This is a genomic window from Micrococcus sp. TCR-5 (genome assembly GCF_052220525.1).
GTDB classification, from domain to species: domain Bacteria; phylum Actinomycetota; class Actinomycetes; order Actinomycetales; family Micrococcaceae; genus Micrococcus; species Micrococcus luteus.
Genome location: NZ_JBQPDO010000004.1, coordinates 114,500 through 157,783 on the forward strand (window position 1 = coordinate 114,500; position 43,284 = coordinate 157,783).

A 43,284-nucleotide genomic window follows, 5' to 3' on the forward strand; every position below is an offset into this window, starting at 1 on the left:
GCCCAGCGGAAGTCGAAGCGCAGGTAGCCCTCCTTGTTGAAGGAGCCGGACTGGGTGGCCTCGGGGCCGAGGATCTGGTGCAGTGCGGCGTGCACCAGGTGGGTGCCGGAGTGGGCCTTCTCGCCGTCGAGGCGGCGCTGCAGGTCGATCGCGCCGAGGGCCTGCGCGCCGGCGGCGACCTCGCCGTCGAGGACCTTGACCCTGTGCACGGACAGCCCCTTCACGGGGGCCTGCACGTCGAGCACCTCGAGGCGGAAGCCGTCGCCGGTGATCAGGCCGGTGTCCGCGGCCTGGCCGCCGGACTCCGCGTAGAACGGCGTGGCGTCCAGGACGAGCTCGAGCTCCGTGCCGGCGCCGGCGGACGCGACCTCCTCGCCGTTCTGCAGCAGGCCGCGCACCACGGACTCGGTGGTGTGCTCGGTGTAGCCGGTGAAGTGGGTCTGGCCCTCGGCGCGCAGGCGCTGGTACACGGCGGTGTCCGTGTGGCCGGCCTTCTTGGCCTTGGCGTCCGCGCGGGCGCGGTCGCGCTGCTCGGCCATGAGGGCGCGGAACCCGGCCTCGTCCACGGCGACGCCGGCCTCCTCCGCGATCTCCAGCGTCAGCTCGATCGGGAAGCCGTAGGTGTCGTGCAGCTCGAACGCGTCCGGGCCCGCGATGCCGCCGCCCGCCGAGCGGGCCTGGCCCACCGCGGCGTCGAGGCGGGCCGTGCCCGCGGCGATGGTCCGCAGGAACGCCTTCTCCTCGGCGTAGGCGATCCGGGAGATGCGCTCGAACTCGTCCGCGACCACCGGGTAGGTGCCCTTCATCGCGTCCCGGGAGACCGGCAGCAGCTCAGGGAAAACGGGCTCGGTGACGCCCATCAGGCGCAGGGCGCGGACGACGCGGCGGATGAGGCGGCGCAGCACGTAGCCGCGGCCCTCGTTGCCGGGGCGCACGCCGTCGCTGATCAGCATCAGGGCCGAGCGCACGTGGTCGGCCACCATGCGCAGGCGGACGTCGTCGTCGTAGTGCGGGTCGGCCGGGTCCTCGGTGGAGGTGTAGGAGCGGCCGGCCAGCTGCGCGGCGCGGTCGAGCACGGGGCGGACCTGGTCCGTCTCGTACATGTTCTCCACACCCTGGAGGATCATGGCGAGCCGCTCGAGGCCGAGACCGGTGTCGATGTTCTTGTGCTCGAGCTCGCCGGCGATGTCGAAGTCGTCCTTCGAGCGCACCGCGGAGAGGCGGTACTGCATGAACACGAGGTTCCAGATCTCGATGTAGCGGGTGTCGTCCGCGGCCGGGCCGCCGTCGACGCCGTACGCGGGGCCGCGGTCGTAGAAGATCTCCGAGCAGGGGCCGCCCGGGCCGGGCTGGCCGGTGTTCCAGTAGTTGTCGTCCTTGCCCATGCGCTGGATGCGCTCGGGACGGACGCCCACGTCCTCGCGCCAGATGCGCTCGGCCTCGTCGTCCTCGCGGTACACGGTGACCCAGAGGCGCTCGGGGTCCAGGCCGAAGCCGCCGTCCTCGACCGAGGACGTCAGCAGCTCCCAGGCCATCGGGATGGCCGTCTCCTTGAAGTAGTCGCCGAAGGAGAAGTTGCCGCACATCTGGAAGAAGGTGCCGTGGCGGACGGTCTTGCCGACCTCCTCGATGTCCGCGGTGCGGATGCACTTCTGCACCGAGACGACGCGCGGGCTCGGCGGGGTCTGCTCCCCCAGGAAGTACGGGATGAACGGGACCATGCCGGCCACCGTGAACAGCAGCGACGGATCCGGCGAGACGAGCGACGCCGACGGCACCACGCGGTGCCCCCTGGACTCAAAGAAGGCGGTCCAGCGGCGGGCGATCTCCTGGGACTTCATGCGGGGGTGTCCTTCTGCGTGGTGGTGGTCTGGGGGCGGGCGGCGCCGTGCGACGGCGGCTCCACGGTCTCCCCGGAGATGATCGGCCCCGTGTGGGGCAGGTAGGGCGCGGCCCAGGGGGCCTCGGCGCGGACGCGCTCGGCCAGGCGCCGGGCACCGTCCTGCAGGGCGGCCGCCGCGGCGTCGGCGGCGGCCTCACCGGCCTGGCGGGCCAGACGCTCCGGGTCCAGGCGGGCGGAGAACCCCGCGCGCCCCCCCGCGGAGCCAGGGTCAGACGTCGGCGCGTCGGTCGCGTCGGTGGCCGGGTGGGCACGGTCGCCGAGGGCGCGGTGTGCGAACCAGCCGGATGCGGCGCCGGCGCCGACGAGCAGCAGCGAGCGGAGCATGGCGGGGGCCTCCTTCGGACGGCAGGGATTCCGGCCCCACCTTACCGGGCGCGGCGCCGATCCCCGGCGGCGGGCCCGGGGGACGCCGCAGGCCCGGTCACCTCCGAGAGGTGACCGGGCCTGCGGGACGCGCGGGGCGCCGTCGTCCGGGACGGACCCGGCCGCGGCGGATCAGCGCGCGTAGTACTCGACCACGAGCTGCTCCTCGCAGGTCACGGGGACCTCGGAGCGCTTCGGGCGACGGGTGAGGGTGGCGCGCAGCTTGTCGATCTCCACGGTCAGGTAGCCCGGGGTGGCGGGCAGGACCTGCTGGTGGGCGCCGGCGGCGGCCAGCTGGAAGGGGACCATCTTCTCCGAGCGCTCGTGCACGTGGATCATCTGGCCCTCCTTCACGCGGAACGAGGGGACGTCCACGCGCTTGCCGTCCACCAGGATGTGGCGGTGCACGACGAGCTGACGGGCCTGCTGGATGGTGCGGGCGAAGCCGGCACGCAGCACGAGGGCGTCGAGGCGCTGCTCGAGGAGCTCGACCAGGTTCTCACCGGTCAGGCCGGCGGTGCGCTTGGCCTCCTCGAAGTAGCGGCGCATCTGGGCCTCGCGGATGTTGTACTGGGCGCGCAGACGCTGCTTCTCCTTGAGGCGCACCGCGTAGTCCGAGTCCTGCTTGCGGCGGGCACGGCCGTGCTGGCCGGGGCCGTACGGACGACGCTCCATGTACTTCTCGGCCTTGGGGGTCAGCGCGATGCCCAGGGCGCGGGAGTGCCGCACGGTGCGGCGGGTGCGAAGGTTGCCACTCATGGTGGACCTGCCTTTCCTTGACGTGCGGCACGGTTCGGGTTTGTCTCGAGGTCTCGTCCGCGCGCCGGGGCACACGGGTCAAGGGGACTCGAACCTGGCCTCCCCGCGATCCTGAGGAGAGCTGAGGGGCGTGCCGCCGCCCGTCATCCACTGATGCGCTGCGCGTCCCTCGACCGGGCACGCGGGTGTCCCGTGGACCGTTCGAGGGGGATGCGTCCGGGGCGCAGCGCCTGCCAGACCGGTCCACCTTACCAGAGCGACGACGACGGGGCGGGCCGGGGCTCAGGCGCGCGGCGTGGCCGCGGTGCCGGGGTCCGCGCCGAGGAGCTGACCGGCCTGGTCCAGGTGGGAGGCCTCGACCAGCACGTCGTACGACTCGGCCTCCATGGTCTGCAGGGACGTGAAGTCGCGCCTGCCGCCGGTGGCCGCGTGGCCGATCGCCCCGAAGACGGCCCCCCACAGGGCGCCCAGGCCCAGGGAGATCAGCAGGATCCAGAGGAACCCGAAGCCGGGGGCGAAGATCGAGAAGAGCAGGCCGAGCAGGAGGCCGAACCACAGGCCCTGCAGCCCGCCGCGGACGGCGGCCTTGCCGGTGGTCATCCGGCCCAGGACCTGCTCCACGGAGCGCAGCCCGGTGCCCACGATGCGCACGCGCTCCACGGGGAACCCGGCGTCGGAGAGCTGGTCCACGAGGGCCTGGGCCTCGGCGTAGGCCGGGACGGAGCGCAGGATGCGGTAGTCGGCCTGCGGGAGGGCGGGGCCGCCGGCGCCGGGGCGGCCGTACGGGGCCGGCTGCTGCGCGGCGGTGTGCTGGGGGGTGGACTGCTGCGGAGTGGACTGGGTCATGGGGGCGGCTCCTTCTGTTCCTTCTGTGCGTCGGTGGTGCATGGGGGCGCGAGCGGGCGAGGAGTCGGCGGGCCGACGTCGACCGCCCCGCTCATCCCTGGACAACCGGTGATCCGGGGTCTTTATTCCGCGCGGCCGCCCGAGGCGTCCGCCCTCGGGCCCGGCGCGCGCTCAGTCGCCGCGGATGATCCGGCGCAGCGCGGCCACCTGCTCGGTGAGCCGCTTCTCGTGTCCGATGGGCTTGGGCCGGTAATAGTCCCTCCCGACCAGGGGGTCCGGCGCGTACTGCTGACGGGCGACGGCGTGCGGCTCGTCGTGGCTGTAGACGTAGCCCTGGCCGTGGCCGAGGGCCGCCGCGCCGGGGTAGTGCGCGTCCCGCAGGTGCGCCGGCACCGCGCCCGTGTGGCCGGCCCGCACGTCCGCGATCGCCTCGTTCACGGCGGTGTAGCTCGCGTTGGACTTCGGCGCGGTGGCCAGATGCGTCACGGCCTGCGCCAGGATGATGCGTCCCTCCGGCATGCCGATCAGCTGCACGGCCTGGGCGGCGGCCACGGCGGTCTGCAGCGCGGTCGGGTCGGCCATGCCCACGTCCTCGGACGCGGAGATGATCAGCCGCCGGGCGATGAACCGGGGGTCCTCCCCCGCCTCCAGCATCCGGGCGAGGTAGTGCATCGACGCGTCCACGTCCGAGCCGCGGATGGACTTGATGAAGGCACTGATCACGTCGTAGTGCTGGTCGCCGTCCTTGTCGTAGCGCTGGACGTGGTGGTCCATCGCCTGCGCGGCGTCCTCGTCCGTGACCGCGACGGCGCCCTCCCCCGCCCGGCCGGCCTCGCGCGCCTTGTCCAGGGCGACGCCGGCCGCGGCCTCCAGCACCGTGAGCGCCCGCCTCGCGTCGCCGCCGGCCATCCGCACCAGGTAGTCCCGCGCGTCGTCCTGGAGCACCACGGCGCCGTTGAGCCCGCGCTCCTGGGTCACGGCACGGTCCAGCAGCCCGACGATGTCGTCGTCCGTGAGGGGACGCAGCGTGAGCAGCAGCGACCGGGAGAGCAGGGGTGCGATCACGGAGAAGGACGGGTTCTCCGTGGTCGCGGCCACCAGCACGACCCAGCGGTTCTCGACGCCCGGCAGCAGCGCGTCCTGCTGCGCCTTGGAGAAGCGGTGGATCTCATCGAGGAACAGGACGGTGGTGCGCCCGTAGAGGTCCCGTTCGCGCTGGGCCTGCTCCATCACCTGCCGCACGTCCTTCACACCGGCCGTGATCGCGGACAGCTCCGTGAACGTGCGCCCGGGGGCGCGGGCGATCACGTGGGCCAGCGTCGTCTTGCCGATGCCCGGAGGCCCGTAGAGGATGACCGAGCTCGGTCCCGCGGCGGAGTCCGGATCGGGCTCGGCGAGCTTGCGCAGCGGGGAGCCCGGCCGCATGAGGTGCCGCTGGCCCAGCACGTCATCCAGCGTGCGCGGGCGCATGCGCACGGCCAGCGGTGCGCCGGGGTGCGGGGCGGCCACGGTGCCGGCCGGGCCGTCGTCGTCGGCCCCGTTGTGGGCGGCGCTGAAGAGGTCGTCCATCGGGTCCAGGGTAGTCCTCGGCCCGCGGGGGCGTGGGTGGCATCATGGCCGCATGAGCCCCGCCGCCCCGCGCACCGACCACACCCACGTCCTGCTGCTGCGCGGGATCAACGTGGGGCGGAGCAACCGTGTCGGCAAGGACACGCTGATCCGCTGGGCCCAGGCCGCCGGCGGGGAGGCGGTCACCACCCACCTGGCCAGCGGCAACGTCCTGTTCCGGGCGTCCTCCGACGCAGCCGCGGAGGGCGTGCGGCAGGGGTTCGCGCGACGGGCGCGTGAGGAGGGCGGCCTCGACGTCCCCGTGGTCCTCGTGGACGTGGGCACGCTCCGGCGCGCCCTGGAGCTGCACGACGCGCTCCCCTGGGCCGGCGGCGAGCCGAAACGCACGCAGCTCACCGTGCTCGAGGACGACCCCGCACCCGAGGCGGCCGCCGCCCTGGCCGCGCTCGACCACGGGGACGACCGACCCGCGGGGCCGGATCGCACGGCCCTGGAGGGACGGCTGCTGTGGATGCGCTGCGCCGCGGGGGTCGCCGACTCCCCGCTCACTCCGGCCCGCCTCGACCGGGCGCTCGGGGTGCGCGGCACGGCCCGGAACCTCACGACGGTGCGGGTGCTCGCGGGGCTGCCGAGCGAGGACTGACCTCGGCGGACGGCACGCGGGGCGTCCGGGGCGTCGACACCCGCGGGACACCGCGCGCTGGCCGGGACGTCACGGACCGTTCACATCCGTGCGATGGGGTGACCCCGTCCTCCGCCTCCCTGCCCTGACTGGAGCATCCATGCCTCGCCTCGCACGCCTCGCCACGGCCGTCACCGCCGCGACCCTGTCCACGGCCTTCCTCGCCCCGGCCTCCCTCAGCGCGCCCGCCCCGCACTCGGCCACGGCCCAGCGCGCCGCCATCGCCGCCAACCCGTCCGGCAAGAGCATCGAGCTCACCCGCGCCGGCACCCACGAGACCGGCGTGTTCGGCGAGTCCGCCGCCGAGATCCCGGCCTTCGACGCGGTCTCCGGCCGCCTGTTCGTGGTGAATGCGCAGCGCGGCGCCGTCGACGTCATGCGCCTGGGCGCCGACGCCGCCCCCGTGGCCGAGCGGACCCTCTCCGCCGAGGGCCTGCGCACCGCGGACGGCTCCGTCACGGACAAGGGCGCCACGGTGAACTCCGTCGCTGTCTCCGGCGGTGTGATGGCCGTCGCCGTCGAGGCCGCCGAGAAGACCGACCACGGCTGGGTCGTGTTCTTCGACACCACCACCCTGCGCTACCTCGGCGGCGTGCGGGTGGGTGCCCTGCCGGACTCGCTGGCCTTCTCCCCGAACGGGGCGTACGTGGTGGTCGCCAACGAGGGCGAACCGGCCGACGACTTCTCCGTCGACCCGGAGGGCACGATCTCCGTGGTCTCCGTACCGAAGAACGCCCGGCAGTTCTCCCGCCTGACCCAGGACGCGGTGCGCACCGTGGACTTCCGTGCCTACGACGCCGGCACCGCCCTGCCCGCCGGCGTGCGCGTCTCCGGCCCCGATATGGCGGTGCCCGCCGGTCACGAGCCCGCCGGTCGGGTGGCTCGCAACCTCGAGCCGGAGTACGTCACCGTCGACCCGACCGGACGCACCGCCTACGTGTCCGTGCAGGAGGCCAACGCCGTCGCCGTCGTGGACCTGAAGTCCGCCACGCTGGAGGACCTCTGGGCGCTGACGCCCACCGATTGGTCCACCGAGGGCGTGCTGGACGCCTCGGACAAGGACGGCGGCATCGAGCTGGGCCACTGGCCGGTCGACGGCCTGCCCATGCCCGACGGCATCGACACGTACCGCTGGCGCGGTCAGAACCTGGTCGTCACCGCCAACGAGGGTGACGGGCGGGAGTGGGGCGACTTCAACGACTCCGAGCGCGTCAGCGACCTGGACCTGTGCGCCGCCGAGTTCCCGGGGGCCAAGGCCCTGCAGAAGAAGGATGCCCTGGGCCGCCTGAAGGTGCTCACCGACCTCGGCTACGACTCTGAGCGCGAGTGCCACTCCTCCCTGACCACACTGGGCGGCCGGTCCTTCTCCATCTACACCGCGGACGGCACCCGCCTGTTCGACTCCGCCGGCATGATCGAGGAGCAGATCGCCCGGCTCGTGGCCGCCGGCGAGCTGCCGGAGCACGCGTTCAACGCGAACAACGACGAGACCCCGTCCGGGGACTCCCGTTCGGATGACAAGGGCCCCGAGCCCGAGTCCGTAGTGGTGGGCACGATCCAGGGCCGCACCTACGCGTTCGTGGGCCTCGAGCGCATCGGCGGCGTGGTGGTCTTCGACATCACCGACCCGCGGAACGCCACCTACGTGGACTACGTCAACGACCGTGACTGGGATGCCGCGGGCGACGACGCCACGGCCGGCCTGGGTGACATGGGCGCCGAGGGCCTGACCTTCGTGCCGGCCGACGAGTCCCCCTCCGGCACCGCCCTGCTGATCGTCGCCAACGAGGTCTCCGGCTCGACCACCGTGTACGAGGTGAATCCGACCCGTCGTCAGTGATCCGCTGACGCGGACCGGTTCCGGGCGCGTTGCAGAATGGCTGCATGAGAGCCGTTCTGCAACGCGCCCGTTCCGCGTCCGTGACCGTCGACGGCAAAGTCGTCGGCTCCTTCGAGGGCGAGGGGCTGGTGATCCTGCTCGGCGTGACCGTCGACGACACCGAGGCCGAGGCCGTCCAGGTGGCCCGCAAGGTGGCCGGGCTCCGCATGCTCGACGGCGAGCGGTCCCTCACCGACGCCGGTGCCCCGGCGCTCGTCGTCAGCCAGTTCACGCTGTACGGCGACGTGCGGAAGGGCCGGCGGCCGTCCTGGACGCGCGCGGCGAAGGGCAACCAGGCCGAGCCGCTCTACGAGCGGTTCACGGCCGAGCTCGAGGCCGCCGGCGTGCGCGTGGAGCGCGGGGTGTTCGGCGCGAAGATGGACGTCTCCCTCACCAACTCCGGGCCGTTCACGCTGATCGTGGACTCGGACGAGCTGGCCGGTCCGCGGCGCGGCTGAGGCGGGCCCGCCGCGGGCCCGGATCAGGCTCCCGGCTCGGCCTCGGCCTGCTTCGGCTCCGGCTGCGCGTCGACGCCGGCCTCCTTGCGCTGCTGGGCGGTGATGGGCGCCGGTGCGGCCGTCAGCGGGTCGAAGCCGCCGCCGGTCTTCGGGAACGCGATGACCTCGCGGATCGAGTCGGTGCCGGCCAGCAGGGCGACCACGCGGTCCCAGCCGAACGCGATGCCGCCGTGCGGCGGGGCGCCGTACTTGAAGCCCTCGAGCAGGAAGCCGAACTTCTCGTTCGCCTCCTCCGGGGACAGGCCCATGACCTCGAACACGCGCTCCTGCACGTCCTGACGGTGGATGCGGATGGAACCGCCGCCGATCTCGTTGCCGTTGCACACGATGTCGTAGGCGTAGGCCAGGGCCGAGCCCGGGTCGGTGTCGAAGGTGTCCGCGAACTCCGGCTTGGGCGAGGTGAACGCGTGGTGCACGGCGGTCCAGGCGCCCGCGCCCACGGCGACGTCGCCCGAGGCCACGGCGTCGGCCGCCGGCTCGAACATCGGCGCGTCCACGACCCACACGAACGCCCAGTCGGCGTCCTTCGCGGCCACGCCGTCACCGGCGTCGGTGAACAGCCCGCAGCGACGGCCGATCTCCACGCGGGCCGCACCCAGCAGCGCGCGGGACTCCTTCGGCTTGCCGGCGGCGAAGAACACGCAGTCGCCCGGGTTCGCGCCCACGGCGGCGGCCAGCCCGGCCTTCTCCTCCTCGGAGATGTTCTTGGACACCGGACCGGTCAGCTCGCCGTCCTCCTGTATGAGCACGTAGGCCAGGCCCTTGGCGCCGCGCTGCTTGGCCCACTCCTGCCACGCGTCGAGGGTGCGGCGGGCCTGGGAGGCGCCGCCCGGCATCACGACGGCGCCCACGTACTCGTTCTGGAACACGCGGAACGGGGTGTCCTTGAAGTACTCGGTCAGGTCCGTCAGCTCGAGGCCGAAGCGCAGGTCCGGCTTGTCCGAGCCGTACTTCTCCATGGCCTCGGCGTAGGTCATGCGGCGGATCGGCGTCGGCACGTCCACGCCCACGAGGGCCCACAGGGCCTTGACGATCTTCTCGCCGAGGGCGATCACGTCATCCTGCTCCACGAAGGAGGCCTCGATGTCCAGCTGGGTGAACTCGGGCTGACGGTCCGCGCGGAAGTCCTCGTCCCGGTAGCAGCGGGCGATCTGGTAGTACTTCTCGATCCCGCCCACCTGCAGCAGCTGCTTGAACAGCTGCGGCGACTGCGGCAGGGCGTACCAGGAGCCGGGAGCCAGGCGGGCCGGGACGAGGAAGTCGCGGGCGCCCTCCGGCGTCGAGCGCGTGAGGGTCGGGGTCTCGACCTCCACGAAGCCCTCGCCGTGCAGCAGCTCGCGCGCCGTCCGGTTGACCTCGGAGCGCAGGCGCATGATGCGCGAGGGCTGCGGGCGGCGCAGGTCGAGGTAGCGGTGGCGCAGCCGGGCCTCCTCGCCGACCTCCACGTGCTCGTCCACCTGGAACGGCAGCGCGGCGGCGGTGTTGAGCACCGTCACGGTCTCCGCGATCAGCTCGATCTCACCGGAGGGAAGGTTCGGGTTCTCGTTGCCCTCGGGGCGGCGCTCGACCGTGCCGGTGACCTGCAGAACCCACTCGTTGCGCAGCGGGTCGAAGTCCGCCTCGTCCCGCACCACAACCTGGGCGAAGCCCGAGGCGTCGCGCAGGTCCACGAAGGCCACGCCGCCGTGGTCTCGCCGCCGCGCCACCCAGCCGGTGACGGTGACGGTCTGGCCGATGAGCGAGGCGTTGAGCTCGCCGAGGGAGTGGGTGCGCAGCACGAGGATCCTCTCCGTCCGGTCGCCGGACGATGTGCGGGGTTCATGTGATGGTCGACGCCGTGTGATACGCCTGCGGGGCGGGCGCGCGCCGTTCCCGTCAGTCTAGTGCCCCGTCCACACTGCCCCAGCCCAGGAGGACCCCGTCATGACCGCCGCCCTGCAGCGCCGCCTGACCCTGCTCCACGCCGTCGCGATCGGCCTCGGCTCGATGATCGGCGCGGGCGTGTTCACCGCGATCGGCCTGGCGGCCGCGCTCACCGGCGGCCACCCCGGCCTGCTGTACGGGGCCCTGGCGGTCGCGGCCGTCGCGGCCCTGTGCAACGCCCTGTCCACGGCGCAGCTGGCCACCGTCCACCCCGAGTCCGGCGGCGCCTACGTCTACGGCCGGCGGCAGCTGCACCCGTGGGCCGGCTTCGTCGCCGGCTGGGGCTTCGTCACGGGCAAGACCGCGTCGGTGGCCGCGATGGCGGCCACCCTCGGCCTGTACCTCTTCCCCGACGACGCCGCCGCGGCCCGGTGGACGGGCGTGGCCGCCGTCGTCGTGCTCACCGGGGTGGCGATGGCGGGCGTGACGCGGACCGCGCAGGCGACGTTGGCGATCCTCGTGCCCGTGCTCGCCGTGCTCGTGTTGGCCATCGGCGCAGGCCTGGCGCGCGAGGCCCCCGGGGGCTCGGCCGCGGCGCTCGGCGTCGACTCCCCCGTGCAGGGCGTGCTCATGGGCGCGGGCGTCCTGTTCTTCGCGTTCGCCGGCTACGCGCGCGTGGCCACCATGGGTGAGGAGGTCATCGACCCCGCACGCACGATCCCGCGCGCCATCCTGATCGCCCTCGCCGTGACCGTGGCGTTGTACCTGCTGCTCGCCACGGCGCTGATCTCGGGCCTCGGGACCTCCGGGCTGGCCCGGTCCCCGGCGCCCGTGCGCGACCTGCTCGAGACCGCCCTGGGCTCCGGCTGGGGCTGGGTGGCGGTGGCCGGCGCCGCCCTCGCCGCGGCCGGGGCCATGCTCAACCTGCTGACGGGCATCTCCCGCACCGCCCTGGCCATGGCCCGCGAGTCCGACCTGCCCCGCCCCCTGGCACGGGTCCATGCGGGGACCGGCACGCCGTGGACGGCTCAGCTGACGGTGGCCGCGGCCGTGATCCTGCTCCTGCTCACCACGGACATCCTCACCGTGGTGGGCTTCAGCTCGTTCGGCGTGCTCGTCTACTACGCGGTGGCGAACCTGTCCGCCCTGACCCTGCGCGGGGACGACGACGGCCGCCGCCCGGCCCGGCCGCGCCCGCTGCGCGTGCCCCGCGCCGTCAACGTCCTCGGCCTGGCCCTGTGCCTGCTGCTCGCCCTCAGCCTGCCGCCGATGTCCGTGGCCGCGATGGCGGGCGTGTTCCTGATCGGGGTGGGCGGGCGCGCGTTCGTGCGGGCCGGGCGCCGGGGCCGGTGACCCGACGCGCAGACACCCACCGCCGCCGCACACCGGGGCCGGCATAGCGGCCGCGTCCGCTCAGTCCTGCGCGCGGGCGACCTGCGGCAGCAGGTCCTCGGCCGGCGGGGTCCAGTCGGCCGGGTCCGCGGCGTGCTGCTCGCCGGAGCGGATGTCCTTCACCTCGTGGACCCGCGCGCCGGCGTCGTCCCGACCCATGAACCAGACGAACGGGATGCCGCGGCGGTCCGCATACTTGATCTGCTTGCCGAACTTCTCCGCGGACACCGCGACCTCCGCGGGGATGCCGCGCTCCCGCAGCAGGGCCGCGACGTCCTGGGCCTCGGACCAGTCCTCGTCCGCCGTCAGCGCCACGTACACCGCGGTCGGCACGGAGCGGGAGGCCACGGCCATCTGCTGGGACAGCATGCGCATCACCAGCCGCGTCACGCCGATGGACAGTCCGACACCGGGGAACACGCGGTTCCCCTTGGACGCGAGCGCGTCGTAGCGGCCGCCCGAGCAGATCGAGCCGAGCTGCTCGTGGCCCACCAGGACGGTCTCGTAGACGGTGCCCGTGTAGTAGTCCAGGCCGCGCGCGATGGACAGGTCCGCCACGGCGCGCCCGGGGGCGCGGCGGTGCAGGGTGGCGACGACGTCGGCCAGCTCGGTCAGCCCCTCCTCGAGCAGCTCGTGGGTCACCCCCAGGGCGCGGACCCGCTCGACGAACGAGGTGTCCGACGTGCGGATGTCCGCCAGGGCCAGCGCCTGCGCAGCCTGCTCGGGGCTCGCGCCGACCTCCTCCTGGAGCAGCCGCGCGACCTCCTCCGGGCCGACCTTCTCCAGCTTGTCGATGCTGCGCAGCACGCCGGCGGTGTCCTCCAGGCCGATGCCCCGGTAGAAGCCCTCGGCGAGCTTGCGGTTGTTCACGCGGATGAGGAAGTCGCCGATCGGCAGGGCGCCGAGCGCCTCGGCCATCACCAGTGCGACGTCGGCGTCGTACCGGGGCGAGAGGGCGCCGTCGCCGACGACGTCGATGTCCGCCTGGGTGAACTCGCGGGCGCGGCCCTCCTGAGGGCGCTCCCCGCGCCAGACCTTCTGCATCTGGTAGCGACGGAAGGGGAAGGCGAGGTGGCCGGCGTTCTCCACGACGTAGCGGGCGAACGGCACGGTGAGGTCGAAGTGCAGGGCCAGGCGCTTGGGGTCGGCCGGGTCCTTGGGATCGCGCAGGCCCGCGGCGACCTCCTCGTCCTCGGCCAGGCGCGAGACCGCGTAGACCTCCTTGTCCACCTCGCCCTTGCGCAGCAGCTGGCCCAGGGTCTCCACGGCACGGGTCTCGATGCCGGCGAACCCGTGCAGCTCGAAGGTCCGCCGCAGCGTGTCGAGCACGTGCTGCTCCACGAGCCGCTCGGCGGGCAGCCACTCGTGGAAACCGGACAGGGAGGCCTTGCGGGACATGGCGATCCTTCGAGACGACGACGGCGGGGACGCGCGACGGTCCCCCGCCGGCGCACCGGCCCATTCTAGGCGCGGGCGCTGTCCGGCCCGGTACGCTGGCCCTGTTCGTGTCCATCCCGACCGGCCGCATCCCTCGACGACTGCGTGCCGGCGCAGTCAGGGAGAGTTCCAGCGGTGACCAATCACATGCAGCCCGACGACCAGCAGTCCCCCGCCACCGAGTCCACCCCCGCGTCGGCCGAGGCCGCCGATACGACCGTGCCCGCCGAGGCCCGGCCCGTCCCCGAGATCGTCCCCGACGCCCCGGCGCACGGTGATTCCTCCCAGCCCGCCGAGACGCCCGCCGTGCCCTCCCCGGCCGCGATGAAGAAGGCCAGCCCGGCCGCCGTGCGCCCCGCGACGCCCGCCGCCGCGTCCGTCGCCCCGGCCCCCGTCGTGGCCCCGACCGTGCCGCCCACCCCGGTGGAGGAGGCCGCCAGGTTCGCCCGGGTGAGCGAGGACGGCCACGTCACGCTGCTGGACGGGCAGGAGGAGCACGCGGTCGGCCAGGTGCCGGACGCGAGCACCGAGGACGCGCTGGCGTACTTCGTGCGCAAGTACGACGACGTGCGCGCCCAGATGGCCCTGTTCGAGCAGCGCATCGCCGCCGGCGCCCCCTCGGGTGAGCTGGGCCGGGCGCTGGGTCAGATGACGACCGCGGTGAACGAGCGCCACATGGTCGGCGACATGGACGCCCTCCGCACCCGCCTGGCGGCCCTGGAGACCCTCCTGGGCGACTACCGCGCCGCGGAACAGGAGGCCCGGCAGGCCGCCCAGGCCGAGCAGCTGGCCACCCGCGAGGCCATCGTCGCCGAGGCCGAGACCTTCGCCCAGACCCCGGCCGAGCGGATGCCCTGGAAGACCGCGTCCAAGCGCATGACGGAGCTGTTCGAGGAGTGGAAGGCCGCCCAGAAGGCCGGTCCGCGTCTGGCCAAGTCGGTCGAGGACGACCTGTGGAAGCGCTTCCGCGGCGCCCGCACCGCGTTCGACAAGACCCGCCGCGCCCACTTCTCCCGGCTGGACGCCGCCTCGGCCGAGGCCAAGCAGGTCAAGGAGCGTCTCATCGCCCGTGCCGAGGAGCTGTCCACCTCCACCGACTGGGGCGTGACCGCCGGCAAGTACCGCGACCTGATGGACGAGTGGAAGCGCGCCCCCCGGGCCTCCCGCAAGGAGGACGACGCCCTCTGGGCCCGCTTCCGCGCCGCCCAGGACGTCTTCTTCGCCGCCCGCAAGGCCGCGAACCAGGAGATCGACCGCGAGTACGGGGCCAACCTGAAGGTGAAGGAGCAGATCCTCGCCGACGGCCAGAAGCTGCTCCCGTTCACGGACGTCAAGGCCGGACGGCGCGCGCTCAACGAGCTGCGCGGGCGGTGGGAGGATGCCGGCCGCGTGCCCCGCGGGGACGTCCGCCGGATGGAGGAGGGCTTCCGCAAGCTCGAGGACGCCCTCAAGCAGGCGGAGAACGAGCACTGGCGCCGCACCGACCCGGAGACCAAGGCCCGCACGAACTCCGCCCTCACGCAGCTCGAGGAGACCATCGCGGGGCTCGAGGCGGATCTCGCCCGGGCCCAGGCCCGGGGCGACCAGCGCGCCGTCAAGAAGGCCCAGGAGGCGCTCGACGCGCGCCTGCAGTGGAAGCAGGCCCTCGAGGCCTCGGCCTCCGAGCTCCGCTGAGCCCCACCCGTCTCGAGCACGCCCCCGCGGCCCGCCTGTCCACAGGCGGCCGCGGGGGCGTCCCCGTCTCTGGCAGGATCCGGGCATGACGACCGTGACGATCGAGGAGACCGCCCCGACCGGGGCACTCGTGCTGGCGGGCGACCCCTTCACGGAGCCGGAGCTGCAGGCGCTCGGCGCGCGGGGCGCCGTGCGGCCGCTGCTGCCCGGGGTGTGGGCGCGGCCGGACGCCGCGGACGATCCCGCGGTCCGGGCCGCTGCCCTGTGGACCCTCGGCGGCCCGCTCCTGGCCGCCGGCTGGACCGCGATCGGCCCGTCGGCGGCCTGGATCCTGGCCGGCGGCGCGGCGCCCGGGCGGCTGCACGCGGCCGTGCCGCACTTCCACCGGCGCCCCGCCGGCGGGGGCCTGCTGCCCTGGACGCTCACGCAGTCGGACGTCGCGGCCGATGCCACGGGCGTCGCCCCCGCCGAGCACGACGTGCTCCGCTTCGGCCCCGTGCGGGTCACGACGCCCGCCCGGACAGTCGAAGACCTGCTGCTCAGCGCCGACCCGGATGCGGCGCGGCGCGCGGCCGCCGTGATCGGCGCCCACGGCGCCGCCGGGCTGCGGGAGCGGCTGGCCCGCCGGACCCGCCGTGCCGGCGTCGTGGCGGCCCGGCGCCGGCTGGGCGCGCTGCTGGCGGCGCTGGACGTCCCCGACTGAGGCCGGGAGGCTCAGGTGCGGTGCACGTCGAAGACGCCGTCGATGCGGCGCACCGCGTCGATCACGTGGCCGAGGAACCGGGGGTCGCCCATCTCGAAGACGAACCGGCTCATCGCCACGCGGTCGCGGGTGGTGTTCACGGAGGCCGAGAGGATGTTCACGTGGTTCTCGGAGAGGACCCGGGTGACGTCGGAGAGCAGCGACTTGCGGTCCAGCGCCTCGATCTGGATCTCCACCAGGTAGACGGTGTCCCGCGACGGCGCCCAGCTGACCGGGGTGCGGCGCTCCGGCTCCTGCGCGAGCAGGGTCGCCAGGTTGGGACAGTCGACCCGGTGCACGGAGACCCCGGAGCCGCGGGTGACGAACCCGTCGATGGCGTCCGGCGGCACCGGGTTGCAGCACCGTGCCAGCTTGGCCATGACGCCGCCGTCGCCGTCCACGAGCACGCCGGCGTCGTTGGTGGCCCGCGCGGGGGCGCGCCGCGACTGGGCCGGGACCAGCTCCTGCAGGTCCACCTCGCCGACGGTCAGCTCGCCCTCCGGCTCGGCCTGCGTCGACGTCGGCGGAGCGAGGCGCTCCGCGACGCGTTCCTGCACGGACTGGGCGGACACGTGGCCGTCGCCGAGGGCCACGAACAGCCCGTCGAGGTCCGCGTAGCCGAGATCCGTGGCCACCTGCACCAGCTCCTCGCCGCCGAGCACCTGCTGCACGGCCATGCCGGCCTTGCGCAGCTGACGGGTCAGCGACTCGCGTCCCCGGTCGGCCTGCTCGTCGCGGCGCTGCGTGGCGAAGTGGTGACGGATCTTGGACCGGGCCCGCGGCGAGACCACGAAGCCCAGCCAATCCCGGCTCGGCCCCGCGTCCTCGGCGCGCGAGGTGAAGACCTCCACGGTGTCGCCGTGGCTGAGCGGCGTGGACAGCGGGACGAGCTTGTCGTTGACCCGGGCGCCGATGGTGCGGTGGCCGACGTCGGTGTGGATGGCGTAGGCGAAGTCCACGGGCGTGGAGCCGGCCGGCAGGGTGCGGATCTCCCCCTTCGGCGTGAAGACGTACACCTCGTCCGCCCCGATCTGGGTGCGCAGCGAGGCGAGGAACTCGTCCGGGTCCCGGGTGTCCGCCTGCCAGTCCATCACCGAGCGCAGCCAGGCCGGCGTGGCCTGCACCGGCGCCTGGCCGGCGACCTGGGCCTTGTACCGCCAGTGCGCGGCGACGCCGTACTCGGCCTGGCGGTGCATCTCCTGCGTGCGGATCTGGATCTCCACCGGCTTGCCGCCCGGCACCATCACCGTGGTGTGCAGGGAGCGGTACATGTTGAGCTTCGGGACCGCGATGTAGTCCTTGAACCGGCCCGGGACCGGGTTCCAGCGCGCGTGGATGACGCCGAGCACGGCGTAGCAGTCACGCACGGAGTCCACGAGCACCCGGATGCCCGTGAGGTCGTGGATGTCGTCGAAGTCCTTCCCGCGCGTCACCATCTTCTGGTAGATCGAGTAGTAGTGCTTCGGCCGTCCGGTGACGGTCGCCCGGATCCGGTGCTCGCGCAGGTGCTCCTCGATCACGGTGCGCAGCGCCGCGATGTGCTTCTCCCGCTCCGGGTTGCGCTCCCCCACGAGGCGCACGATCTCCGCGTACATCTTGGGCTTGAGGGCGGCGAAGGAGAGGTCCTCGAGCTCCCACTTGACGGTGTTCATGCCGAGCCGGTGGGCCAGCGGGGCGTAGATGTCCAAGGTCTCCTGGGCCTTGCGGGCGCTGGACTCCGGGGAGACGTACCGCCACGTCCGCGCGTTGTGCAGCCGGTCGGCGAGCTTGATGAGCAGGACGTTCACGTCCTGGGCCATCGCGATGACCATCTTGCGCACGGTCTCGGCCTGCGCCGCGGCGCCGTAGGTCACCTTGTCCAGCTTGGTCACGCCGTCCACGAGGAGGGCGACCTCGGAGCCGAAGTCGGCGCGGAGGCGCTCCAGGGAGTAGTCCGTGTCCTCGACGGTGTCGTGCAGCAGGGCCGCCAGGAGCGTCGGGCCCGTCACGCCGATCTCGGCGAGGATCGTGGCGACCGCGACGGGGTGGGTGATGTACGGGTCCCCGGAGCGCCGCATCTGCCCCTCGTGTGCCGCGCGGGCGACCTCGAAGGCGCGGACGATCTCGGCCAGCTCGGTCTTGGTGGCTCGCTGCCGCACGGTGCGCATCAGCGGCTCGAGCAGGGGCGAGTACTCGGTGGCGTGCCGGCCGGTCAGGCGTGCGATCCGGCTGCGGGGCCGGACCGGGGCGGGACGGGCCGGGGCGGGACGGGCCGGGGCGGGAGTGGGGTCCTGCTCGCTCATGGGCCACGCCTCCTGACTCGTGCGGCCCCGACCGCTCCGGCCGGGATGATCGGCGAGTCTACCCGCGCCCGTCCCACCCCGCCCCAGGAAGACCACCGGGGCCGCAGCGGCTCCGTCAGAGTCGCGCGCCGTCGTCCCAGGGGGCGACGTCGGGATCGGTGACCGCCTCTGAGGCACGCTCCCGGGCGGCGCGGGCCGCGGCCCGGGCGTCGTGGTCGCGCACGTCCGGGTCGTTGCGGCGCAGCAGGGCGTACAGCGGCGCCTGGAGGAACAGGGTGGACAGGGTGCCCACGATGATGCCCACGAACAGCGCGAGCGCGATGTCCCGCAGCGTGCCGGCACCGAGCAGCCCCGCGCCGATGAACAGGATCGAGCCGACCGGCAGGATGCCGACGACGGAGGTCGTGATGGACCGGACGAGCGTCTGGTTCACCGCGAGGTTCACGTTCTCGACGAAGGAGCGCTCCGGGTCCTCCTCGGCCCCGATCGTGTTCTCGCGGATCTTGTCGAAGACCACCACGGTGTCGTAGAGCGCGTACGACAGGATCGTGAGGAAGCCGATGATGGCCGACGGCGTGATCTCGAAGCCGGTGGCGCCGTAGATGCCGGCGGTCAGCGCGACCACGTAGAGCATGCCGAGCACGGCGGCCAGGGACATCTTCCAGGTGCGGAAGTACACGGCCATGAACAGGGTCACGAGCACCACGAAGATCACCAGGCCGATCAGGGCCTGCTGCGACACCGCGGCGCCCCAGGTCGGCCCCACGAAGGTCGAGGTCACCTGGTCCTGGCCGACGCCGTAGGCCTCCTGCAGGTTCGCGGCCACGGCTCGGGTCTGGGCGTCGTCGAGCTGCTCGGTCTGGACGCGCACGGTGCCCGGGGCGACGTTCGTGACGGTGGCGTGGCCGTCGGCCAGCACGTCGGTCACGGCGCGCTCGCCCGCGGCCACGTCGGTGGAGGCCGTCTGCGAGACGGTGAACTCGGAGCCGCCCCGGAACTCGATGCCGAGGTTGAAGCCACCGCGGAGGGCGGTCAGGCCGCCGGCGAGGACGAGCAGCAGGGCGGCGAGGGCGAACCACCGCCGCCAGCGCTGGATGAACGGGTAGGAGATGCGGCCCGAGTAGAGGGCGTTGCCCCAGTCGGCGAAGCGGTTCACTGGTCCTCCTCCTGGCGGCGTCGCTCGGCGCGGCGTCGCTCGGCGATCGTCATGGGCGGCGCGGTGCGCGAGCGGCGGCCGCCCCCCCGGGCGGACGAGCCCGCGCGGGGGGCGCCCGTCGCGACGAGCGGGCGCGGGGCGTCGGCGGCCGCCGCGTCAGCCGGCTCGTCGGAGTCCTCCGCCGGGAGCCCGGTGCGGGGGGCGTGGGCGGGCTCGCGGAAGCGGCCGGCGCCCTGATACAGGGACGGCCCGCCCAGCAGCGACGGGTCCAGTCCGGACATCGGGTGTCCCTCGCCCACGAAGCGGGTCTGGGCCAACAGCACCATGAGCGGGTGGGTGAACATGAACACCACGATCAGGTCGGCGATCGCGGTGAGGCCGAGGGTGAACGCGAAGCCGCGCACGTTGCCGACGGCCACGAAGTACAGCACGACGGCGGCCAGCAGGTTCACGGCCTTGGACGCGGTGATCGTCCGCCGGGCGCGCTTCCAGCCCTCGTGCACGGCGACGGGCACGGTGTGGCCCGCGCGCAGCTCGTCCTTGATGCGTTCGAAGTAGACGATGAACGAGTCCGCCGTCAGACCGATCGCCACGATGAGCCCGGCGATGCCCGCGAGGGACAGGCGGTAGTTGTCCGTCCAGCCCAGGATCGCGATGGTCAGCCACGTCAGCACGCCCGCCACGATGATCGAGGCGAAGGTCAGCAGGCCCAGGGCCCGATACTGGAAGAACTGGTACACGGCCACGAGGCCGAGGCCGATCAGGCCGGCGATCAGGCCCCAGAAGAGCTGGTCCCGGCCGAGCGTGGCGGAGATCTGCTGCTCGGACTCGATCGAGAAGGAGATCGGCAGGGAGCCGTAGTTGAGCTGCTCGGCCAACTGCGCCGTCGTCTGCTCGTTCAGGGTGGGGCCGCTGATCTGCGCGCTGCCGTTGGTGATGACCACGTTGGACTGCGGCGCGGAGATCACGTCCCCGTCCAGCAGGATCGCGAACTGCTTGCGCGGGTCGCCCTCGGGGTACGGGGTGAGCTTCTGGGTGACCTCCGTGAAGGCCTTGGTGCCCTCCTCGTCGAACTCGATGTTGACGACCCACTGGTTGGTGGAGACGCCGCCCTGGGCCTGGGCCATGCCGTTGGACGCGCCCTTGATCTGGGTGCCCGGGATGACCACGGGGCCCAGGATGTACTTCTGGGCCGGCGTGACGGCGCCGTCGGCGAGCTCCTCGGAGGGCTGGCAGGCGACGATCGCCCGGTCGGACGGCGGCGGGGGCGCGGCCGGGTCCCGCGGGGCGGTGCAGTCCGTGGCCTGGAACTCGGCCAGCAGGGCCGGGGTGACCCAGTTCGGGTCGTAGGCGTCCGCCGGCTCCCCGTCGGGCTTCGGCAGCTGGTCTTCTGGCAGGCGCTGGTCCTCGGGGGTGGCCTCCCCCGGGCCGGACTGCAGCACGGGGCGGAACTGCATGTCCGCGGACGCCTGGATCAGGCGGCGGGTCTCCTCGTCCGGGACCCCGGGCAGGGAGACGACCACGTTCTGGGAGCCCTGCGTGGCGACCTCCGCCTCGGCCACGCCGGAGCCGTCCACACGCTGGCGGATGATCTCCACGGCCTGGTCCAGCTGCTCGGGGGTGACGGACTCGTCCGTCGAGGTCTGGGGGGCCAGCACCATCTGCGTGCCGCCCTCGAGGTCGAGGGCGAGCTTGGGAGCCCAGGAGGCCGCGCCGGAGGCCACGCCCCCGCCGAGGATCGCGGCCAGGACCACGAGGAGGGCGGCCAGCCAGGCCAGGGTGCGCCCGGCGGAGCCGGTGGGTGTTCTCTTCGCCATTGCTCAGGTGCTTCCGTCACATTCGAGCGGCCCCGCCAGGCGGGGCCGCGTGTGCAGGGGTGGGTGGGCCTCAGGCCAGGTCGTCGCGGCGCGGACGCGGGTCGGCGTCGTCGGCGCGGTACTCGGTGCCGGGGGCGTCATCCCGACGCGACGGGTCCGTGGTGGGCGCGGCGGCCGCGGCGGCCGTCTCGGGCTCCACGACGGTGGTGACGCCCTGCAGGTGCACGTCCATGCGCGTGCCCGGGGCGGTCTCCAGCGTCACCCGCTGGGCCTCGGCGTCCACGGCCACGACGGTGCCGAAGATGCCGGCGCCGGTCATGACCTCGACGCCCGGGGCGAGGGTGCTGCGCATCTGCGCCTGCTGCTGCTGCATCTTCTTGCCCTTGCGGAAGGAGAGGAAGAGCATCACCGCGAGCAGGGCGAAGGCGATGAGCATGAGCAGGCTGCCGCCACCCCCCTGGGCCTGCTGGGCGATCACGGGCAGGGTCGCGGCGGTGGCGACGGGCATGGGGGACTCCTGATGCTCGGGGTGGGCGGGCCTGTCCAGTGTAGGGGCCCGCCCTGGGCGTCACGGCCCCGGCGTGGCCTCCGGAGCGGCGAGGCCCAAGTGCTCCCAGGCCCCCGGCAGCGCGACGCGGCCACGGGGGGTGCGCGCCACCATGCCCTCGCGGATGAGGAAGGGCTCGGCCACGGTCTCCACGGTCTCGGCCTCCTCCCCCACGGCGGTGGCCAGCGTGCTGAGCCCCACGGGCCCGCCGCCGAACGTGGTGCACAGGGCGGTGAGCACGGACCGGTCGAGCCGGTCCAGGCCCCGCCCGTCGACGTCGTACATGTCCAGGGCGGCGGCGGCGTCGTGCGGGCCGACCTCGGCCAGCCCCTTCACGAGCGCCCAGTCCCGCACCCGGCGCAGCAGCCGGTTGGCGATGCGCGGGGTGCCGCGCGAGCGCCGGGCGATCTGCCGGTACCCCTCCGTGGCCAGCCGCATGTCCAGCAGCAGGGCGGAGCGGCGCAGGACGCGCTCGAGCTCCTCCTCGGTGTAGAAGTCCAGGTGGCCCGTGAAGCCGAAGCGGTCGCGCAGCGGCCCCGGCAGGAGGCCGGCCCGCGTGGTGGCGCCCACGAGCGTGAAGGGCGGCAGCTCGAGCGGGATCGAGGTGGCGCCGGCGCCCTTGCCCACCACGATGTCCACGCGGAAGTCCTCCATGGCCATGTAGAGCATCTCCTCGGCCGGGCGGGACATCCGGTGGATCTCGTCGAGGAAGAGCACCTCGCCCTCGGTGAGCGAGGACAGGATGGCCGCGAGGTCGCCCGCGTGCTGGATCGCGGGGCCGGAGGACAGCCGCAGGGGGGCGTTCATCTCCGCGGCCACGATCATCGCCAGCGTGGTCTTGCCGAGCCCGGGCGGGCCGGAGAGCAGGACGTGGTCCGCGGCGCGGTCCCGCAGCCGGGCGGAGGCGAGCATGAGGTCCAGCTGCTCGCGCACGCGCATCTGGCCCACGAACTCGTCCAGGTGCTTGGGGCGCAGCGCGACCTCGAGCCGGCGCTCCTCCGGGTCGACGGCCGCCGCGGACAGCGGTGAGGACTCCGCGCTCATCGCCCGCCTCGCACCGCGCCGGCCATGCCGACGTCGCGCAGGGTGGCGCGCAGCAGCGCGGCGACGTCGCGGCCCTCGTCCAGCTCCGGGCGGGCCGCCACGGTGGCCTCGACGGCCTTGAGCGCCTCCTTCTCGGACCAGCCCAGGCCGGCCATCGCCTGCACGACGTCGGCGTGCCAGAGCGCCTCGACGGTCGGCTCGGCGCTCGCCTCGGCCTCCGCCTCGGGCACCGGCTCCCCGGTGGGCGCGAGGCGGCCGGAGAGCTCGACGATGATCTTGCGCGCCATCTTCGGCCCGATGCCGGGCACGCGGGTGAGGGTCTTCTCGTCCTCCTCGGTGACCGCCCGGCGCACGGTCTCGGGGTGGTGGACGGAGAGGATCGCCAGGGCGAGGCGGGGACCCACGCCGTTGGCCGTGATGAGCACCTCGAACACCTCGCGCTCGTCGCGGTCCGCGAAGCCGTAGAGGGTCAGGGCGTCCTCCTTGACCACGAGGTGGGTCTGCACCGCCCCCGGCCGGCCCTCGTGCAGGGTGGACAGCGTCTGCGGGGTGGCGGAGAACTGCACACCCAGGCCGCCGACGGCAATGACCGCCCGGTCGAGGGCCACGTGCTCGACGGTGCCGCTGAGCGAGGCGATCATGAGGGGCCCTCCTGTCGGGACGGACGGACGCCGGTCGGCGCGGATTCGAACATATCATCGAACGCCGGCCCGGCAGCGGCCTACCGGCGACGCCCGCCGCCCGCCGAGCGCTCGGCGTCGAGCCAGGCCCGCTGCGCGGCGGTGAGCTGGCCCCGCGGGCGGGCGCGCGCGGGCGCCTTGGCGGCGAACTGCGAGCGCCCCGCCCGGGAGGCGAGGTCTGCGGTGTCGAGGCCGGTCTGGCCGGCGGCCGCGCCGAGGGCGGTGCCGCGCCAGCCGTGGGCGATGGCCAAGGCGAGGGCGTCGGCCGCGTCGGCCGGGCGCGGCGGGGCGTCGAGGCGGAGGATCCGGGTGACCATCGTGGTGACCTGCTCCTTGCCCGCATCGCCGTGTCCGGTGACGGCGGCCTTGACCTCGGAGGGGGTGTGCAGGCCCACGGGGACGCCGGCGCGCGCGGCCGCGGCGATCGCCACGCCCGCGGCCTGGGCCGTGCCCAGCACGGTCGGCGTGTTCGTGTTCGCGAACATGCGCTCGACGGCGGCGCGATCGGGCCGGTGCGCGGCGAGGACCGCGGAGACGGCCTCGTCGATGCGCAGGAGGCGCTGGTCCAGGGGGGCGGTGGGCGGGGTGCCCGTGACCTCGACGTGGACGAGCGCGGCCCGCCGTCGCGCGTCCACGTCCACCACGGCGATCCCGCAGCGGGTGAGCCCCGGGTCCACCCCGAGGATCCGGACGACGTCGGCGGGCCGGCGCGCGCTCAGCGCGATCAGTCCTCGTCGAGCTCGGCGAGGACCTCGGGGGCGATGTCCACGTTCGAGAAGACGTTCTGGACGTCGTCGAGGTCCTCGAGCGCATCGGCCAGCTTGAGGAAGGTGCGGGCGCCCGACGCGTCCAGGTCCACCTTCATGGTGGGGACGAACTCGAGCTCGTCGGACTCGTACTCCACGCCCGCCTCGTCGAGGGCCTTGGCCACGGACTGCAGGTCGGAGGGGTCCGAGAGGATCTCGAAGGAGTCGCCGGAGACGACGACCTCCTCGGCGTCCGCGCCGCCCTCGAGCACGGCCTCGAGCAGGCCGTCCTCGGTGTTGCCCTCGGTGGGCAGGCGCACGAGGCCCTTGCGCTCGAAGAGGAAGGAGACGGAGCCGGAGTCCGCCATGGTGCCGCCGTTGCGGGTGACGGCCGCGCGCACGTCCGCGGCGGCGCGGTTCTTGTTGTCGGTCAGGCACTCGACCAGCAGCGCCGAGCCCTGGGGGCCGCGGACCTCGTACATGATCTCGGCGTAGTCGATGACCTCGCCGGTCAGGCCGGCGCCGCGCTTGACGGCGCGGTCGATGTTGTCGTTGGGCACCGAGGCCTTCTTGGCCTTGGACACGGCCAGGTCGAGGGCGGGGTTGCCGGCGACGTCGGGTCCGCCGGCACGTGCCGCGACCTCGATGTTCTTGATGTACTTCGCGAACGCCTTGGCGCGCCGCGCGTCGATGACGGCCTTCTTGTGCTTGGTGGTCGCCCATTTGGAATGTCCTGCCATCACGCCTCCTCAGGTCTGGATCTCGTCTGCTGGCTCGACCGCCCAGTCTAGCGACGCCCGGTGGGGTGGCGCGGATCACGGCTGACTACACTCGCGCCCATGACCCACACCTCCGCGCCCTCCGTCCTGCCCGCCGACCACCCGCTGGCGACCCCCTCCGACCTGCCCTACGGGCTGCCCGACTTCTCCGCCGTCTCCGACGCGCAGCTGGCCGAGGCCGTGCGCGCGGGGATGGCGGCCCAGCGCGCCGAGGTCGACCAGATCCTCGGGGCGGCCACGGCGCCGACCTTCGAGAACACCGTCCGCGCGCTCGAGCTGTCCGGCCAGCTGCTGCGCCGCTCCGCCGCCATGTTCTTCACGCTCGTCGGCTCGGACGGCACGGACGCGCGGCAGGCCCTGGCCGAGGAGCTCTCCCCCGAGCTCGCGGCCCACGAGGACGCGATCCTGCTGGACCCGCGGCTGGTGGCGCGCGTCGCGGCGATCGACGACGGCGGCCTCACGGGCGAGGACGCCCGCCTGCTGGAGGCGCTGCGCCTGCGCCTCTCCCTGGCGGGGGCGGACCTGGACGACGCCGCGCGCGAGGAGCTGCGCGGGATCAACACGGAGCTGGCGTCCCTCTCGGCCGCCTACACGCGCCGCCTCGTCGCGGACACCGCGGCCCGCGCCGTGCTCGTCACGGACCGCGAGCGCCTGGCCGGTCTGAGCGAGGACGACCTGGCCGCGGCGGCGGGGGCGGCCGCCGAGGCGGGGCACGGGGACGGGGACGCGGCGGCGGGCCCGTGGCTGCTGACGCTGTCCCTGTTCACGTCGCAGCCGTGGCTGGCGTCCCTGCAGGACGAGGGGATGCGGCGCGAGGTGTTCGAGGCGTCGACGGGCCGGGGCGGGGCCGGGGAGCACGAGACGCTGACGACGGCGATGGCGATGGTGCGGCTGCGGCTGCGCAAGGCGCGGCTGCTGGGGGCGCAGAGCTGGGCCGAGCAGGCGCTGAAGGACCGGGCGGCGCCGTCGACGGCGGCCGTGGAGGAGCTGCTGGCCGCGATGGCGCCGCGGGCGATGGCCAACGCGCGGGCGGACGCGGCGACGGCGGCGGCGCACGCGGGCCGGACGGACGCCGAGGTGGCCCCATGGGACTGGCCGGCGCTGTCCGCGGCGTACGCGCGGGAGGAGTTCGCGGTGGACGCGGACGCCCTGCGCCCGTACTTCGAGCTGGACCGGGTGCTGACCGAGGGCGTGTTCGCGGCGGCGACCGCGCTGCACGGGCTCACGTTCGCCGAGCGCCCGGAGCTGGCGCGACACCTGTACCGCCCCGGGATCCGGGTGTTCGAGGTGACGGGTGAGGACGGTGCCGGGGTGGGTCTGTTCGTCGCGGACCTGTTCGCGCGGCCGACCAAGTCGGGCGGTGCCTGGATGCACACGGTGCGGGACATGGCGGACGCCCTGGGCGAGCGCCCGGTGGTGTTCACCACGATGAATGTGCCGGCCCCGGCGGCGGGGCGTCCGGCCCTGCTGACGCTGGATGAGGCCACGACGCTGTTCCACGAGTTCGGCCACGCCCTGCACGGGCTGCTGGCCCGGGGCGAGTACGCCTCGCTCACCGGGACGAACGTGCCGCGCGACGTCGTCGAGTTCCCGTCGCAGGTCAACGAGGTGTGGCTGCGCGAGCCGTCCCTGCTGGCCGCGTACGCGCGGCACGTGGAGTCGGGCGAGCCGCTGCCGGCGGGGACGCTGGAGCGGCTCGAGGCGGCGGACCTGTGGGGCGAGGGGCACCGCACGGTCGAGTATTTGGGCGCGGCGCTCGTGGACTGGGCCTGGCACTCGCTGACGGAGGAGACGGTGGACGCCGCCACGGCCGACCCGGCCGCGTTCGAGCGCCGGGTGCTGACCGAGGCGGGCATCGACCCGGACCTGGTGCCTCCGCGCTACGGCACCGGCTACTTCAAGCACATCTTCGGCGGCGGCTACGCGGCCGGGTACTACTCCTACGTGTGGGCCGAGGTGCTGGACGCGGACGCCGTGGAGTGGTTCCGCGAGCACGGCGGGATGACGCGGGAGAACGGCCGCCGGTTCGCGGACGAGCTGCTCTCGCGGGGCGACACGCGTGACCTGCTGGAGTCCTACCGCGCGTTCCGTGGCCGGGACGCCGAGCTCGAGCCGCTGCTGCGCCGTCGGGGGCTGGCGGACGCCGCGGCCTGAGCGCGGTCAGCGCCCCCGGCCGCCGGGGCGGGGGGCGCTGAGCACGGCGCGCAGCCAGCCGCGCACGGTGGTGTCCCACTTGCGCGGGTCCACGTTCTGCTCGCGGGTGTGGCGGGCCTGGTGGAAGCGGACGAACCGGACCAGGTCCGGGTTGCGCTCGGCCAGGTCCTGCGAGGGGCCGACGGGCACGTACTCGTCGTCCTCGGAGTGCAGGATCAGCGTGGGCACGCGCACGTGGTCGGCGCGGGTCACCCAGTCCAGGGCCTTGAGGTCCACGGGGGCGGCCAGGCCCGTGATGAACCGGCCGGCCCGGTTGGCCAGCAGCCACTGGCCGAGCAGGCCCACGGCTTCGGGGATCCGGTTGAGCCGGGCCTGGTGGCGCAGCACGTCCACCCAGTCGATGACGGGGCCCGTCAGGACCACGCCGCGCACGTGCGGGGCCAGCGGGGAGCGGTCCACGGTCTGCAGCACCACGGCCCCGCCCATGGACCAGCCGAAGAGGACGACGTCCCGGGCGCCGTGGTCGAGGGCGTAGCGGATGGCCGCCTCGACGTCCTCCCATTCGGTGGTGCCGAGCCCGTAGCGGGCGTCGGCGGCGTCCGGGGCGTCGCCGTCGTTGCGGTAGGAGATCAGCAGCGATGTCATGCCCAGGCGGCGGGCGGTCGGCACGGCGCGGATGCCCTCGTTGCGGCGCGCGCCGCGGCCGTGGACCATCACCGCCCACAGCCCCTCCGCGGGACGGGGTTCGCCGTCCTCGCTGGGGTCCGGCTCGATGCGCCATGCGCGGGCGTGGCCGCCGGGCACCGGCACCTGCACGTCCTCGGCGTCGAGCCCGGCGTCGGCGGGGGTCGGGTAGACGAAGCCGGTGAACCGGCCCCGGGTCGCCGTCGTCAGATCGCCGGAGAAGACCTCCTCGACCGCGCGCTGCACCGTGCCGTCCCGGGGGTCGAAGGAGGTGATCTCCCCGATCCGGGCGCATCCGGCACCGTCGTCGAACGTGAGGGAGTACTGGCCGGGCACGGTGGTGTACTCGTCGGCCTGCAGGATCACGTCCTGCCCGGCGGGCGTGTCGACGACGGCGAGGATCGGCGTGGACTCGGCGTGGCGGCGCACGGGGGTCACCACGGTGCGGGCGAACACGCCCGCGAGCGCCGAGCTCGCCCCGGCCAGCACGAAGGCAGAGGCCGCGGCGACGCTGAGCACGGGCGGGGCCCAGCGGGCCACCGGGGAGGCCACGGCCACGCCGCCGCGCACCGATCCGGTGACTCCGCGGCGGACCAGGCGGCCCGCTCGGCGGACGCGGGAGTCGCGACCCCCGGCCCGCCGGGCTGCCACGGTGACGGCGGCGGCCAGGGCGGGCGGCAGGTCGGCGGGGTGGGGACGGGGACGGCGGGGTCGTGCGGCCATGCGCGCCATTGTCCTCCACGGGCGGGCGCGCCCGCCAATGCGACGCCGGTCGGGAACACGACGGCGCTCCGGACCGTTGCACCGGGCATGACCGAGACTCCCCACACCCCCCATGACGGCCCCACCCCCGACCCCGCGCGGGACGTCCCCGCTCCCGAGCAGACCCTGGCCGCCCCGGGCGGCGCCCGCCTGACGGACGAGGAGTGGGCCCGACGGCTCACGCCCGAGGAGTTCCAGGTGCTGCGCCGGGCCGGCACGGAACGGCCCTTCACGGGCGAGTACTGGGACTCGCACGTGAAGGGCGTGTACGCGTGCCGGGCGTGCGGATCCGAGCTGTTCCGCTCGGACGAGAAGTTCGACGCGCACTGCGGCTGGCCCTCGTTCTTCGCACCGCTCGCGGAGGACCGGGTGGAGTACCTGAAGGACACCACCCTGGGCATGGAGCGGATCGAGGTGCGGTGCGCGGCGTGCGGCTCCCACATGGGTCACGTCTTCGCGGGCGAGGGCTATGACACCCCCACGGACCTGCGCTACTGCATCAACTCGATCTCGCTGCGCCTGGCCCCCGCCGACGACGCGGCGGCCCCGGACGGGGCGCGCTGATCCGGTGCGGGAGCGCCGTGGCGTCCACGGCGCGCCCCCGCGGCCCGCTGGGCCCCGCAGCCTAGGCTGACGGGCATGAGCGTGATCGGGCCCCGTCGCCTCTCCGCCGCCCCCGGGGCGGTCGAGGCGCCCGTGCCGCCGGGGGTGTTCCGGCGTGCCCTGGCGGACCTGCGCGATGCGCGGCCACGGACCGAGGTGCGGCTGCGGGAGATCCCGGCACCCGAGGGGCAGGCGCCCTTCGCCGTCGCCCTCGCCGCCGACGTGTGCGACGGGCCGGGCGCGACCGGCGGCGTGCTGGCCACGGGGCGGTTCGTCCTCCTGCACGACCCGGCCCCGGACGCCCGGTGGCCGGGAGGCTTCCGGGCGGTGACATGGATCCGTGCGAGCCTGGAACCGGACGTCGCACTGGACCAGCTGGCCGGCGCCGTCGCGTGGACGTGGCTCGTGGAGGCGCTCGAGCGCCGCCACGCCGAGCACTCCCACGCCGGCGGCACCGCGACGCGCAGCATCGCGGAGGGCTTCGGGACGCTCAGTGCGGCCCCGGACACCACCGACATCGAGCTGCGCGCCTCGTGGACCCCGGCCCCGCGGGACCTCGGCTCGCATCTCGAGGCGTGGTCGGACATGATCTGCGCGTTCGCCGGTCTGCCGCCCGAGCACGCCGCGGACGTCCACACGGCCGGCCCCTGACCGCGCGCCCGCGCCTCCGACACACCGGGCCCCGGCCCGTCCCCGCCCCGACCTCCCCGAACAGGAGCAGCATGACCGACGCCCCCGAGACGGCCGCCCCGGACGCGCCCCCGCGGCTGATCGCCACACCGGCCGGTGGAGTCCCCCGGCTCACCGACACCCGCGCGGGCCTGGAGGCCTGCGCCGCGGCGCTCGCCGCGGGGACCGGGCCCGTCGCCGTCGACGCGGAGCGCGCCTCCGGGATCCGGTACGGCCAGCGGGCTATGCTCGTCCAGCTCAAGCGCGAGGGCGCCGGCATCTGGCTCGTCGATCCCGAAGCCCTCGACGGGCTGGCCCCGCTGCAGGAGGCCCTCGCGGGCGTCGAGTGGATCCTGCACGCGGCCAGCCAGGACCTGCCCTGCCTGGCCGAGCAGGGGCTGCGCCCCGATCGGCTGTTCGACACCGAGCTCGCGGCCCGGGTGTCCGGCCTGCCGCGCGTCGGCCTGGCCGCGGTCCTGGAGGAGCTGCTGGGGGTCACCCTCGCCAAGGAGCATTCGGCCGCCGACTGGTCGGTGCGTCCGCTGCCCGAGGCGATGCTCACCTACGCGGCGCTCGACGTCGAGCTGCTCGTCCCGCTGCGCGAGGCCCTGATCGCGCGCCTCGAGGCCGACGGCAAGCTCGCGTGGGCCGAGCAGGAGTTCGAGCACGTGCGCACGGCCCCGCCGCCCACGCCGAAGAAGGACCCCTGGCGCGGCACCTCGGGCTCCCAGACGCTGCGCCGCCCCGTGCAGCGCGCGGTCCTCAAGCGCCTGTGGGAGGCCCGCGAGGACCTCGCCCGCCACCGCGACGTCGCCCCCGGCCGGCTCATCCCGGACCGGTCGATCGTCGCCGCCGCGGCCGCCCAGCCGCGCACCGTCCCCGCCCTGCGCCAGACCTCCGGCTTCCACGGCCGCGCCGCGAGCCGCGAGGCCCCGCGCTGGATCGCCGCGATCCGGGCCGGCGTCGAGGACGCCGAGCGGGACGACGCCCCCGCGGCGCAGATCCGCACCGGGGACGGCCCGCCCCCACCCCGGGCCTGGAAGGACCGGGACCCGGTGGCGGACCGCCGCCTGCGCACGGCCAAGGCCCGCGTCGCCCGACGGGCCGAGCAGCTGGGGATGCCCACCGAGAACCTCCTCACCCCGGACACCCTTCGGCGGATCTGCTGGACCCCGCCCGCCCCGATCACCCCCGAGACCGTCGACGCGTTCCTGACGGAGCGGGGCGCGCGCCCGTGGCAGGTGGAGAACGTCGGCGCGATCGTCACGGTCGCGCTCCTCGACCCCGATCCCGCCGGCGCCTGAGCCCCCGACGCGGCCGGCCGGATCGGTCCGTCGCGTCGCGTCGACGCCGAGGCTACTCGCCGGTAGTGTGACCCGCATGACATCCGTTTCTCTTGCTTCCTTCGACCACCTGCCCGCCCTGGCCCCGGATGAGGTCGTCACCACCGTCACCGTGACCGACCACGCCCTGCCCGATGGCGCGGGCACGCTCGCGCTGCTCACGCTGGACAACGGGCAGGGACCCCGCCGGCCCGCCACCCTGGGCCCGGCCACGCTCCTCGGCCTCGGCCGGGTGCTCGACGAGCAGGCCGCCCGGGCCGCCGCGGGCGCGATCCAGGCCCTGGCCGTGACCGGTGTGGAGGGGACCTTCGCGGCCGGGGCGGACCTGTCCCTGATCGCGGGCCTCACCGACGACGTCGGCCGCGACCTGGCCCTGCTCGGCCACGCCGTCTACGACCGGCTCGCGGCCCTCGAGATCCCCACGGTCGCGCTCGTGAACGGCCTCGCCCTCGGCGGCGGCCTCGAGCTGGCCCTGGCCGCCGGACACCGCGTGGTGGCCGCCGATGCGAAGGGCTTCGGCCTGCCCGAGGTCCGGCTCGGCCTGATCCCCGGCTGGTCCGGCGTGTGGCGCGTGCCCCATCTGATCGGCCCGGAGGCCGCCGTCGACGTCGTGCTGAAGAACCCCCTCGACGACAACCGCATGCTCGACGCCCGCGCGGCGCACGGGCTCGGCCTGATGGACCGGATCGTGGAGGGGGACCTCCTCGACGCGGGCCTCGAGCTCGCCGCCGCCCTGGTCGCCGGGGACGAGTCCGTGGCGGCCGAACTGGCCGCCCACCGCGACCGCGACGTGTCCGACGCCGCCTGGGACCGCGCCCTGGCGGCGCTGGAGCGGCTGCAGGCCGCTCGCCCCGGACGCCACCTGCCGGCGCGCCGTCACCTGGAGGACCTGTTCACCGGCGCCCGCACGCGCACCCGCGCCGAGTCCGCCCAGGCCGAGGCGGACGCCCTCGGGACGCTGCTGCACTCCCCCGAGTTCCGGCGCACCGTGTACGCGTTCCTCGGCCTCGTCCAGGGCCGCGCCAAGCGCCCCGCCGGCGACCCGGGCCGCGAGCTCGCCCGCGAGGTCCGCAAGGTCGGCATCGTCGGTGCGGGCCTGATGGCCGGCCAGCTCGCCCTCGTCTTCGCCCGGCACCTGCGGGTGCCCGTCGTGATGACGGACATCGACGCCGAGCGTGTCGAGCGCGGCCTGGCGGGCGTGCGCGCGCAGGTCGAGAAGATGGTCTCCCGTGGACGGCTCTCCGCCGAGGACGGCGAGGCCCTGGCCGGGTTGATCACCGCGGACACGGACAAGGCGGTGTACGCGGACGCCGACATCGTCATCGAGGCCGTCTTCGAGGAGCTCGAGGTCAAGCGCACCGTCTTCCGCGAGCTCGAGGGCATCGTGCGTGAGGACGCCATCCTGATGACCAACACCTCGAGCCTGTCCGTGGCCGCCATGGCCGAGGTCCTCGAGCATCCCGAGCGCCTCGTGGGCTTCCACTTCTTCAACCCGGTGGCGGTCATGCCGCTCGTGGAGATCGTGCGGACCGAGGCGACGACGGACGAGGTCGTGGCCACCGCGTTCGAACTGACCCGCCGGCTCCGCAAGACCGGCGTGCTCGTCCACGACGCCACCGCGTTCGTGGTCAACCGCGTCCTGCTGCGCATGATGGGCGAGGTGCAGAACTCCTTCGACGAGGGCACCGACGCGCACGAGGCCGACCACGCGCTGGACCCGCTGGCCCTGCCGATGACGCCGTTCACCCTCCTGGCCATGGTCGGCATCCCCGTGGCCCAGCACGTGTCCGAGTCCCTCTCCGCGTCCTTCGGCGCGGAGCGCTTCCCGGTCTCGGCGAACCTGCAGCGCCTGATCGACGCCGGCAAGACCGCGATCTGGGCCAAGGACGTCCGCCCCGACCGGCGCGACGAGGAGGCCGCCGGCGCGACCGGCGAGCAGATCCCGGAGGCGACCGCGGCCCTGCTGGAGCAGGGCTCGACCCCGCAGACCTCCGAGGAGCTGCTGCGCCGGGTCGAGGACGCGCTGGCCGAGGAGATCGGCCTGCTCCTGGACGAGCGCGTCGTCGCGGCCCCCGAGGACGTGGACCTGTGCATGATCCTCGGCGCCAACTGGCCCCTGCACCTGGGCGGCATCACGCCGTACCTGGACGACTGCGGGGCCGCCGAGCGGGTGAACGGGCGGCGCTTCCACCCGGCCGCGCAGGCCTGACCGGCCCCGGCCGGGCCGTCCGCGACGGCCCGGCCCACGGCTCAGGCGATCGGCAGCCCGGCGAACGTCACCACGTGCGCGTCGAGCCCGGCGGTCGCCGCGGCCTGGTCGGCCACGGGGGTCGAGGCGGTGCCCCCGCCCCAGTCGGAGGCGACCACGGCGCCCTCGCGCACGAGGTGCGCCCCCAGCTCCACGCCGTCCGCGACGACGGCCACCCGCACGTCCGACCCGCCCGCGTCCGCCGGGCGCAGCTCGGCGCGGGGCACGCGCAGCCCGCCCTGCAGGGGCGAGGCCTCCTCGAGCCGGTCCACGGCGAGCGGGCCTTCGGCGGCCACCCGCGCGAGGAGGAGGTACTCCGCGTACGAGGGCAGCACCGCGGCGTCGATGCCGGCCCGCTCACGGTCGATGCGCACCCGCTGGGCTCCGGCGGAGTCCTCGTGGGTCGTCCATGCCCAGCCGTCCCCGTCGGGCGTGAAGCCGACCTGCGTCTGGGCGAGGTAGCGCTCGGGCAGTCCACCGCGGGCGGCGCGCTGGGCGGGCGTGGGGGCGAAGCCCATGCGGGTGGTCAGCACGCCGTCCTCCAGCACCCGGTGCAGGAAGCCGACGTGCACGTCGTCGAGGGTCACGGCCTCCCACCGCTCGAAGGGAGTGAGGTCGAAACGGGCGGCGCCGGTGGGGCGCGGGGCGGGGTGGGTCACGGCGGTGCTCCTGGGGCTCGGGGGTCCGTCCCCCCGATCCTCGCACCCGTCGGGCCCGGTCGCATCCGCCCTCGCCACGGGCGATAATGGGTCGATGACCACGCAGGACTCCCCCCTCACCCCGAACTCCTCCCGGTCCGGCTGCTGCGACGACCACGCCCGCCCGGACACCTCCCGCCGCACCGTCCTGGGCCGCGGCGCCGCCGTCGCCGCCGCGGGTGCCGGCACACTCGCGCTGGCCGGCTGCACGGACCGGCTGCGTGAGAAGGACACCGCGCAGGACCACTACACCGGCTCCGACGCCGTCGACGCGCTGCCCGCCGCCGAGCTGCCCGTGGGCGCCTCCCGGGAGGTGCAGGTGCAGGGTAGGACGCTGATGATGCATCGCGTGGACGAGACCACGGTGACCGCCTTCACCAACGTGTGCACGCATCAGGGCTGCCTGCTCCAGGTCGTGGACCGGCAGGAGGGCCCGGCCTACGCCTGCCCCTGCCACGGCTCGCACTTCGACGTCACCTCGGGGAAGCCGTTCGGCGGCCCGGCCCGCAAGGCCCTCATGGACTACGACGCGGCCGTCGTCGACGACCGCATCGTCGTCAAGCTCTGAGCCCGGCTCATTCCTCCGGCGCGCCGTAGCGCCGGCGCGGGGGCACCACGACGGCGGAGCGGTCGTTGGGGTCCCACGCCGGCTGCTCGCGCCGCCGCGCCGGGTAGTAGCGGTGCCGCCACCAGAACCAGATGAGCGCCCCCAGCACCGGCAGCAGCAGCATGAGGCCGACCCACGGCAGGCGCGCCCGGGCGTCCAGGGGGCTGCGGCCCAGCGAGACGAAGCCGGCCACCCACAGCGCACCGGCCACGACGGACACGGTCCAGCCCAGGGCGGCCTCCCCCGGCGTCGGCACGAGCGGGGTCGCGGCGGCCGCGCCGGTCAGCGCGCCGGCCATCAGAAGAGCGCGACCTTCTCCGGGCCCGGGAACAGGGCGTCCAGCTCGGCCAGGTCCTCCGCGGTGGCGAGCCAGTCGGCCGCCGCCGCGTTCTCCACGACCTGCGCGGCACGGGTGGCGCCGGCGATCACGGAGGACACCGGCCCCTGCGCCGCCAGCCACCCGATCGCGGCCTGGACCTCGGTGATCCCCCGCTCCCGGGCGAACCGGCCGAACGCGGCCAGCTGCTCCAGGTCGGCGTCGGCCACCATGTGCTGGCGCACGTGGGACAGGCGCGAGCCCTCGGGGGCGTCGCCCTGCGAGTACTTGCCCGTGAGCAGCCCGTTGGCCAGCGGGAAGTACGGCAGGACGCCGAGCCCGAACTCGGCCGCCGCCGGGACCACCTCGAGCTCGGCCCGGCGGTCCAGCAGGTTGTAGTGGTTCTGCGCGGACACGAAGCGCTCCACGCCCAGCTCGCGGGCCACGTACTCGGCCTGGGCGATCTGCCACCCGGCCCGGTTCGAGTGGCCCACGTAGCGGACCTTGCCGGCGCGCACGAGGTCGTCGAGCGCGCGGAGGGTCTCCTCGATGGGCGTGGCCGGGTCCGGGGTGTGGAACTGGTAGAGGTCGATCCAGTCGGTGCCGAGGCGGCGCAGGGAGTCCTCGACGGCGCGCACGATGTACCGGCGGGAGCCCCGCGCGCCGCCGTCGTCGCCGGCGACACCGCCCATGTCCATGCCGAACTTGGTGCCGATCACCACCTCGTCGCGGCGGGCGCCCAGGGCGCGGCCGAGCCGCTCCTCGGACAGGCCGGGCTCGGCGCCGTAGACGTCGGCGACGTCGAAGAAGGTGATGCCGGCGTCGAGCGCGGCGTGGACGACGGCGTCGGTGCCGGCCTGCTCCAGCGTGGCGGTGCCGGGGCGGCCGAGGTTGTTGCAGCCCAGGCCGACGACGGAGACGGTCAGCCCGGAGCGGCCGAGACGGGTGTGGCGCACGGGTCAGCCCTCCTGCTCTGCGGTGCGGACGTCCACCTTGTTCGGCTGCACGCCGTCGGCGCGCTTGGCGGCCGCCGGGATCTCGGCGGCGGCCTTGCGGGCGTGGGGGGTCCGGACGCGCAGCACGAGGGCACCGGCCTCCTCGACGACGTCCTCGACCTCGCCAAGACCGCGCCAGGCCAGCTGGTGGGTCACCTCGACGCGCAGCCGTTCCACGGTGCGCCGCTCGATCACCGTGGCCTCCCGGCCGCGGAGCCGGTAGGCCACCGGCAGCACGGCGAAGGTCGCGGGGTCCGCCTCGGCGAAGCCCTCCTCCGCGCCCTGCGCCACGAACGCGGCCAGCAGCTGATCACCCTCGGCCTGGTCGGCCAGGGGCTGCTCCCCGACGGTGCCGGGCTGGCCGACCCGGCCGTGGTGGACCACGAACTCCCCGGCCTCCGCGTCGGCCCATGCCTCGCGGTACTCGAAGAGCCGGGCGCCGTCGTCGCCGACGCGATCACGGTACAGCCGGACGATGCTCATGCCTGCTCCTGGTGGTGGGGGGCGGCCGCGTCCTCGGGGACGGGCCGGGCGTACGGGACCTTGGCGCCGAGGACCTGGGCGACGGTGTCCTGGGTGATGCGCTGCGCGGTGAGGCCCACGCGGGCCAGCACCTGCTCGCGGCTGCCGTGGGCGAGGAACTCGACCGGCAGGCCGACCTCGTTCAGGGCGGTGTCCACGCCGGCCGCGCGCATCTCCTGCCGGATCCGCGAGCCGACGCCGCCGGCCCGCACCCCGTCCTCGAGGCACACGACGATCCGGTGGCGGGCGGCCGTGTCGATCACGGACCGGGCCACGGGCAGGACCCACCGCGGGTCGATCACCGTGGCGCTGATGCCGTGCCGCTCGAGCCGTTCGGCGACGTCGAGGCCGAGCTCGGCCATCGCGCCCACCGCCACGATCAGCACGTCCCGCTCGGCGCCGTCGCGTCCGCCGGCCTCGCCCCGCCGGGCGAGCACGTCCGTGCCGTCCGACAGTCGCTCCAGGGCACGCACCGGCTCGCCGACCGAGCCCTTCGCGAACCGCACCACGGTGGGCGCGTCCTCGACGGCGACGGCCTCGCGCAGCTCCTCCCGGAGCGTGTCCGCGTCGCGGGGCGCGGCGATCCGCAGCCCCGGCACCGACTGCAGCAGGGCCAGGTCCCACATGCCGTGGTGGCTCGGGCCGTCCGGCCCGGTGACGCCCGCGCGGTCCAGCACGAACGTCACGCCCGCACGGTGCAGGCCCACGTCCATGAGCACCTGGTCGTAGGCGCGGTTGAGGAAGGTCGCGTAGACGGCCACCACGGGGTGCAGACCGCCGAAGGCCATGCCGGCGGCCGAGGTGACCGCGTGCTGCTCGGCGATGCCGACGTCGAACACCCGGTCCGGGTGGGCCAGCGCCATCGGGGCCAGGCCCACGGGGTTCTGCATGGCGGCGGTGATGGCCACGACGTCCGGCCGCTCATTCGCGATCGCGAGCATCTCCTCGCCGAACACGGAGGTCCAGGACTGGGCCGTGGACGAGGTGATGGGCTCGCCCGTGGAGGGGTCGATCACGCCGATCGCGTGGAACTGGTCCGCCTCGTGCGCGACCGCCGGTGCGTAGCCGTGCCCCTTCTCGGTCATCGCGTGGACGATCACGGGCCCGCCGTACGCCCGCGCGTCCTCGAGGGCCTCCTCCATGGCGGTGAGGTCGTGACCGTCCACCGGGCCGATGTACTTCATGCCCAGGTCCTCGAACAGGCCCTGCGGCGCCCAGAGGTCCTTGAGGCCCTTCTTCGCCGCGTGCAGCGGCCGGTACACCAGCTCGCCCGCGAGGCCGGCCTCCTGGAGGCGGCGCTTGAGGTAGTCGAGGGTCTGCTCGTAGCGGTGGTGGGTGCGCACCTTGTCCAGCACCCCGCGGCGCAGTCCGCCCAGGTGCTCGGCGACGCCGCCCACCGTGGGCGCGTACGAGCGGCCGTTGTCGTTGACGACGATCACCACGCGCCGGTCCCGGCCCGCGGCGATGTTGTTGACCGCCTCCCAGGCCATGCCCCCCGTGAGTGCGCCGTCGCCGATCACGGCCACCACGGTGCGGTCCCCCTGCCCGGTCTGCGCCCAGGCCCGCGCGATGCCGTCCGCCCAGGAGAGCGAGCTGGAGGCGTGCGAGGACTCCACCACATCGTGCTCGGACTCCGTGCGGTCACCGTAGCCGGACAGGCCCCCCTCCTGGCGGAGCGTCGTGAAGTCCTGGCGTCCGGTGAGCAGCTTGTGCACGTACGACTGGTGACCCGTGTCGAAGATGACCGCGTCCTTCGGCGACTCGAAGACGCGGTGCACGGCCAGCGTCAGCTCGACGACGCCCAGGTTCGGTCCGAGGTGGCCGCCCGTCTTGGAGACGTGGGCGATCAGGTAGGCGCGGATCTCCGCAGCCAGCGCGGTCAACTGGTCCTCCGTGAGGGCCGACAGGTCCGCCGGGCGGGCGATCTGCGGCAGCAGCGGGGCGCCGGGGCTCGTGGGGGGCAGATGTTCCATGGTGCGACCAGCCTACTCCGCGGCTCCGCACCCGGGCGGGACGCCGGCGGCGGCCCGCGCGGGCGGGCCCCGTGGATCAGGCCTTCGCGGCGATCTGACGGAGCACGTACTGAGACATGCTTCGCTCTGCCTGGCGATAGTTGCACAGCTTCCGTCGGCTCTCAGGATCCCTGTCTCGATGGGACACCCGACGATGCAACCGGACAAGACCAATTTCTCTTGGGTGATCGACGGTACTGGGATCGTCTTCTCACCACGGTGATGTTCACGAGACGACGCAGCCGATCCCGTCACGACGGCGAGCGAGGTGAGCCCGTCCGTTCGGGCCTCGATTCCATCTGCGACCAGGGCCGCCGAGCCGATGTTCTCCATCGCAGCCTCAGCGCTGCCACCCCGGGTCGACTGGATCTTGGCCGGGCGATTCCACGCCCGCCGATCGACATCGACTTGATACCCGGGAGGGGTATAGCGTTGACTGGACCAGAACGAACAGGAGACTTCATGCGCAAGCACCTCATGACCACCGTCGCCGCAGGAGTGCTCGGAGGAGCGCTCGTGTTCACCGGCTGCAGCACCGGCGGCGGCCAGGACCAAGGGACCCCCTCGACGACCAGCCAGCACGAGGGCCACGACAGCAGCTCTGACAGCGGCGGGATGGAGCATCCGATGGACGGCGGCCCCGCCCCCGAGGGCATCGAGACGGCTGCGTCGCCCACATACCCGGTCGGCACCGAGGTCACGCTCACCGCCGACCACATGGAGGGCATGGACGGTGCGAACGCGACGATCGCCGGCGCGTACGACACGTACACCTATGCGGTGGACTTCACGCCGTCCGCAGGCGGGGAGCCGGTCAAGGATCACAAGTGGGTCGTCCAGCAGGAGATCAAGGACGCCGGAGATGAACGTCTGGCTGACGGCACCGAGGTCACTCTCGAGGCCGAACACATGGAAGGCATGAAGGGCGCGAAGGCGACCATCGCCTCCTCCACCGAGGAGACCGTCTACATGGTCGATTACGAGTCCGACGGCATGACGATGACCAACCACAAGTGGGTCGTCGAGAGCGAGCTCAAGCCGGCCTCCTGAGCCGATCGCCGCGGGCGCGCTGAAGGTCCGCGGCGAAATACGACCCGATCGAAGGAAAGATCGGGGAATGACGAGGGGAAGCGAAGAGCATGACGGACCCGACCACGCATCACCATGACCACGCCGGCGTCGCGACCACCGAGTCCGGCCACCGTGACGACTCGCGCGCCGAGAACGAAGACCACACCATGGAACACGGTGACCACGCCGGGCACGGTCATCACGGCGGTGGTCACGCGGGCCACGGCGACCACGTCGGCCAGTTCCGGCGGCTGTTCTGGATCAACCTGATCATCGCCATCCCGGTGGTCGCGTTCTCCCCCATGTTCGCCATGCTCCTGGGCTACTCGGTCCCCAGCTGGGCGGGCTGGGTCGCCGCAGTCCTCGGCTCCGTCATGTACGCCTGGGGCGGCACCCCGTTCCTCACCGGTGCTGTCAGCGAGCTGAAAAGCCGCCAGCCGGGGATGATGCTGCTCATCGCGCTCGGCATCACCGTAGCGTTCCTCGCCTCCTGGGCCGCCACTGTCGGTCTCGTCCACCCCGAGCTCGAGTTCTGGTGGGAGTTGGCGCTGCTGATCGTCATCATGCTGCTGGGCCACTGGATCGAGATGCGCTCACTGGCCCAGACCACCTCGGCGTTGGACTCCCTCGCCGCGCTGCTCCCTGACGAGGCTGAGCGTATAGAGGGAGACGACGTCGTCAAGGTCGACCCGGCAGAGCTGCGCGTCGGCGACGTCGTCATCGTCCGGCCTGGCGGCAGCGTCCCCGCCGACGGCACCATCGTCGACGGCCGCGCCGACATGGACGAGTCCATGATCACCGGCGAATCACACCCCGTCGCCCGCGGCGAGGGCGAGAACGTCACCGCCGGCACCGTGGCCACCGACTCCGGCCTGCGCGTAGAGATCACCGCCACCGGCGACGACACGGCTCTGGCGGGCATCAACAGGCTCGTCGCCGAGGCGCAGGGCTCATCCTCCCGTGCCCAGCGCATCGCCGACCGGGCTGCGGCCCTGCTGTTCTGGTTCGCCCTCGGAGCTGCGCTGATCACCGCCGTCGTCTGGACGCTCTTCGGGCTCCCCGACGACGCGGTCGTTCGCACCATCACTGTCCTCGTCATCGCCTGCCCCCATGCGCTGGGTCTGGCGATCCCTCTGGTCGTGTCCATCGCCACCGAGCGCGCCGCCCGCGGCGGCGTCCTGATCAAGGACCGCCTCGCCCTGGAGTCCATGCGCCAGGTCGACGCGGTGCTCTTCGACAAGACCGGCACCCTGACCAAGGGCGAGCCCACCGTCACCGGCGTGGAGCCGACCGGCGGCCTGAATGCCGAACAGCTCCTCGCCCTGGCCGCCTCCGCCGAGGCCGACAGTGAGCACCCCCTCGCCCGGTCCATCGTCACCGCCGCCAAGGAGAAGGGCCTCGCCGTCGAACCGGCCAGCGGGTTCACCTCCTCCCCGGCGGTCGGCGTCACCGCGACGGTGGCCGACCATGAGATCCGCGTCGGCGGACCCCGTCTGCTCGAGGAGACCGGCCAGGACGAGATCGGTGTCGCCGACGAATGGCGGGCAGAGGGTGCGATCATCCTGCACGTCCTCCGCGACGGCAAGGTCATCGGCGGTCTCAAGCTCGCCGACGAGGTTCGCCCAGAGTCCCGCGACGCCGTCGATGCGCTCCATCAGCTCGGCGTCGAGGTCGTCATGATCACCGGCGACGCGGAAGCCGTGGCGAACGAGGTGGGAAGAGAGCTCGGCATCGACCGGGTCTTCGCCGGCGTCCGCCCCGAGGACAAATCCGCCAAGGTCGACCAGCTGCAGAAGGAGGGCAAGAAGGTCGCCATGGTCGGCGACGGCGTCAACGACGCCCCTGCCCTGGCCCAGGCCGACGTCGGCATCGCCATCGGGGCCGGCACCGACGTCGCCATCGCCTCTGCAGGTGTCATCCTCGCCAGCTCCGACCCGCGTAGCGTCCTCTCGGTCATCCAGCTCTCCCGTGCCGCATACCGTAAAATGAGGCAAAACCTGTGGTGGGCCGCAGGGTACAACTTGCTCTCTGTGCCGCTCGCGGCTGGCGTGCTCGCACCCGTCGGCTTCGTCATGCCGATGTCAGTAGGCGCGATCCTGATGTCGATCTCCACCGTCGTCGTCGCGCTCAACGCCCAGCTGCTGCGTCGCATCGACCTCGCCCCAGATGCCAGCACCCGCTCCGTCCTGGAGCACCAGAAGTGAAGGACGCACTCGTGACCACTGAAACTGCAGCCGATGAGACCGGTGCCGACACCGGAGCCCATCGGCACGGCTACATCAGTGACAAGGACCGTTACCGCAACCGCATGAAGCGCATCGAAGGCCAAGCCCGCGGCATCACGAAGATGATCGACGACGAAAAGTACTGCATCGACATCCTCACCCAGGTCTCGGCCCTCACCCGCGCCCTGCAGGGAGTGGCGACCGGTCTGCTCGATGACCACCTCAAGCACTGCGTGCTCGACGCCGCCAAGAAAGGCGATGAAGACGCGGCCATCGCCAAGATCCAGGAGGCCACCGACGCCATCAATCGCCTCGTGCGCTCCTGACACCATCCGATTTCGTCAACACAGGGTGCCTCGGACCGGTGGGCCCCAGATCAGGACAAGGCTCTTGATGTCTCCGGGCAGGCGTGCTTTGCACGTCGTCGCGCCCTTGGCACCGGCGAACTCGGGATGCCTTCTGTCTAACCTGACGACATGAACACGTTCACCTGAGAAAAGAGTTGGGCATGCCACTTGCCATTGTTGCTCCGATCCAGTCCTCCAGGAGCCGCCTGAGGATCTGCGCGGCCTTGACCGGTCTGGCGACCAGCGCCGTCCTCCTGCTCAGCGGCTGTGCTGATGCGGGACCGTCCGCTGATGCAGGATCCGATCACTCACTGGTGGTCGAGCACAATCTAGACGGATTGAATGCTCGCGAGATCATCACGCGCCTCGACTCAACGAAGGTGACAGATCGCTCGTCTGAATTCATCGCGTCGATTGAACCGGACCAGCTTGTACTGACCGACGACCAGAACAATCAGACCACCCTGCCGATGCCAGAAGACGAATTCTACGTCTCTATCGCCCCGTATCGCAGCCAGACTCACGAATGCTACTTCCACAGCCTCACGACCTGCACCGGCGAACTCGCCAATACTGACGTCCACGTCACCGTGGTCGAGGCGACGTCCGGGGAGACCCTCCTCGATGAAACGCTGACGACGTACGACAACGGATTCGTCGGGGTCTGGCTGCCGCGTGGAATTGACGCTACTCTCACTGTCTCAGCTGAAGGCCGCACCGCGAAAAAGGCCATCTCGACCCGCCCCGACGACCCCACCTGCTTGACCGGTCTTCAGCTGGTTTAAGGCCCAGGTCTCATGCTCCTCTGCAGCGCCGACAGATCAGGCGTCGAGACGTCCCATCCTTGGACTCCCACAGGGTCTCGGCGTCCCGATGTGAGGATTCGCCCGAGAGCCGGCTTCAGAGTCATCGCAGGGCATCACCACACCGGGCTGAAGCCTCGTCGACCAATATCAACCAGTGCCAACTGAAGAGCACTACATCGCTCACTCTGTTTCACGATGTGCATTTCGGGGGATCCTCTCTGTCCAGGTCCTCACGCTCATACCTGCCGGTGCTGAGCCTCGCCGAGCTTCTCGAGCACTTGACCTGGATCGTCGATCAGTTCGAACACGCCACTCGGGCGTGTCCGACAATGCCGTCGACCACGCGAGCACAGCATTCAGGACCACGGCAGCCCAGTACACGATCGCGTACTCGTCGTACCTGCTCGCCAGGCCCGGCCATTGCTTCAGGTGCGCGTCCTGGCGCTCGATTGTAAGCGGCCATGAAAAGCTGCCCATAGGTGGCCAGGGAATGACCCGCTGACGGCCATGAGGACTGCCCAGTGATGGCCACGGGAACTGCCCA

General features: G+C 73.4%; 37 protein-coding genes and 1 pseudogene (1 of these 38 running past the window's edge). 16 read left to right on the plus strand and 22 right to left on the minus strand.

Features of this window, described 5'->3' with window-relative positions:
- The 5 genes from alaS to ACTSKS_RS04000 form a co-directional block, all read right to left on the minus strand.
- Positions 1-1,841, minus strand: partial view of an alanine--tRNA ligase gene (gene alaS, locus ACTSKS_RS03980; protein WP_113914220.1) — the 5' portion only. It extends 871 nt beyond the left edge of the window; 1,841 of the gene's 2,712 nt are visible here — the first part of the coding sequence; its start codon is at positions 1,839-1,841; its stop codon lies beyond the left edge, outside the window.
- Entirely contained in the window at positions 1,838-2,227 is a 390-nt protein-coding gene (locus tag ACTSKS_RS03985) for a hypothetical protein (protein WP_020621562.1), read from the minus strand. The genes alaS and ACTSKS_RS03985 overlap by 4 nt, the downstream gene beginning before the upstream one ends.
- A 171-nt stretch (positions 2,228-2,398) precedes the next feature.
- On the minus strand, positions 2,399-3,025 hold the full coding sequence (gene rpsD, locus ACTSKS_RS03990; RefSeq protein ID WP_020621561.1) for a 30S ribosomal protein S4: 627 nt from the start codon (positions 3,023-3,025) through the stop codon (positions 2,399-2,401).
- Positions 3,026-3,307: 282 nt separating this feature from the next.
- Positions 3,308-3,871, minus strand: coding sequence for a general stress protein (locus ACTSKS_RS03995; protein ID WP_020621560.1), 564 nt, complete (start codon positions 3,869-3,871; stop codon positions 3,308-3,310).
- Between the two features lie 171 nt (positions 3,872-4,042).
- Complete coding sequence (locus ACTSKS_RS04000) at positions 4,043-5,440, minus strand: replication-associated recombination protein A (protein WP_044659815.1); 1,398 nt, start codon at positions 5,438-5,440, stop codon at positions 4,043-4,045.
- Between the two features lie 52 nt (positions 5,441-5,492).
- Between ACTSKS_RS04000 and ACTSKS_RS04005 the strand changes: the two genes are divergently transcribed.
- The 3 genes from ACTSKS_RS04005 (at position 5,493) to dtd (ending at position 8,459) form a co-directional block, all read left to right on the plus strand.
- Positions 5,493-6,083 carry a DUF1697 domain-containing protein gene (locus ACTSKS_RS04005; protein ID WP_044659816.1) on the plus strand — a complete coding sequence of 197 codons (591 nt, stop codon included), beginning with the start codon at positions 5,493-5,495 and terminating at the stop codon, positions 6,081-6,083.
- Between the two features lie 139 nt (positions 6,084-6,222).
- On the plus strand, positions 6,223-7,962 hold the full coding sequence (locus tag ACTSKS_RS04010; RefSeq protein WP_044659817.1) for a choice-of-anchor I family protein: 1,740 nt from the start codon (positions 6,223-6,225) through the stop codon (positions 7,960-7,962).
- A 44-nt stretch (positions 7,963-8,006) separates the two neighbouring features.
- Complete coding sequence (dtd, locus tag ACTSKS_RS04015) at positions 8,007-8,459, plus strand: D-aminoacyl-tRNA deacylase (protein ID WP_044659818.1); 453 nt, start codon at positions 8,007-8,009, stop codon at positions 8,457-8,459.
- Between the two features lie 23 nt (positions 8,460-8,482).
- Here dtd and aspS read toward each other — a convergent pair whose 3' ends face one another.
- The gene (gene aspS / locus ACTSKS_RS04020; RefSeq protein WP_044659819.1) at positions 8,483-10,297 is read right to left on the minus strand and encodes an aspartate--tRNA ligase; all 1,815 of its coding nucleotides are present in this window, start codon (positions 10,295-10,297) and stop codon (positions 8,483-8,485) included.
- Positions 10,298-10,442: 145 nt separating this feature from the next.
- Here aspS and ACTSKS_RS04025 point away from each other — a divergent pair, with 145 nt between their 5' ends.
- Positions 10,443-11,735, plus strand: a complete 1,293-nt coding sequence (locus ACTSKS_RS04025) for an APC family permease (RefSeq protein ID WP_044659820.1) — start codon at positions 10,443-10,445, stop codon at positions 11,733-11,735.
- 60 nt (positions 11,736-11,795) lie between these two features.
- Here the strand turns inward: ACTSKS_RS04025 and hisS are convergent, their stop codons facing one another.
- Positions 11,796-13,172 carry a histidine--tRNA ligase gene (hisS, locus tag ACTSKS_RS04030; protein ID WP_036313678.1) on the minus strand — a complete coding sequence of 459 codons (1,377 nt, stop codon included), beginning with the start codon at positions 13,170-13,172 and terminating at the stop codon, positions 11,796-11,798.
- 174 nt (positions 13,173-13,346) lie between these two features.
- Between hisS and ACTSKS_RS04035 the strand changes: the two genes are divergently transcribed.
- Both ACTSKS_RS04035 and ACTSKS_RS04040 read left to right on the plus strand, forming a co-directional pair.
- Positions 13,347-14,885, plus strand: coding sequence for a DUF349 domain-containing protein (locus tag ACTSKS_RS04035; RefSeq protein WP_044659821.1), 1,539 nt, complete (start codon positions 13,347-13,349; stop codon positions 14,883-14,885).
- 85 nt (positions 14,886-14,970) lie between these two features.
- A complete protein-coding gene (locus ACTSKS_RS04040) occupies positions 14,971-15,588 on the plus strand; it encodes a hypothetical protein (RefSeq protein ID WP_036380977.1) in 618 nt (205 codons plus the stop codon).
- Positions 15,589-15,599: 11 nt separating this feature from the next.
- Here ACTSKS_RS04040 and ACTSKS_RS04045 read toward each other — a convergent pair whose 3' ends face one another.
- The 8 genes from ACTSKS_RS04045 to ACTSKS_RS04080 all read right to left on the minus strand — a co-directional run bounded on the left by ACTSKS_RS04045 (position 15,600) and on the right by ACTSKS_RS04080 (position 24,639).
- The gene (locus tag ACTSKS_RS04045; RefSeq protein WP_069941678.1) at positions 15,600-17,909 is read right to left on the minus strand and encodes a RelA/SpoT family protein; all 2,310 of its coding nucleotides are present in this window, start codon (positions 17,907-17,909) and stop codon (positions 15,600-15,602) included.
- Between the two features lie 115 nt (positions 17,910-18,024).
- Positions 18,025-19,065, minus strand: a complete 1,041-nt coding sequence (gene secF / locus ACTSKS_RS04050; protein WP_036317952.1) for a protein translocase subunit SecF — start codon at positions 19,063-19,065, stop codon at positions 18,025-18,027.
- Positions 19,062-20,882 carry a protein translocase subunit SecD gene (secD, locus tag ACTSKS_RS04055; RefSeq protein WP_442927308.1) on the minus strand — a complete coding sequence of 607 codons (1,821 nt, stop codon included), beginning with the start codon at positions 20,880-20,882 and terminating at the stop codon, positions 19,062-19,064. Before secD ends, secF begins: the two co-directional genes overlap by 4 nt.
- A gap of 70 nt (positions 20,883-20,952) precedes the next feature.
- Positions 20,953-21,390 carry a preprotein translocase subunit YajC gene (gene yajC, locus ACTSKS_RS04060; protein WP_442927309.1) on the minus strand — a complete coding sequence of 146 codons (438 nt, stop codon included), beginning with the start codon at positions 21,388-21,390 and terminating at the stop codon, positions 20,953-20,955.
- 60 nt (positions 21,391-21,450) lie between these two features.
- Positions 21,451-22,473 carry a Holliday junction branch migration DNA helicase RuvB gene (gene ruvB, locus ACTSKS_RS04065; RefSeq protein WP_095353336.1) on the minus strand — a complete coding sequence of 341 codons (1,023 nt, stop codon included), beginning with the start codon at positions 22,471-22,473 and terminating at the stop codon, positions 21,451-21,453.
- Positions 22,470-23,114 (minus strand): Holliday junction branch migration protein RuvA, encoded by a 645-nt coding sequence (gene ruvA / locus ACTSKS_RS04070; protein ID WP_049147639.1) that lies wholly within the window; start codon positions 23,112-23,114, stop codon positions 22,470-22,472. The genes ruvB and ruvA overlap by 4 nt, the downstream gene beginning before the upstream one ends.
- Positions 23,115-23,194: 80 nt before the next feature.
- A complete protein-coding gene (ruvC, locus tag ACTSKS_RS04075) occupies positions 23,195-23,830 on the minus strand; it encodes a crossover junction endodeoxyribonuclease RuvC (protein WP_036317938.1) in 636 nt (211 codons plus the stop codon).
- A gap of 47 nt (positions 23,831-23,877) precedes the next feature.
- Entirely contained in the window at positions 23,878-24,639 is a 762-nt protein-coding gene (locus tag ACTSKS_RS04080) for a YebC/PmpR family DNA-binding transcriptional regulator (protein WP_049147641.1), read from the minus strand.
- Between the two features lie 99 nt (positions 24,640-24,738).
- On the opposite strand from ACTSKS_RS04080, the gene ACTSKS_RS04085 reads away from it, so the two are divergent.
- Entirely contained in the window at positions 24,739-26,832 is a 2,094-nt protein-coding gene (locus ACTSKS_RS04085; protein WP_442927310.1) for a M3 family metallopeptidase, read from the plus strand.
- A 6-nt stretch (positions 26,833-26,838) separates the two neighbouring features.
- On the opposite strand, the gene ACTSKS_RS04090 is transcribed toward ACTSKS_RS04085, so the two are convergent.
- A complete protein-coding gene (locus tag ACTSKS_RS04090; protein ID WP_020627847.1) occupies positions 26,839-28,239 on the minus strand; it encodes an alpha/beta hydrolase family protein in 1,401 nt (466 codons plus the stop codon).
- Positions 28,240-28,326: 87 nt separating this feature from the next.
- On the opposite strand from ACTSKS_RS04090, the gene msrB reads away from it, so the two are divergent.
- The 4 genes from msrB to ACTSKS_RS04110 all read left to right on the plus strand — a co-directional run bounded on the left by msrB (position 28,327) and on the right by ACTSKS_RS04110 (position 33,102).
- Positions 28,327-28,842: a peptide-methionine (R)-S-oxide reductase MsrB gene (msrB, locus tag ACTSKS_RS04095; RefSeq protein WP_020627848.1), complete on the plus strand. Its 516-nt coding sequence runs from the start codon at positions 28,327-28,329 to the stop codon at positions 28,840-28,842.
- 75 nt (positions 28,843-28,917) lie between these two features.
- Positions 28,918-29,532 carry a DUF3000 domain-containing protein gene (locus ACTSKS_RS04100; RefSeq protein WP_020627849.1) on the plus strand — a complete coding sequence of 205 codons (615 nt, stop codon included), beginning with the start codon at positions 28,918-28,920 and terminating at the stop codon, positions 29,530-29,532.
- Positions 29,533-29,603: 71 nt separating this feature from the next.
- Positions 29,604-30,854 carry a ribonuclease D gene (locus tag ACTSKS_RS04105; RefSeq protein WP_036382839.1) on the plus strand — a complete coding sequence of 417 codons (1,251 nt, stop codon included), beginning with the start codon at positions 29,604-29,606 and terminating at the stop codon, positions 30,852-30,854.
- A gap of 76 nt (positions 30,855-30,930) precedes the next feature.
- Positions 30,931-33,102: a 3-hydroxyacyl-CoA dehydrogenase NAD-binding domain-containing protein gene (locus ACTSKS_RS04110; protein ID WP_036317899.1), complete on the plus strand. Its 2,172-nt coding sequence runs from the start codon at positions 30,931-30,933 to the stop codon at positions 33,100-33,102.
- A 41-nt stretch (positions 33,103-33,143) separates the two neighbouring features.
- Here the strand turns inward: ACTSKS_RS04110 and ACTSKS_RS04115 are convergent, their stop codons facing one another.
- Positions 33,144-33,800 carry a hypothetical protein gene (locus tag ACTSKS_RS04115; RefSeq protein ID WP_036382836.1) on the minus strand — a complete coding sequence of 219 codons (657 nt, stop codon included), beginning with the start codon at positions 33,798-33,800 and terminating at the stop codon, positions 33,144-33,146.
- A gap of 94 nt (positions 33,801-33,894) precedes the next feature.
- On the opposite strand from ACTSKS_RS04115, the gene ACTSKS_RS04120 reads away from it, so the two are divergent.
- A complete protein-coding gene (locus ACTSKS_RS04120; RefSeq protein WP_020627853.1) occupies positions 33,895-34,407 on the plus strand; it encodes a Rieske (2Fe-2S) protein in 513 nt (170 codons plus the stop codon).
- A 7-nt stretch (positions 34,408-34,414) separates the two neighbouring features.
- Here the strand turns inward: ACTSKS_RS04120 and ACTSKS_RS04125 are convergent, their stop codons facing one another.
- From ACTSKS_RS04125 to dxs, 4 genes are read right to left on the minus strand one after another with little or no spacing between them, the layout of a single operon-like run.
- A complete protein-coding gene (locus ACTSKS_RS04125) occupies positions 34,415-34,744 on the minus strand; it encodes a PLD nuclease N-terminal domain-containing protein (RefSeq protein ID WP_020627854.1) in 330 nt (109 codons plus the stop codon).
- Positions 34,744-35,718: an aldo/keto reductase gene (locus tag ACTSKS_RS04130; RefSeq protein ID WP_036317666.1), complete on the minus strand. Its 975-nt coding sequence runs from the start codon at positions 35,716-35,718 to the stop codon at positions 34,744-34,746. Before ACTSKS_RS04130 ends, ACTSKS_RS04125 begins: the two co-directional genes overlap by 1 nt.
- Before the next feature lie 3 nt (positions 35,719-35,721).
- Positions 35,722-36,240: a hypothetical protein gene (locus ACTSKS_RS04135; protein ID WP_044659996.1), complete on the minus strand. Its 519-nt coding sequence runs from the start codon at positions 36,238-36,240 to the stop codon at positions 35,722-35,724.
- Positions 36,237-38,252 (minus strand): 1-deoxy-D-xylulose-5-phosphate synthase, encoded by a 2,016-nt coding sequence (gene dxs / locus ACTSKS_RS04140; protein ID WP_241247657.1) that lies wholly within the window; start codon positions 38,250-38,252, stop codon positions 36,237-36,239. Before dxs ends, ACTSKS_RS04135 begins: the two co-directional genes overlap by 4 nt.
- 501 nt (positions 38,253-38,753) lie before the next feature.
- Here dxs and ACTSKS_RS04145 point away from each other — a divergent pair.
- From ACTSKS_RS04145 to ACTSKS_RS04160, 4 genes are all read left to right on the plus strand, one after another.
- On the plus strand, positions 38,754-39,341 hold the full coding sequence (locus tag ACTSKS_RS04145) for a YdhK family protein (protein ID WP_163721322.1): 588 nt from the start codon (positions 38,754-38,756) through the stop codon (positions 39,339-39,341).
- 89 nt (positions 39,342-39,430) lie between these two features.
- A complete protein-coding gene (locus ACTSKS_RS04150) occupies positions 39,431-41,566 on the plus strand; it encodes a heavy metal translocating P-type ATPase (RefSeq protein ID WP_036382829.1) in 2,136 nt (711 codons plus the stop codon).
- An 11-nt stretch (positions 41,567-41,577) separates the two neighbouring features.
- Positions 41,578-41,913 carry a metal-sensitive transcriptional regulator gene (locus ACTSKS_RS04155; RefSeq protein ID WP_270618289.1) on the plus strand — a complete coding sequence of 112 codons (336 nt, stop codon included), beginning with the start codon at positions 41,578-41,580 and terminating at the stop codon, positions 41,911-41,913.
- A 182-nt stretch (positions 41,914-42,095) separates the two neighbouring features.
- Complete coding sequence (locus tag ACTSKS_RS04160) at positions 42,096-42,719, plus strand: CueP family metal-binding protein (protein WP_207477049.1); 624 nt, start codon at positions 42,096-42,098, stop codon at positions 42,717-42,719.
- A 336-nt stretch (positions 42,720-43,055) separates the two neighbouring features.
- Here ACTSKS_RS04160 and ACTSKS_RS04165 read toward each other — a convergent pair.
- Positions 43,056-43,190 (minus strand): annotated as a pseudogene (locus ACTSKS_RS04165) (IS5/IS1182 family transposase); the annotation flags it as partial.
- Positions 43,191-43,284: the final 94 nt, after the last annotated feature.

Excerpts from the sequence above, each read along its gene's own strand:
- yajC (WP_442927309.1), bottom strand. The coding sequence starts at position 21,390 with ATGCCCGTCGCCACCGCCGCGACCCTGCCCGTGATCGCCCAGCAGGCC.
- ACTSKS_RS04090 (WP_020627847.1), bottom strand. The coding sequence starts at position 28,239 with ATGGCCGCACGACCCCGCCGTCCCCGTCCCCACCCCGCCGACCTGCCG.
- dtd (WP_044659818.1), top strand. The coding sequence starts at position 8,007 with ATGAGAGCCGTTCTGCAACGCGCCCGTTCCGCGTCCGTGACCGTCGAC.
- ACTSKS_RS04040 (WP_036380977.1), top strand. The coding sequence starts at position 14,971 with ATGACGACCGTGACGATCGAGGAGACCGCCCCGACCGGGGCACTCGTG.
- msrB (WP_020627848.1), top strand. The coding sequence starts at position 28,327 with ATGACCGAGACTCCCCACACCCCCCATGACGGCCCCACCCCCGACCCC.
- ruvA (WP_049147639.1), bottom strand. The coding sequence starts at position 23,114 with ATGATCGCCTCGCTCAGCGGCACCGTCGAGCACGTGGCCCTCGACCGG.
- ACTSKS_RS04125 (WP_020627854.1), bottom strand. The coding sequence starts at position 34,744 with ATGGCCGGCGCGCTGACCGGCGCGGCCGCCGCGACCCCGCTCGTGCCG.
- ACTSKS_RS04150 (WP_036382829.1), top strand. The coding sequence starts at position 39,431 with ATGACGGACCCGACCACGCATCACCATGACCACGCCGGCGTCGCGACC.
- ACTSKS_RS04005 (WP_044659816.1), top strand. The coding sequence starts at position 5,493 with ATGAGCCCCGCCGCCCCGCGCACCGACCACACCCACGTCCTGCTGCTG.
- ACTSKS_RS04145 (WP_163721322.1), top strand. The coding sequence starts at position 38,754 with ATGCGCAAGCACCTCATGACCACCGTCGCCGCAGGAGTGCTCGGAGGA.
- ruvB (WP_095353336.1), bottom strand. The coding sequence starts at position 22,473 with ATGAGCGCGGAGTCCTCACCGCTGTCCGCGGCGGCCGTCGACCCGGAG.
- ACTSKS_RS04000 (WP_044659815.1), bottom strand. The coding sequence starts at position 5,440 with ATGGACGACCTCTTCAGCGCCGCCCACAACGGGGCCGACGACGACGGC.
- ACTSKS_RS04100 (WP_020627849.1), top strand. The coding sequence starts at position 28,918 with ATGAGCGTGATCGGGCCCCGTCGCCTCTCCGCCGCCCCCGGGGCGGTC.
- rpsD (WP_020621561.1), bottom strand. The coding sequence starts at position 3,025 with ATGAGTGGCAACCTTCGCACCCGCCGCACCGTGCGGCACTCCCGCGCC.
- dxs (WP_241247657.1), bottom strand. The coding sequence starts at position 38,252 with ATGGAACATCTGCCCCCCACGAGCCCCGGCGCCCCGCTGCTGCCGCAG.
- ACTSKS_RS04135 (WP_044659996.1), bottom strand. The coding sequence starts at position 36,240 with ATGAGCATCGTCCGGCTGTACCGTGATCGCGTCGGCGACGACGGCGCC.
- ACTSKS_RS04080 (WP_049147641.1), bottom strand. The coding sequence starts at position 24,639 with ATGGCAGGACATTCCAAATGGGCGACCACCAAGCACAAGAAGGCCGTC.
- ACTSKS_RS04085 (WP_442927310.1), top strand. The coding sequence starts at position 24,739 with ATGACCCACACCTCCGCGCCCTCCGTCCTGCCCGCCGACCACCCGCTG.
- secD (WP_442927308.1), bottom strand. The coding sequence starts at position 20,882 with ATGGCGAAGAGAACACCCACCGGCTCCGCCGGGCGCACCCTGGCCTGG.
- ACTSKS_RS04120 (WP_020627853.1), top strand. The coding sequence starts at position 33,895 with ATGACCACGCAGGACTCCCCCCTCACCCCGAACTCCTCCCGGTCCGGC.
- ACTSKS_RS04010 (WP_044659817.1), top strand. The coding sequence starts at position 6,223 with ATGCCTCGCCTCGCACGCCTCGCCACGGCCGTCACCGCCGCGACCCTG.
- ACTSKS_RS04160 (WP_207477049.1), top strand. The coding sequence starts at position 42,096 with ATGCCACTTGCCATTGTTGCTCCGATCCAGTCCTCCAGGAGCCGCCTG.
- ACTSKS_RS04105 (WP_036382839.1), top strand. The coding sequence starts at position 29,604 with ATGACCGACGCCCCCGAGACGGCCGCCCCGGACGCGCCCCCGCGGCTG.
- ACTSKS_RS03985 (WP_020621562.1), bottom strand. The coding sequence starts at position 2,227 with ATGCTCCGCTCGCTGCTGCTCGTCGGCGCCGGCGCCGCATCCGGCTGG.
- hisS (WP_036313678.1), bottom strand. The coding sequence starts at position 13,172 with ATGTCCCGCAAGGCCTCCCTGTCCGGTTTCCACGAGTGGCTGCCCGCC.
- ACTSKS_RS04025 (WP_044659820.1), top strand. The coding sequence starts at position 10,443 with ATGACCGCCGCCCTGCAGCGCCGCCTGACCCTGCTCCACGCCGTCGCG.
- ACTSKS_RS04110 (WP_036317899.1), top strand. The coding sequence starts at position 30,931 with ATGACATCCGTTTCTCTTGCTTCCTTCGACCACCTGCCCGCCCTGGCC.
- ACTSKS_RS04045 (WP_069941678.1), bottom strand. The coding sequence starts at position 17,909 with ATGAGCGAGCAGGACCCCACTCCCGCCCCGGCCCGTCCCGCCCCGGCC.
- ACTSKS_RS03995 (WP_020621560.1), bottom strand. The coding sequence starts at position 3,871 with ATGACCCAGTCCACTCCGCAGCAGTCCACCCCCCAGCACACCGCCGCG.